Annotated in this window: 50 protein-coding genes (2 of these 50 running past the window's edge); 12 read left to right on the forward strand and 38 right to left on the reverse strand. The window is 73.7% G+C overall.

The genetic code is table 11. The features are described 5' to 3' along the window. Positions 1-167, forward strand: the final stretch of a protein-coding gene (locus ACFYR0_RS21465) for a hypothetical protein (protein WP_389330178.1). It extends 364 nt beyond the left edge of the window; only the last 167 of its 531 coding nucleotides appear in the window; its start codon lies off the left edge, out of view; it ends in the stop codon at positions 165-167. Positions 168-236: 69 nt separating this feature from the next. Here ACFYR0_RS21465 and ACFYR0_RS21470 read toward each other — a convergent pair whose 3' ends face one another. The 5 genes from ACFYR0_RS21470 to ACFYR0_RS21490 all read right to left on the reverse strand — a co-directional run bounded on the left by ACFYR0_RS21470 (position 237) and on the right by ACFYR0_RS21490 (position 6250). Continuing rightward, a complete protein-coding gene (locus ACFYR0_RS21470) occupies positions 237-707 on the reverse strand; it encodes a hypothetical protein (protein WP_389330181.1) in 471 nt (156 codons plus the stop codon). Positions 708-865: 158 nt separating this feature from the next. Beyond that, positions 866-1540 (reverse strand): hypothetical protein, encoded by a 675-nt coding sequence (locus ACFYR0_RS21475; protein ID WP_389330184.1) that lies wholly within the window; start codon positions 1538-1540, stop codon positions 866-868. Then, a complete protein-coding gene (locus ACFYR0_RS21480; RefSeq protein WP_389330187.1) occupies positions 1537-3192 on the reverse strand; it encodes a polyprenyl synthetase family protein in 1656 nt (551 codons plus the stop codon). Before ACFYR0_RS21480 ends, ACFYR0_RS21475 begins: the two co-directional genes overlap by 4 nt. Next, positions 3185-4270 (reverse strand): hypothetical protein, encoded by a 1086-nt coding sequence (locus ACFYR0_RS21485; RefSeq protein WP_389330190.1) that lies wholly within the window; start codon positions 4268-4270, stop codon positions 3185-3187. Before ACFYR0_RS21485 ends, ACFYR0_RS21480 begins: the two co-directional genes overlap by 8 nt. A 186-nt stretch (positions 4271-4456) precedes the next feature. Continuing rightward, positions 4457-6250, reverse strand: coding sequence for a serine/threonine protein kinase (locus tag ACFYR0_RS21490; RefSeq protein ID WP_389330193.1), 1794 nt, complete (start codon positions 6248-6250; stop codon positions 4457-4459). Positions 6251-6768: 518 nt separating this feature from the next. Between ACFYR0_RS21490 and ACFYR0_RS21495 the strand changes: the two genes are divergently transcribed. After that, a complete protein-coding gene (locus ACFYR0_RS21495) occupies positions 6769-7380 on the forward strand; it encodes a hypothetical protein (RefSeq protein ID WP_389330196.1) in 612 nt (203 codons plus the stop codon). Positions 7381-7400: 20 nt separating this feature from the next. Further along, positions 7401-8267 carry a choice-of-anchor K domain-containing protein gene (locus tag ACFYR0_RS21500; protein ID WP_389330199.1) on the forward strand — a complete coding sequence of 289 codons (867 nt, stop codon included), beginning with the start codon at positions 7401-7403 and terminating at the stop codon, positions 8265-8267. A gap of 84 nt (positions 8268-8351) precedes the next feature. Here ACFYR0_RS21500 and ACFYR0_RS21505 read toward each other — a convergent pair whose 3' ends face one another. The 7 genes from ACFYR0_RS21505 to ACFYR0_RS21535 form a co-directional block, all read right to left on the reverse strand. Next, the gene (locus ACFYR0_RS21505) at positions 8352-10532 is read right to left on the reverse strand and encodes a peptidoglycan recognition protein (RefSeq protein ID WP_389330372.1); all 2181 of its coding nucleotides are present in this window, start codon (positions 10530-10532) and stop codon (positions 8352-8354) included. Positions 10533-10839: 307 nt separating this feature from the next. Beyond that, complete coding sequence (locus ACFYR0_RS21510; RefSeq protein ID WP_389330202.1) at positions 10840-11808, reverse strand: MFS transporter; 969 nt, start codon at positions 11806-11808, stop codon at positions 10840-10842. 430 nt (positions 11809-12238) lie between these two features. Next, the gene (locus tag ACFYR0_RS21515) at positions 12239-14371 is read right to left on the reverse strand and encodes a SpoIIE family protein phosphatase (protein ID WP_389330205.1); all 2133 of its coding nucleotides are present in this window, start codon (positions 14369-14371) and stop codon (positions 12239-12241) included. Between the two features lie 776 nt (positions 14372-15147). Further along, on the reverse strand, positions 15148-15573 hold the full coding sequence (locus tag ACFYR0_RS21520; RefSeq protein WP_389330208.1) for an ester cyclase: 426 nt from the start codon (positions 15571-15573) through the stop codon (positions 15148-15150). Positions 15574-15610: 37 nt separating this feature from the next. Beyond that, on the reverse strand, positions 15611-15961 hold the full coding sequence (locus tag ACFYR0_RS21525; RefSeq protein WP_389330211.1) for an ArsR/SmtB family transcription factor: 351 nt from the start codon (positions 15959-15961) through the stop codon (positions 15611-15613). 58 nt (positions 15962-16019) lie between these two features. Further along, positions 16020-16424, reverse strand: coding sequence for an anti-sigma factor antagonist (locus ACFYR0_RS21530; RefSeq protein ID WP_386386395.1), 405 nt, complete (start codon positions 16422-16424; stop codon positions 16020-16022). Between the two features lie 132 nt (positions 16425-16556). Then, positions 16557-18551, reverse strand: a complete 1995-nt coding sequence (locus ACFYR0_RS21535; RefSeq protein ID WP_389330214.1) for an ATP-binding protein — start codon at positions 18549-18551, stop codon at positions 16557-16559. Between the two features lie 359 nt (positions 18552-18910). On the opposite strand from ACFYR0_RS21535, the gene ACFYR0_RS21540 reads away from it, so the two are divergent. Continuing rightward, complete coding sequence (locus ACFYR0_RS21540) at positions 18911-20776, forward strand: NAD-binding protein (protein WP_389330375.1); 1866 nt, start codon at positions 18911-18913, stop codon at positions 20774-20776. A gap of 626 nt (positions 20777-21402) precedes the next feature. On the opposite strand, the gene ACFYR0_RS21545 is transcribed toward ACFYR0_RS21540, so the two are convergent. Further along, on the reverse strand, positions 21403-23193 hold the full coding sequence (locus ACFYR0_RS21545) for a prolyl oligopeptidase family serine peptidase (RefSeq protein WP_389330217.1): 1791 nt from the start codon (positions 23191-23193) through the stop codon (positions 21403-21405). 126 nt (positions 23194-23319) lie between these two features. Here ACFYR0_RS21545 and ACFYR0_RS21550 point away from each other — a divergent pair, with 126 nt between their 5' ends. After that, a complete protein-coding gene (locus ACFYR0_RS21550; protein ID WP_389330220.1) occupies positions 23320-24156 on the forward strand; it encodes an SURF1 family protein in 837 nt (278 codons plus the stop codon). 243 nt (positions 24157-24399) lie between these two features. Here ACFYR0_RS21550 and ACFYR0_RS21555 read toward each other — a convergent pair whose 3' ends face one another. From ACFYR0_RS21555 to ACFYR0_RS21585, 7 genes are all read right to left on the reverse strand, one after another. Continuing rightward, on the reverse strand, positions 24400-25488 hold the full coding sequence (locus ACFYR0_RS21555; RefSeq protein WP_389330223.1) for a hypothetical protein: 1089 nt from the start codon (positions 25486-25488) through the stop codon (positions 24400-24402). 146 nt (positions 25489-25634) lie between these two features. Continuing rightward, entirely contained in the window at positions 25635-26315 is a 681-nt protein-coding gene (locus ACFYR0_RS21560; protein WP_389330226.1) for a SigE family RNA polymerase sigma factor, read from the reverse strand. A gap of 406 nt (positions 26316-26721) precedes the next feature. Next, entirely contained in the window at positions 26722-27777 is a 1056-nt protein-coding gene (locus ACFYR0_RS21565) for an aspartate-semialdehyde dehydrogenase (protein ID WP_386386448.1), read from the reverse strand. Further along, entirely contained in the window at positions 27774-29051 is a 1278-nt protein-coding gene (locus ACFYR0_RS21570; protein WP_386386450.1) for an aspartate kinase, read from the reverse strand. The genes ACFYR0_RS21565 and ACFYR0_RS21570 overlap by 4 nt, the downstream gene beginning before the upstream one ends. Positions 29052-29384: 333 nt before the next feature. After that, on the reverse strand, positions 29385-30041 hold the full coding sequence (locus ACFYR0_RS21575; RefSeq protein ID WP_389330231.1) for a DUF5063 domain-containing protein: 657 nt from the start codon (positions 30039-30041) through the stop codon (positions 29385-29387). Further along, positions 30034-30633: a recombination mediator RecR gene (recR, locus tag ACFYR0_RS21580; protein WP_389330234.1), complete on the reverse strand. Its 600-nt coding sequence runs from the start codon at positions 30631-30633 to the stop codon at positions 30034-30036. Before recR ends, ACFYR0_RS21575 begins: the two co-directional genes overlap by 8 nt. 57 nt (positions 30634-30690) lie before the next feature. Beyond that, complete coding sequence (locus ACFYR0_RS21585) at positions 30691-31029, reverse strand: YbaB/EbfC family nucleoid-associated protein (RefSeq protein ID WP_389330237.1); 339 nt, start codon at positions 31027-31029, stop codon at positions 30691-30693. A gap of 310 nt (positions 31030-31339) precedes the next feature. Between ACFYR0_RS21585 and ACFYR0_RS21590 the strand changes: the two genes are divergently transcribed. Next, positions 31340-32092, forward strand: coding sequence for an SLATT domain-containing protein (locus ACFYR0_RS21590; RefSeq protein ID WP_389330240.1), 753 nt, complete (start codon positions 31340-31342; stop codon positions 32090-32092). Positions 32093-32463: 371 nt separating this feature from the next. On the opposite strand, the gene ACFYR0_RS21595 is transcribed toward ACFYR0_RS21590, so the two are convergent. The 3 genes from ACFYR0_RS21595 to ACFYR0_RS21605 all read right to left on the reverse strand — a co-directional run bounded on the left by ACFYR0_RS21595 (position 32464) and on the right by ACFYR0_RS21605 (position 35718). Then, positions 32464-34503, reverse strand: coding sequence for a serine/threonine-protein kinase (locus ACFYR0_RS21595; RefSeq protein WP_389330243.1), 2040 nt, complete (start codon positions 34501-34503; stop codon positions 32464-32466). Between the two features lie 76 nt (positions 34504-34579). Further along, a complete protein-coding gene (locus ACFYR0_RS21600; RefSeq protein ID WP_389330246.1) occupies positions 34580-35095 on the reverse strand; it encodes a MarR family winged helix-turn-helix transcriptional regulator in 516 nt (171 codons plus the stop codon). Then, a complete protein-coding gene (locus ACFYR0_RS21605; RefSeq protein WP_389330249.1) occupies positions 35092-35718 on the reverse strand; it encodes a DJ-1/PfpI family protein in 627 nt (208 codons plus the stop codon). The genes ACFYR0_RS21600 and ACFYR0_RS21605 overlap by 4 nt, the downstream gene beginning before the upstream one ends. A 177-nt stretch (positions 35719-35895) precedes the next feature. Between ACFYR0_RS21605 and ACFYR0_RS21610 the strand changes: the two genes are divergently transcribed. The 3 genes from ACFYR0_RS21610 to ACFYR0_RS21620 all read left to right on the forward strand — a co-directional run bounded on the left by ACFYR0_RS21610 (position 35896) and on the right by ACFYR0_RS21620 (position 38811). After that, positions 35896-37254 carry an aspartate aminotransferase family protein gene (locus ACFYR0_RS21610; protein ID WP_389330251.1) on the forward strand — a complete coding sequence of 453 codons (1359 nt, stop codon included), beginning with the start codon at positions 35896-35898 and terminating at the stop codon, positions 37252-37254. Between the two features lie 105 nt (positions 37255-37359). Continuing rightward, the gene (locus ACFYR0_RS21615; RefSeq protein WP_389330254.1) at positions 37360-38064 is read left to right on the forward strand and encodes a GntR family transcriptional regulator; all 705 of its coding nucleotides are present in this window, start codon (positions 37360-37362) and stop codon (positions 38062-38064) included. Between the two features lie 96 nt (positions 38065-38160). Further along, positions 38161-38811 (forward strand): hypothetical protein, encoded by a 651-nt coding sequence (locus ACFYR0_RS21620; RefSeq protein WP_389330257.1) that lies wholly within the window; start codon positions 38161-38163, stop codon positions 38809-38811. A gap of 9 nt (positions 38812-38820) precedes the next feature. Here ACFYR0_RS21620 and ACFYR0_RS21625 read toward each other — a convergent pair whose 3' ends face one another. The 3 genes from ACFYR0_RS21625 to ACFYR0_RS21635 form a co-directional block, all read right to left on the reverse strand. Beyond that, complete coding sequence (locus ACFYR0_RS21625) at positions 38821-39111, reverse strand: DUF3303 family protein (RefSeq protein WP_389330260.1); 291 nt, start codon at positions 39109-39111, stop codon at positions 38821-38823. A 64-nt stretch (positions 39112-39175) separates the two neighbouring features. Further along, complete coding sequence (locus tag ACFYR0_RS21630; RefSeq protein WP_386386469.1) at positions 39176-39370, reverse strand: hypothetical protein; 195 nt, start codon at positions 39368-39370, stop codon at positions 39176-39178. 126 nt (positions 39371-39496) lie between these two features. After that, positions 39497-40780 carry an adenylosuccinate synthase gene (locus ACFYR0_RS21635; protein ID WP_389330263.1) on the reverse strand — a complete coding sequence of 428 codons (1284 nt, stop codon included), beginning with the start codon at positions 40778-40780 and terminating at the stop codon, positions 39497-39499. 186 nt (positions 40781-40966) lie between these two features. Here ACFYR0_RS21635 and ACFYR0_RS21640 point away from each other — a divergent pair, with 186 nt between their 5' ends. Next, positions 40967-41833 carry a diacylglycerol kinase gene (locus ACFYR0_RS21640; protein WP_389330266.1) on the forward strand — a complete coding sequence of 289 codons (867 nt, stop codon included), beginning with the start codon at positions 40967-40969 and terminating at the stop codon, positions 41831-41833. Between the two features lie 506 nt (positions 41834-42339). Here ACFYR0_RS21640 and ACFYR0_RS21645 read toward each other — a convergent pair. Further along, positions 42340-43560 (reverse strand): cytochrome P450, encoded by a 1221-nt coding sequence (locus ACFYR0_RS21645; protein WP_389330269.1) that lies wholly within the window; start codon positions 43558-43560, stop codon positions 42340-42342. A 121-nt stretch (positions 43561-43681) separates the two neighbouring features. Between ACFYR0_RS21645 and ACFYR0_RS21650 the strand changes: the two genes are divergently transcribed. After that, on the forward strand, positions 43682-44497 hold the full coding sequence (locus ACFYR0_RS21650; protein WP_389330272.1) for a hypothetical protein: 816 nt from the start codon (positions 43682-43684) through the stop codon (positions 44495-44497). A gap of 25 nt (positions 44498-44522) precedes the next feature. Here ACFYR0_RS21650 and ACFYR0_RS21655 read toward each other — a convergent pair whose 3' ends face one another. Continuing rightward, a complete protein-coding gene (locus tag ACFYR0_RS21655) occupies positions 44523-45188 on the reverse strand; it encodes a response regulator (RefSeq protein ID WP_389330275.1) in 666 nt (221 codons plus the stop codon). Continuing rightward, on the reverse strand, positions 45185-46555 hold the full coding sequence (locus tag ACFYR0_RS21660) for a sensor histidine kinase (RefSeq protein ID WP_389330277.1): 1371 nt from the start codon (positions 46553-46555) through the stop codon (positions 45185-45187). Before ACFYR0_RS21660 ends, ACFYR0_RS21655 begins: the two co-directional genes overlap by 4 nt. Before the next feature lie 251 nt (positions 46556-46806). On the opposite strand from ACFYR0_RS21660, the gene ACFYR0_RS21665 reads away from it, so the two are divergent. Next, positions 46807-47685, forward strand: coding sequence for an alpha/beta hydrolase (locus ACFYR0_RS21665; protein ID WP_389330279.1), 879 nt, complete (start codon positions 46807-46809; stop codon positions 47683-47685). 45 nt (positions 47686-47730) lie between these two features. Here ACFYR0_RS21665 and kynU read toward each other — a convergent pair whose 3' ends face one another. The 9 genes from kynU to ACFYR0_RS21710 all read right to left on the reverse strand — a co-directional run. Further along, positions 47731-48927, reverse strand: coding sequence for a kynureninase (gene kynU / locus ACFYR0_RS21670; protein ID WP_389330281.1), 1197 nt, complete (start codon positions 48925-48927; stop codon positions 47731-47733). After that, entirely contained in the window at positions 48920-49759 is an 840-nt protein-coding gene (locus tag ACFYR0_RS21675) for a tryptophan 2,3-dioxygenase family protein (protein WP_389330283.1), read from the reverse strand. Before ACFYR0_RS21675 ends, kynU begins: the two co-directional genes overlap by 8 nt. 142 nt (positions 49760-49901) lie before the next feature. After that, on the reverse strand, positions 49902-50315 hold the full coding sequence (locus tag ACFYR0_RS21680) for a DUF3151 domain-containing protein (protein WP_389330285.1): 414 nt from the start codon (positions 50313-50315) through the stop codon (positions 49902-49904). Positions 50316-51068: 753 nt separating this feature from the next. After that, complete coding sequence (locus ACFYR0_RS21685; protein WP_389330287.1) at positions 51069-52535, reverse strand: MFS transporter; 1467 nt, start codon at positions 52533-52535, stop codon at positions 51069-51071. A gap of 194 nt (positions 52536-52729) precedes the next feature. Next, positions 52730-53752 (reverse strand): class II fructose-bisphosphate aldolase, encoded by a 1023-nt coding sequence (fbaA, locus tag ACFYR0_RS21690; RefSeq protein WP_389330290.1) that lies wholly within the window; start codon positions 53750-53752, stop codon positions 52730-52732. A gap of 161 nt (positions 53753-53913) precedes the next feature. Next, positions 53914-54462: an orotate phosphoribosyltransferase gene (gene pyrE, locus ACFYR0_RS21695; RefSeq protein WP_386386153.1), complete on the reverse strand. Its 549-nt coding sequence runs from the start codon at positions 54460-54462 to the stop codon at positions 53914-53916. A 10-nt stretch (positions 54463-54472) separates the two neighbouring features. After that, positions 54473-55261 (reverse strand): aldose 1-epimerase, encoded by a 789-nt coding sequence (locus ACFYR0_RS21700; RefSeq protein ID WP_389330293.1) that lies wholly within the window; start codon positions 55259-55261, stop codon positions 54473-54475. Positions 55262-55395: 134 nt separating this feature from the next. After that, positions 55396-56214, reverse strand: a complete 819-nt coding sequence (locus tag ACFYR0_RS21705; RefSeq protein WP_389330296.1) for an SRPBCC domain-containing protein — start codon at positions 56212-56214, stop codon at positions 55396-55398. Positions 56215-56528: 314 nt separating this feature from the next. Beyond that, positions 56529-57173: the final stretch of a polyamine aminopropyltransferase gene (locus ACFYR0_RS21710; RefSeq protein ID WP_389330299.1), read on the reverse strand. It continues 984 nt past the right edge of the window; only the last 645 of its 1629 coding nucleotides appear in the window; its start codon lies beyond the right edge, outside the window — the gene reads right to left on this strand; its stop codon occupies positions 56529-56531.

The following is a 57173-nucleotide window of genomic DNA, read 5'->3' on the forward strand; positions in this document are numbered from 1 at the left end:
TCACCGCCGGTTCGCTGGCCGCCGGTGACACCACGGACTCCGTCGCCCTCACCGGCGCCCCGAGCGCGAGCAACTGGTCCCTGAAGTTCACCGTGACCAACGGCGGCGGCACCTTCTCCTCCTACTGCACCGCCACCGGCAACCAGTCGGCGGCCTTCACCTGGTAGGCCGCACCTGTTCGGTACCCGTCAGGGCCTGATCCGGCGAACGGATCAGGCCCTGACGGCCTTGCCGGATCAGTCCTCGGCGGCGTCGAGGACGCGGCCCTTCAGCTTGATCGGTTCGGCTGCGCCCACCTTGAGCTGGCCGTCGGTGTAGCGGCCGGGCGTCGCGCCGTCGACGGCGGTCACCTGGGCCGCGTAGCCGAGTGCCTCCTGGTTGGTGGACAGGTACGGGTTGTGGGTGAAGGTCAGCGCGCGGCCCCCGTCGGTGAGGGTGCCCTGGGTGGTCTGGAGGTTGCCCTTCGCCTGGAGCGTGTTGACGTCGTGGTACGCCCAGGAGAGCCAGCTGGTGAAGACGAAGCCCGTCGGCGCCTTCAGGCTGAAGGTGACGTCGCCGGGGTTCACCGGGTCGGGGACGGTGCTGAGGATGCCGAAGCTGAGGTGGGCCGGGACGCCGCCGGGGGCGTCCTCGACGATGCCCTGCTGGAGGATGTACAGCTTGTTCTCGGATCCCGGCTGAACGGGGGCCTGGGCCTGTGTGGCCATGGTTTTCCCTTCTGGGGGTGGATGCTTTCCGCGTGGGCGGATCCGCCGGTGGTGGCGGGCTTGGGGACGGGCCGGTTCCCGGGCCGTCGGAGCGGGCGTCGGTGCACGGCGCCCGGATCAGGGGCTGTCGGAGCGGGCGTCGGTGCACGGCGCCCGGATCAGGGGCTGTCGGCCGGTGCGTGCTCGGCCAGGAGCGGGCCGAGCACGGTGAGGGAGCCGAGGACGATGTCCTCGTAGAGGTAGAACCCGGCTTCCAGCGCAGGGAGTTCGGGCTCGGCGGCGGGCGCCGCCGACTCCGTTTCCGGGGCGGGGGGCGGTCCGGGGACGGAACCCGCCTCCGGTGTGCCGAGCAGGTCGGTGAGGTCCTGCGCGGCGCCCAGGAAGGCGGTGCGCGCGGTGGTGGCCAGCAGGCGCAGCGGCAGGTCGAGGGCCGCGGCGGTGCGCTGCCCTGGGACCAGCCTCGCCGCGGCGGGGGCGTCGGCCGTGGCGGCGGCGAGCCACTGGACGGGCAGGGCGCAGGCGGCGACGATCCGCTCGGCGGGCATCACCGGCGGCAGGTCCCCGTCGACCATGAGGTCCTCCCACTCCATGAGGTCGAAGAGGAACTGACCGCCCTTGTAGAGGGGCCAGGGCCGGACCGTGTCGAGCAGGACGCGGGCGCGTTCGGGCTCGCCGCGGCGCAGGGCGACGCCGTGCCGGGCGAGTGTGCACAGACAGGCGCGCAGAGTGCCGTTGACCTGGCCGATGAAGGCCAGGGCACGGTGGTCGGTCGGGGTCAGGGGGCCGGCGTCGGTCGTGCCGGCCGGCGGGGGCGGGGTCTCGGTGGTGGTCACAGTGGCCTTGAGGTGACGTAGTGGGCGATCTGGCGCAGGACGGCCTTGCCCTCGTTCTCGGGGATGATCCGGAGGTCGTCCTCGAAACGGGCGATGCCTTCGGCGGCGAGCCGGTCGGCGAGATCGGTGGCGTATTCGATGGAGCCGTGCCGTCGCATGGCGGCGAGCAGTTCCTCGGCGTGCTGCTGCGTCTTGTCCGTCCGGCGTCTGCGCAGCACGTCGAGGAGGCGGGGGCGCTCATGGCCGTACGCGGTGCGGAAGAGGTGGATGAGCATCACCGTCCGCTTGCCCTCGAGCAGGTCGCCGAGGGGTTCCTTGCCGTAGAGCGCCTCCTCGCCGACCAGGTTGAGGATGTCGTCCTGGATCTGGAAGGCGATGCCGATCAGCCGGAACGCCTCGTCGAAGCGCCCCAGCACGGCGGGGTCGGTGACACCCGCGCACACGGCGCCGATCCGGCACGGGCTCATGCAGGTGTACCAGCCGGTCTTCTTGGTGCTCATCGTGAAGTAGGCCTCGTCGGCCTCGGGGACGACCTCGTGCCGGATCCAGCCCAGTTCCAGCGCCTGGCCCTCGACGGACTCCCGGCACATGTGGATCGCCTCGTGGATGAGCCCCAGGGTGCGGGCCAGGCCCAGCGTCTCCAGGTTGGACAGGACGGCGTCGACGGCGAGCAGGTTCAGCCCGTCGCCGACGTTGACCGCCAGGCCCAGGCCGTGTTCCTCGTGCATGGTCGGCAGGCCGCGCCGGTGGGTCGACTCGTCGGCGATGTCGTCGTGCACGAGGAAGCCGTTGTGGAACAGCTCCAGTGCGGCGGCGGCCCGTACGGCGTCCTCGGGGCGTCCGCCGAAGGCGGCGCAGGCCGCGATGGTCAGGGTGGGCCGCAGCCCCTTGCCCTGCCGGGCGGGATAGGAGCGCATCAGGTCGTACAGCTCGGCGCGCGGCTCGCGGTCCGGCAGCAGCCGTTCGATCTCCTCGTTGGTGCGGGCCCGGCACCGCCGCATCGTCTCCATCAGGTCCGCGTCGCGGACGACGTCCTCCAGCGACCAGCTCGTGCTGGTGCGGCCGTCCCACAGCACGCGGGGCGCCCTGACGGTGGTGTCGCCGATCAGCGCGGGGCGGGCGGGCGCGTCGTCCGGGGAGCGCCGGGCGAGATAGTCCGCCGCCGTCCAGTCGACCGGGTCGGCGTACGGCTCCCGGGCCGCGGGTACGGCGCCGCCCCACAACCGGGGTGCCTGTTCCCGGTACGCCCCCCAGAGCTCCTGCATGCTGCGCAGCCCGGCCGCGCGCCGCGACAGCAGGGTGAACGCCCGCCACACGGCGAGGGTGTCCTCCTGGGAGCCGCGGACGTCGAGGCTGTCGGGCAGGACCTGGTCGACGGGCCGGTGCTGGAGGTCGAACAGCAGGTTCATCGCCCGGTTGTCGAAGACCACTTCGACGTCGGGGTCGGGGCAGCGGTCCTGGCGGACGACGATACGACTGTGCAGGGCGGTGAGGGTGGCATGGCTGTCGTCGTCGAAGCGCAGGCCGAGCCGGATGCCCCGCAACTGGTCGGCGGCGGCGGCCAGCACGGCCGGCGCGCGGTCGGACAGGGCTGCGACGGTCTCGTCGAGCAGCCGCGCACCCGTAAAAGCGGCGGGCACGGTGTCAGTCATGGGCGCCGCCGGCGAACTCCACGATGCCCTCGGTCCGGAAGCCGACGTCCCGCCCGCCGATGCGGCCCTCGACGGTGCACGGTCCGAGGGTCTCGTGCACGCTGAACGGGTGCAGACTCGTCTCGGACGGGTTGGCGATACGGCCCGCCGTGCGCGAGCGGAAGTCGAGGACGAGGCGGTCCTCGCCCAGCCGGGCCGTGATCAGCAGCCGGCCGGGCACCTCGGCCATCGGCGGGGTGCCCAGCACGTCCGCCAGCGGTGGCACCGTCGCCACCCGGTCGCGGTCCAGGCTGCCGCTGACCGCGACCCGGAGGTTGCGGCGCGGGAAGTGCCGGATCATGCGCCCGTCGCGCCACAGCATCACCGAGCCGTTGGCCGCGTCCGCCGGGCGCAGGGGCTGGAGCAGGGTGAAGACGACCGCCGAGGGAGGGGCGGTGCCCGCGGGGCCGGACGGGTCGTTGACGAAGCCGAACACCCAGCCGCCGAGGGTGGGCCAGGACCAGCGGCCGCGCACCCGTTCGTGGTAGCCGAGCAGGTCCGTCTCGGTGGCCGTGCCGTCGCCGTGCCGCAGGGTGCCGGTGCCCAGCACACCGGGCTCCGACTGCCAGCGCAGATGCTCGTCCTCGCCGAACGGGGCGCACTGCGAGGTGCAGGGCCTGCTGGTCCGGGTCAGCGTCACGTCGGCCGCCGGGGCCCCCGACCGGGCGGCGACGCGGAACGCGCCGGGCTCGCCGTGCGGGTGCGGTAACCGGAACGCTGACCAAGGCAGTTCGGGCTGGTCGGCGTTGAACTGGGTGCAACTCCAGCCGTGTTCCTCCCCGTAGAGGAGCAGGATCGCCATGTGCTGCCCCTCGGCCGCCGTGCCGGTGCCGCTGCGTCGTCCGGCGGCCGGGGCGCCCGGGTCCGCGTGGACCGTTCCGGTGGAGGACCCGAGGACGGACAGGTTGGCGATGAGCGCCTGCCGGCCGCACCGGGACAGGAACGCGTAGTGCAGCCATTTGCGGTCGAGCGGATGGGTGAGCGGGGCACGGGGGAAAGGGCCCGGGGGCCCGAACCTCTGAAGGGTCGGCGTGGACACGTTCCGAACGCTAAGGCAGTGATCCACTTCTGTCACAGTCCGTGAGCATCACTCGAGTGACCTGGGAGCAGAGAAACGATTACTTCCGTATTCAAGGTTTGAAATCGCAAAGAGTCGCCTACGGCGATGTCCGCCGCAGGCGACTCCCAGGGGGTCGGCCGACCGGTTCGCCCGCACGCTCCCGCGCTACTCCTCGTCGTCGCCGAGAACGCTCGCCTTCAGGGGTACGGGCTCCTGACCTGCGACGATCGCCCGTCCGTCGGTGTGGCGGCCCGGTTCGGCGTCGGCCAGGGCGCGGATGCCGAGCGTGTAGACGAGGGCCGCCGCCGGGTGGTCCGGTGTGTTCAGGCGCGGTTCGTCCTCGACGATCAGCGTCCTGCCGTCGTCACGCACGGTGGCCGACGGCTGTCCGCCGGGGATCACCGTGCGGTCCACGCGGTAGTAGGCACAGGTCGCCCGGCCGTCGAAGACGCAGCCCTTCGGGGCGGTGAAGCGGTGCTCCACCCGTCCCGGGACCCAGGGGTCGGCGGACGAGACCCGTACGTGGAGCAACTCGCCTCCTCCGCGCGGGAGTTCCACACCGACCTCCTGGCGGACCAGGAGCCGGGCGGGAGGGGTGGGGCCGGGGGTCCGCTCCGGGTCGGGCTCCGGCTCTGGCGTCGGCTCCGGTTCGGGGGTCCGCTCGGGGGTCCGCTCGGGGTCGGGCTCCGGTTCGGGGGTCCGCTCGGGGGTCCGCTCGGGGTCGGGCTCCGGTTCGGGGGTCCGCTCGGGGTCGGGCTCCGGTTCGGGGGTCCGCTCGGGGTCGGGCTCCGGCTCTGGCTCCGGCCGTTCCTGCCGCTCCGGTTCCGGTTCGGTCTGCCCGGAGGCAGCGGCGGGGAGCGGCAGGGCCACGACCCGGTGGTGGAAGTTGTCCGCCACCAGCAGCCGCCCGGCCGGGTCCACGGCGAGACCGCAGGGATAGGCGAGCGAGGGGCCGGCCAGGACCTGGGCCGCTCCGTCGGCCAGCCGCCACACCTGGTGGCCGTTCATGTCGGCCACATGGACGGCCCCCCGGGCATCGACCGCCACCGCGCAGGGGGCGCTCCAGTCGACCACCGTCGCACCGGCGCCCCCGCCCGGAGGTCCCGCCAGGACCCGCAGCGACCCGTCCGTGCCGAGCAGCAGCACCCGGCGCCCGGAGGGATCGGCGATGTACAGCCGCCCGTCCGCGTCGACCGCCAGCCCCGCGGGTACGAACGCCCCGCCGGGGTCGGCCGCGACGGCGCCTCCGGCCGCACCGGAGGCCGTGGACGCCGCGACGACCGTGGTGATCACACCGTCGCCGCCGACCCTGCGCACCCGCGGACTGCCGCCTTCACCGATGTACAGCGTCCCCTCACCGTCCACGGCCAGGGCGCACGGGGCGTCCAGCCGGGCGCGGGCGGCGGGGCCGCCGTCCCCCTCGCCGCCCCGGGTGCCGTCTCCCGCCACGGTGCCGATGACGCCCGAGGGGTCGATCCGGCGGACCCGGTGGTTCATCTCGTCGGCGACGAACACGGCCCCGTCCGGGCCGACCGCCAGGGCCGACGGGAAGCCCAGCCGGGCCCGTGCCGCGTCGCCGCCGTCCCCGGCGCAGCCGCGCAGCCCGTCCCCGGCGACCGTGGTCAGGGTGCCGGAGCCGTCGATACCGCGGACGCGGTGGTTGGCGTGGTCGGCGACGAGGACCGCCCCGGCCCCCACCGCCACGTCGGCGGGAAAGGCCAGCCGCCCGAGCGCCGCGGGCCCCCCGTCCCCGGAGAAACCGGCGGTCCCGCCGCCCACGACGCTCCCCTCACCCCCCATGCCGGTGTCCGCCGCCTCGGCCCCGCCGCCCGCCAAGCCCACGTCCCCCGTCACCTCGTCACCACCCGGCACCGGCGCGCTCGCGCCTCGATGGTGTCCCGCACCCTCCGCCTCCGCGGCCTCGTCTCCGGCATCTGGGGTCTCCTTCCGAGCCGTCATGGACAACTCCCCTGCATACCGGCCGGATCCGCCTCCGGGGGAGCAGCGCACCGGGCACCCCACCCGCACGAGGGAGCACCGGGAGGAGCACCGGCGAGGAGCGGCTGGAAGGTCCGGGGAGAGCGCCGGGGGCGGACGACGGGAGCGCGGGCCGGCCGCGCTCCACGTCGCCGTGCGCTGACGCGCTTCGACTCCACTCGAACAAGTGGCGCAGAATCGATCCGGCATTCGCAAACGGCGGAAGGGCCGCATATCGCCCGTGACCCGGGGCTAACGATGGACCGATGACGGCCCGGTGCGTGCCGTCGTGCCTGCGCGCACATCCCACCCGTGAGCGCAGGCGGCGCTTCGCGTCCCGCCCTCCCCGGCCCGCTCCCCATGGACTCCCGCGTGCGTGGACCGTGCGTGAACCGCGCGGTACGCCGTGCCGGGCGTGCCCGCCCGTCGGGTGCCGGGACGGCCCGGACCAGGGCGTCCCCTCCCCCGCACCCTTCGACCGCAGCCTCAGGAGGCCCGAGTTGACCACCGACGTGCAGTCCAAGAAGGAAGCCTACAGACGAGGAGAGGACGCGGGGCGCGCCGACGCCCTCGCCGGCCGCCCGCACGCCGACCCGCCGCGCGACGGCAGACGCGGTGAGCAGGACCAGTACGCGAACGGCTACGACTGGGGCTACGAGCAGGGCCGCGCGCAGAAGCTGGACCTAGTGGTGTGGCAGGAGGGCGGGGTCGAGGACGCCCCCGGGGGCCTCGGCGCGACCGTCAACGTCTGCGTCCGCACACCGAACTGGAGCGAGACGGTCGACGCGGGCGAGCGCGACCACGTCTTCACCGCGCCCACCGGGTTCCGCTGGAACGGCGTCGTGGGCGCCCAGTACAAGCGGATGGACCAGACGACGGGCGGCAGTCTGCCTCCCGTCCTCGCCAAGGTGAGCGCGGACGGCCGCACGCTGACGTTCACGTACCACGTGCATCTGAACACGACCGCCGACGACAAGGACTGCATCGTCTACACCTGCGGCATCGAGGCCGTCGACGGTGCCGCGCTCGGCCGCTTCACCGACGGTGTCGCCCAGATCGGGACGGCGCCCCCGGCGAAGCTCAGGGCCGAGGTCGTCGAGGACGAGGACTGAGGGAAGAGGAACCAGACACCATGACCACAGTCGTCACCTCAGGCGTCTTCCCCTCCACCGCTCCGGCCATCTCCCCGGTCGCCGGGCTCGGCACCGCCGACGTCCGGTGGGGCAGCAGCGGCTCCCAGAGCGGGTACCAGTTCCGCGGTACGGCGACGGACGTCCAGCTCGACGGGACCGAGTTCGTCGTCGGCACCTTCGTGCACCGAAACGTGCCCACGACCGTCAGCCCGAGCCGGTTCGACGTACACCTCACGATCAGCGTCATGTTCGAGGACGGCAGCACCACCGACCTCGGCTTCAGCTTCTCCCACGACGAGACACCCAACTCGACCGGCAGCAGTCCCGCGGACGACGACCTCGTCGACCTGCAGACCTTCGTCCACCCGCAGTCCGTCGTGATCGACGGCAAGCAGTACCGGGCGGTCCTGAGCGGGTTCAAGCGGGGCGGTCAGATCGTCCGGCGGTTCCGCAGCCCCGAGGGCGGGATCAACTTCGCCGAGGTCGTCTGCATGTTCACGCTCGACGAACCGGACGTGATCATCTCCGATCTGCGCTACCTCGGCACCGGACCGGGCCAGCGCGACGAGTACGTCGAGATCCTCAACCAGGGCGGCGCGCCACAGGACCTGACCGGCTGGCTCGTGGAGTGCAAGACCACCGGGTACTCCTTCCCGTTCCCCGCGGGAACGGTCATCCAGCCCGGCCAGCGCTACCGCGTCTACACCGACGAGATCCACCCGGAGTTCGGCGGGTTCTCCTTCGCCTCCTCCCAGCAGGTCTGGCGCGACGAGGGCGGCATCGCCCGTCTGGTCGCCGCCGACGGGCATGTCCCGGACCAGTACCCCTATCTGGACAGGGGGTTCAACAAGACCGGCACACCGTAACCGGGCCGGACGACGGGACGCCCCCGCGGGCGGGCCGGGGCCTGCTCGCGGGGGCGTCGGGGGTGGATCAGCGGACGGGACGCGTCACTTGATGTAGACGAGGCCGTCCGTGGTGATCGTGGGGCGGCCCGTCGTGCCGACGACCACGATCTTGACCGTGTGCTGGGCGCTGGCCGTCCAGGTCTTGGTCCAGATCGCCTGGCGGTACAGGGTGGACGTGGACTTCAGGTCGACGGTGCTGACCTTGACGCCGTCGACGTAGACGTAGACCTGGCCGGAGCCGCTCGCGCGGGAGACCACCCAGGAGGCGGAGCGGCCGGTGAAGGTCCAGCTGAGGCTGGCGTTCTTCGTGCCGCTGGAGTACGACTTGCCGCCGAGGTAGCTGGTGGACGAACGGGCGGTCCAGGTACCGGACTTCACCGCGGAGGTCTCCTGGAGGATGACCGGGGTGTAGACGGCGGACGCCGTACGGGAGTTGCCCGCGTAGTCGTTGGCCTGCATGGACCAGGTGCTCGCCGTACCGGAGTTGGAGGTGCGGCCGGAGGAGGTCGCGGCGGCGCTGAAGGCGGCGGCCGCGGGGGTCACCAGCTTGACCTCGCGCAGCGCCTTGTCGTCGACGGCCTTCCAGCCGAGGGTGACGGGAACGGCGGTGGTGTTGACCGTGCCGGTGCGCAGGGAGAGCTGCGGGGTGGTGGTGAACGTCGGCGCGGTCGTGTCGGTGACGACGTTCAGCGCGGTGGTGGTCGTCTCCTTGCCGGACACGTGCACGGCCCGCACCGCGACGGTGTGGCCGCCCGCGCCGAGGGTGACGGCCTTGGCGGTGCCGGCGCCCGAGGTGGTGGCGACGGTCTGGCCGTCGACCAGGACCTGGAAGTTCCTGATGAGCGAGGCCGGGGTGGTGCTCGACCAGCGCACGGTGACCGTGCCCTTGGTGTAGTACGTCGACCCGGACGCGGTCGCGCCGCTGAGGGAGGCGACCGTCAGGTTCTGCACCGGGCCGGCCGTCAGCGTGCGGATGGCGGGCAGCTGGGCGTAGAGGGAGTTGCCCGGGCACTCGGTGGCGTAGCCGTCGCGGTGGCCCGAGATCCGGTTGAAGGTGTACTTCGTGCCCGCGGTGAACTTGGTACCCGCGTAGTTCGGCTGCGTCGCACCGGCGTTGAGCTGCACCGTGCCGGCCGGGTCGACGCCGTACTGGCCGAGCTTCCAGGCCGCCACGCGGGCGACGGAGGTCAGGGCCGCGTCCGAGGCGCCGGCGGTGGTGTAGTCACCGAGGACGGAGATGCCCGTGGACTCCCGGTTGAATCCGTAGGTGTGCGCGCCGAGCACGGGCAGGTCGACGCCGCCCTTGCGGCCCTCGAAGATCGTGCCGCACTTGTCGACCAGGAAGTTGTAGCCGATGTCGTTCCAGCCCCTGCCGCCGTTGGCGACGGACGTGGTGTGGTACGCGTAGACGCCGCGGATGATCGACGTCGACTCGGAGCAGTCGTACGCGGCGCCCGCCGTGTGGTGCACGAACACGGCCTTGACGTCCGGGTTGTACTCCGACGGGTCGGGGCTGAGCTTCTCGTCCGCGCCCCAGTCCGCCCGGGTGAGGATGGGCGGCCTGGGCGCGGTGGACGGCAGCGGGGCCGGCGTCGTCGGCGTGGCGGTAGCGGTAGCCGTCGGTGTGGCGGTGGCCGTGTCCGTCGGCGTGGCGGTGGTGGACGGGGTCGCGGAGGGCGTCGTGGAGGGGGTCACCTCCGCGGCGAACGCGGCGGGCTCAGGCGCGCTCACCTTCGTCTCCGCGGTGGTCACCACGCCGGGGTCGACGAGGCTGACCTCGAGACCCTTGGGGAGCGCTCCCGTGGTGCCGTCCTCGTGGAGGACCTGGACCTCGACGCCGTCGGACGGGCCGACCCACAGCGGCTCGGACCCGCCGCGCATGTCGGCCTGCGGCTCCTCCGGCGGGGCGAGGTCCAGCCCGAGGTCGCGCCACGGGCTCCACTCGCCGGTCTCCAGGCCGCGGGTGCGCACCTGCGCCCTGCCGTCGAGCTCCTTGGTGACCCCCGTCCAGGTGACGCCGACGAGGGAGAACTGCTCGGTCTCGGTGCGCGGCAGCTCCCGCTTGCCCTCGGTCCCCTTCAGGGCCAGTTCGTAGATCTTCACCGGCCGCTTGTCCTGGCCGGTCTCCTCGGGTCCGGAGGAGGGGCTGGCCACCGCGTAGCCGACCACACCCCCTCCGCCCAGGACCACCGCACCGAGCGTCAACCATGCCCGCCGTTTCAGGCTCAACGGCGTGTAGGCATGCCTCTTACGTCGATTCACGACGAAATCCACCCCAAAGACGGCCGCTGTCGGCCACATAGGTCACTTGAGCCACACCCGACTCCGCAGTGGCTCAAGTCATTTCAGCGTGCAACTGTCTTGGGGTGTCGCAGGGAAGCGCCGCAAAGTGGCGAAGATCACGATCGAATTGCCCAACCGGCCCAATTGTGCGGTGATTTAAACCTGTTTATCAGCGTGAGTCAGCGGGCGTGCGAGGCGGCTTCCGTGGGGCGCGCGAGACGGCTTCAGCGGGATGTACGCGGCGGCTTCAGCGGGACGTACGCGGCAGCTTCACCGCCGCGGCGAGGCCGACGAGGCCCACGGCGGCGAGCACGGTCATCGCGGCCGCGTACGCGCCGGAGGTGAGCCCGGAGACCAGGATGGTGCCGGCGACCGCCGTGCCCAGGGACGAGCCGAGGTTGGACACGCTCCGGGACACGACCTGGAGATAGGCCGCGACGGTGAACGAGGTGCCCATCAGCAGGAGCCACTGGACGTTCTGGGTCACGAGGCCGAGGTTGGAGGTGCGGTCGTGGAACAGGCGGGTGGACAGCAGCGGTTCCTCCCCCGCGCGCTCCTTGGCCCGCACCGACCGGAAGAACCACAGCAGCACCAGGGCGCCCGCGACGAGCAGCCCGGGCATCAGCCACACGTTGTCGTCGGCGGCCAGGATGCCCGTCACCAGCAGGACGAGCCCCACGGCGGACAGGACCGCGCCGGTGGTGTCGAAGGGCCGCGCCGGATCGGGCGGCAGGGGGTCCTCGACGTGCCGGCTCAGGAAGACGATCAGCGCGACGACCAGGGCCTGGAACACGAACGCGGCCCGCCAGCCGAGCGTGGTGGTGATCAGCCCGCCGATCAGCGGACCGGCGGCCGCGCCGATGCCGCCCAGCGCCATGATCGTCCCGAAGGCGCGGGCCCGTGAGGTGAGGTCGGTGAACAGCAGCGTGGTGAGGATGTAGACGGGCGGGATGAGCAGGGCGGTGCCGATGCCTTCCAGCAGGGAGTTGCCGAGGATCAGCACCCCGAGGCCGGGGGCCGCCGCGCTCAGCAGGGCGCCGACGCCGTAGACGACGAGGCCCGCCAGGAGGCAGCGCTTGCGGCCGTAGCGGTCGGTCAGTTTTCCGCCGGGGATCATCAGCGCGGCCATCACCAGCAGGAAGACCGTGATGGCGACCTGGACGCCCTGGACGGTGGTGTCCAGGTCCTCGCTGATGTCGTTGATCATCACGTTCATGTTGGAGCCGGCGAAGCTGCAGATGAACTGCGCGAGGGCGAGGGGCGCCAGGACGCGCCGCTGCCACGTCGGGGGTGTGCGGGGAGTTCACGTCTCGGCCACGGTTGCGCCTCCACCACCGGTCGGTGGTCCCCCTTCGGGACCGGTCCTCGTCCCGTGGACAAATCCTGCGCCGGGCGTGGGCTCGGGCGCATGCCGGGGGCGCCCGGCCGACACCGGAGCCCTTGGGGCCCTTCTGACGGATCTCCGCGGCGTCGCGACGCCCGGCACGCCCTCCCCCACTGCCTTGAGGGTGTGGGAGGTACCCCCAGCCGCACGGCGCGAAGGGACAGGTGGCTCCGCCACACGACCCTCCGCACCGCACACCGATCGCACGCGCCGAACGCCGCTCCCTCTCCCACGGAGATCCGTCAGCGGGCCCTGGTCAGCCTCAGTCGAAGGTCAGTGCCGAGAGGCCGCCCGTCAGGGTGAGTTCCGCCCAGACGGTCTTGCCGTGGCGGGCGTGGCGGGTGCCCCAGTGGTCGGCGAGCTGGGCGACGAGGAGGAGGCCGCGGCCGCCCTCGTCGAAGACGCGTGCGCGGCGCAGATGCGGCGTGGTGTTGCTGTCGTCTGACACCTCGCACAGCAGGGTGCGGTCGTGGATGAGACGGAGGCGGATGGGTGGCCGGCCGTAGCGGATGGCGTTGGTGACCAGTTCGCTGACGACCAGCTCGGCGGTGAAGTCGAGTTCCTCCAGGCCCCAGGTGCGCAGCTGCCGGGAGACGTCGGCCCGGGCCCGGGAGACCGCCTCGGGCGCGGCCTCCAGGTCCCAGGTGGCGACCTGGAGGGCGTCCATCGGCCGGGGGCGCGCCAGCAGGAGGGCGGCGTCGTCGTCCGGGCGGTCGGGCAGCAGGGCCCGGACGACCGTGTCGCAGACGGCCTCCAGGGAGTCGGCGGGGCGGGCGAGTGCCTCGTGCAGCCGGGCCAGGCCCTTCTCGACGTCCTGGTCGCGGGACTCCACCAGGCCGTCGGTGTAGAGGGCGAGGAGGCTGCCCTCGGGCAGGTCGATCTCGGCGGTCTCGAAGGGCAGGCCGCCGAGGCCGAGGGGCGGGCCGGGCGGCAGGTCGAGGACGTGCACGGCGCCGTCCCGGTTGGCCAGGGTCGGCAGCACATGGCCCGCGCGGGCGAGGGTGCAGCGGCCGGAGACGGGGTCGTAGACGGCGTAGAGGCAGGTGGCGCCCACCCCGCCGTCCGCGTCGCTGTCCGGGTCGTCGCCGGTCAGGTCGGTGGACAGCCGCAGCACGACGTCGTCCAGACGGGTGAGCAGCTCGTCCGGCGGCAGGTCGATGTCGGCGAGCGTACGGACCGCCGTGCGCAGCCGGCCCATGGTGGCGGCGGCCTGGACGCCGTGGCCGACCACGTCGCCCACCACCAGGGCGACCCGGGCCCCGGACAGCGGGATGACGTCGTACCAGTCGCCGCCGACCCCGACCCCCGCGCCGGCGGGCAGATAACGGCAGGCGATCTCCACGGCGGAGTGCTCGGGGGTGCTCCGCGGGAGCAGGCTGCGCTGGAGGGCGAGGGCGGTGGCGCGGGCGTGCGTGTAGCGGCGGGCGTTGTCCACGGCGAGGGCGGCGCGGGCGGCGATCTCCTGGGCGAGCAGGAGATCCTCGTCGTCGAAGGGGTCCGGGATCCGGTCGCGGAAGAACTGGGCGACGCCCAGCGTGGTGCCGCGGGCGCGCAGCGGTACGACGAGCCAGGAGTGGGCGTCCTCGGCCGGGCCGGAGGGGTCGGCCTGGTGGCGCGACGGCTGCCCGGTGGCCAGCGCGAGGTCCGGCGGGGAGCCGGGCGGGTGGGTGTGCGGCTCCTCCGCGGACACGGCCGCTCCCGGTGTGCCGTCCGCCGCCGGGCTCCGGGCGGTGCGGCGCAGTACGGGTGTGCCCTCGGCCGGGGCGTCCTCGCCGCGCAGGGCGGCTTCCAGCAGGTCGACGGTGGCCCGGTCGGCGAACCGCTCGGTGGCCAGTTCGGCCAGCTCCTGCGTGGTGCGGACGATGTCCAGGGTGGTGCCGATGCGGCGGCCCGCCTCGTTGACCGTCGACAGCCGCCACTGCGCCCTGCGGTCGGCCTCCTCCTTGTACAGCAGGACGCCCCGTTCCGAGGAGAGGTCCACGTACTCGGTGCCGAGCGCGATCAGTCTGCGGGCGGCCGCGGCGACCAGGCCGGCGTCGGCGGTCAGCCGGGGCATCTCCTCGATGACCCGGTCGACGAGCAGGAAGTTGCCCAGGCGCAGGGCCCGCAGGAGCGTGTTGACCGGCTTGCCGAGCCGGGTCAGGCGGATGGCGCGGTCGATGTCGGCGGGCGGCAGTTCGATCTCGTCCGGCCCGACGCCGTTCTCCAGTCCGCGCAGGCCGCCGATCACGTGGTCGGCGACGGACTGCGCGGTCATCCGGGCGAGCTCGGGGTCCTCCCACAGTTCGGGGACCTCGCGCCGCAGGTGCCGCACCACGTCCTGGATCAGCCCGTCCGCCCGCGGGACGAGCTCCTGTGCGGCTCGGGACACCAGCGTGTCCGCGGTGAACTCCACACCACGACGGTACGCCGCCCACTCCGACGCCGCCCGCATCCACGGCGCCGGGTGTACGGCACACGGCCCCGTCGAACGCCCCGCTCCCGGGCCGCCCGGGTCCACGGCGGGGGAGCCGGGGCTGGTGCCGGACGCGCACACCTGCGGACCTCCCGCCCCTCGTCCGACGCCCGTTCGGGGCCGACGTCCCAGCCGGCCGCCCGCTCCTCGGCAGCCGACGGGTTCGGACGCGCGGATCGCGCGGACCTCCCGCCACGGCGGGGGTCCAGCCCGGCCGATGTCCCGTTCCGGGCCACCCCGATACACCGCGTCGCGGGGAAGCGAGCGCGGGAAGCCCGCAGGCGTCCCGCCCCGGCCCGGTGTCCCGGTCGCGGACCCGGCCGGCATCCCTCTCGGACCGCTTCCCGAACGGCCGCTCACTCCCGCGCCGTCCAGATCCACCGCAGCGGTCGAGTACCGGCCCCGCACACCCCACAGGCAACCCGCCCACGGACCGCCGTCCCGGTCACCGCCCCGGCCGCGCGGGCCCTCCGGGCGTCCCGCCACGGACCGGCGTCCCGGTCGCGGACCCCGGTCGGCATCCCGCCCCGGACGGGCGTCGGCCCCGGCCTGCGGCCCGCTCAGCGCGGTGGCCCCGCTCCGGCGCCCGGGCCCCGAGCCCAAGCCCCCGGGAAAAGCCCCGTCATGGCCCCGAGCCCCCGGGAAAGGTCCCGCTAGAAGGCCCCAGGGTCCCGAGCCCCCGGTCAGGGCCGTAAACCTCCGGCAGGGTCAGGGCCCTAGGCCTCCGGCAGCAGGCCCAGCTGCTCCAGGAAGGCCATCTGGTCGTAGTACACCCGGTAGCTGACGATGTGGTCGTCGCGGACCGTCGCCAGGTCGACTCCGCGCAGGCGGACGTGTCTGCCGGTGGCGGGGAGGGTCTCGCCCGAAGGGAGTTGCAGGGGGCCGGTGTTGGTGCCGGTGTAGACGCCCTCGTCGACGGCCGTGTCGCCGATCTCGTAGGAGTGGACCGCCTCGAAGGCCGCGTCGGGGACGGACTCCGTCATCTGGCGCCACCACTCGACGATGGCCTCACGGCCGTGCAGCTCGCCGTCGGGGGTCAGCGCCACGGCGTCCTCGGCGTAGAGGTCCGCGACGATCTTCAGGTCCGGTGAGGAGGTGACCGCCTCGGTGAGCCGGTCCATGAGCTCGCGTGCCTGTCCCATGATGGTCCGCCTTCCGCCGGGAGGATCACCTCTCCCATCATCCCACCGGACCGGCGTCCGTCCTGGTCGCGCGCAGGTCCGCGAGGAGCTCGGCCTGTCCGGCGAGGACCCCGGAGAGGATCGTGCGGGCCACCGTCAGCAGCTCGGCCACCTGCGGGTCGGTCAGCGAGTAGTGGACGTTCGAGCCCTCCTTGCGGGTGACCACCAGGTTCGCCCGGCGCAGCACGGCGAGCTGCTGGGACAGATGGGCGGGCTCGATGCCGACGCGTGGCAGCAGCTCGGCGACCGCGTGCTCGCGCTCGCTGAGCAGCTCCAGGACGCGGATGCGGGCCGGATGGCCGAGCGTCTTGAAGAACTCGGCCTTCAGTTGGTACAGCGGTGTGCTCATCGAGCCGTGCCCCCCTCGGCGGCGCGCTCGCGCCGCCCTCCCCCGTGTGTCACATCCGTCACTCGACCTTCCAGCCGTCCGTACGCCACTCCTGCTGCGGCCCGGTGCCCTCGTCCGGCCCGCCCGCGCGCACGTGCACCGCGAGCGCGGAGGCCAGGTCGCAGTGGACGGGGATGTCCGGGCCCTCACCGGCCGGGACCAGGGAACCGTCGGCGGGGATCGCGGCCAGCTCCAGGCGGCGGCCCGCCTCGGCGAGCCTGCGCGCGGCGTCCGTGATGGCGACCTGCCCCTCGGCCGACCAGTTGCGCAGGTCCCCGAGGTCCAGGATGACCGGGCCGGAGCCCCGGGCGACCACCCAGCCGACGGCGCCCGTGAAGCGCCGTACGGCCTCCGGGCCCAGGTATCCGGCGACGGAGAGTATGCCGAGATCCTGTTCGACGGTGTAACGCCACTCGATCGTCATGTAGGTGAACTTCCCTCCGTCGCCCGGCCGTACCGCACCCTCACAGCAGTCGCGGCGGCCTTCAGCGGCCACCGCGACGCGTGCGCGCCCGTGGCTACCGGAACGGACGGGCGCAGCTCCCTCAGCATGTAATCAATTGCCAATTTTCGCAATTGCCCATCCACGGGCCGGACGCGGTGTGGGGACGAAGGGCACGCGGTCCCGGACCGCCGCGCCGGACTCGATGTCGGCGATCAGTCCGTGCAGCGCGGCGCGGCCGTGCGGGGCGGGCAGCGGGGCGGGCAGGTCCGTGTCGAGCGCGGCCAGCGCCCGCCGGGCCCGGTGCCAGGCCCGGCCGCGCCGGCCGTGGCGGTGGTCGACGAAGGCGCGGGCGTAGCGGGCGAGCAGACAGGCCCAGGTGTCCTCGCGCACGTCCGGGTGGGACAGCGCACGGCGGGCGCTGCGCCGGGCGGCGGCGGGGTCGAACGCGGCCTCGGCGACCGCGAGCGCGGCGAGGCTGACGGCGGCCGAGGGCCCGCCGGGGGCGTGCGGCGGAACGGTGTCGGCCGCCTCCCGGAAGTGCGCGGCGGCGGCCACCGCGTCCCCGTCGCGCAGCGCGAGCATGCCCTGCACATGGGCGATCCGGCCGAGCGCCGCGTCGTCCCCGGCCATGACCGCGGCCGGCCAGGCGCGGCCCAGCAGGGCACGGGCCGCGTGCGGGTCGCCGGGGGCGGTGAGCCAGGCCGCAAGCCACCGGGCGCGCACGGCCGGCGGGCTGTCCTCCTCGCACCGCCCGAGCAGGGTGAGCAACAGGTCACGGCCCGCCTCGGCATGGTCGTAGACCACCCACCAGAACCACAGCGCCACGACCGCCTCCAGGGCCGCCGGGATGTGCTCGGGCCGCTCCAGCGCGAGCCGCGCCACGGCCATCAGGTCGTCCTGCTCCTCGGCGAGCAGCCGTACGGCCTGCCGCTGGGAGCCCGCGCCCCACAGGTTCTCGGCGACCTCGGCGACCCGCCGGGCGTGGGTGACGAGGCGTTCCACGGCGACCGGGAACTCGCCCGCCGCGCGCAGCCGTTCCCGGCCGAAGTCGCGGGCCGCCGCGGCCATCCGGTAGCGCGGGCCGTGCACCGCGCCCGGGTCGCCCTCGGTCCGCAGGACGCCGATCGCCGCGAGCCGCGCCAGGGCGCCGGGCACCTGGTGCGGCGCCACGCCCCCGCCCGCGCACAGGAACACGGCCGCGGCCTCGGTGAACGAGCCCGAGAAGACGGCGGCCCTGGCCCACACCACCCGTACCGGCCGCTCGTGCAGCGCGTACGCCGAGCCGATCGCCGAGCGCAGGGAGCGGTGGCGGCGCGGGGCGCCGGGCCGGCCGCCGGACAGCCAGCACTGGTGGCGCCGCAGCAGCCGGGCGAGTTCCGCCACGGAGTGCCGCCCGGTCTGCCCGGCCGCCAGCTCGATCGCCAGCGGTACGCCCTCCAGCAGCCGGCAGACCTCGCGCACGGCGGACAGGTCGAACGGGCCCCCGCCGCGCGCCCGTTCCAGGAACAGCCGCACCGCCGGGGAGCGGCCGTCCTCGCTGTCCCTGGCGTCGGTGCGCAGCGGGGCCAGCCGCAGTACCCGCTCCTCGCCCAGCCCGAGCGCGGCCCGCGAGGTGACCAGGACGCGCGCCTCGGGCACGTCCATCAGCAGCCGCTGGACCAGCCCGGCGCACTCGGTGTGGACGGGGTCGACGTCGTCGAGGAGGATCAGCGTCCGTCCCCCGCGGGCGGCGGCCCGTAGGGCACGGGCCACGTCGGCGGGCGTGGGCGCCCGTACGGCACCGGTGCCCGGGACCCGTACGCCGTCGGGGGCGAGGTGCGTCCGCAGGGACCGCACCAGTTCCGCCGCGAGGGCCCCGGCGGGCGCGGTCGCGCCACCGGGCGGGCGCACCCGGACGGTCCGGCACCCGGGCCCGCCGGACAGGGCGGCGCGGACCGCCCTGGCGAGGGCGCTCTTGCCGACCCCGGCCGGACCGGTGACGGTCACCAGCCGGTGGGCGGCCAGGAGTTCGCGCAGCCGGGCCGTCTCCCCGTCCCGGCCGACCAGATCACCGGGGCGGGCGTCGCAGGCGGGCGGGCCGTCGGGGCCGTCGGCGCATTTCCACACTGTTCGTCACTCCCGTTGCCGTACCGGGCGCGCTCGCGGTGCCGCGACAGCGGGGCGAAGAACCGTTACTGCACACCGTTGCCGGACACCGCCGGACGCGAACCGGCCTCGCGCCCGGCGCCCCATGCCAGACCCAACGCCCGACACGCACGCCGGGTCGCGCGCCCACGCCCGGGATCACACGCCGCGACGAAGACTCGAACCCACGTCCGGAAGATCCTCCGCTCAGGCCCACGCGCCCCCACGGGCCCGTTGCGGGACGTTCGGTGTCCGCTGCAACCACCCCTGCGCGTAAGGCAGTCTGTCCTTTCGTGGGGACCGTTCCGAACCAGAGCGCGCCGGTGGGCGCGAGCGGACAGATGGTGGTGTGCGGCGACGACGGACTCGCCCACCGGCTGGCCGCCGAACTGCGTGTCGTCTACGGCGAGCAGGTCACGCTCGTCGTGCCGCCGGCCGGGCGCCGGGTGCGCCAGCCGGTCGTCGGCCGGGCCCGCGCGGCCTCCGCCGCCCTGCTGGACCGCATGGTCAACGCGGCCCGGGGCAACGGCGACAGCGGCTCCGCCGAGCGGGTGGTGGAGGCCGGTGAGCCGACCGAGGCGGTGCTCGCCGAGGCGGGCGTGGACCGCGCGGCCGCCCTCGCGCTCGTGTACGACGACGACGAGACCAACATCCGCGCGGCCCTCACCGCACGCCGGCTGAACCCGCGGCTGCGGCTCGTGCTGCGGCTCTACAACCGCCGGCTGGGCCAGCACATCGAGGAACTCCTCGACCAGGCGGCCGCGTTGGCGACCGGCGTCGCCTCCGACGGCTCGACCGACTCCGGCGCTCCCTCCACCGTCGTCCTCTCCGACGCCGACACGGCCGCCCCCGCGCTGGCCGCCACGGCCCTGGCCGGCACCAGCAAGGTCGTCCAGACCGAGGGGCTGATGCTGCGGGCCGTCGAACGGCCGCCGCCCGGCCCCGGGGAGGTCGCCGACCCGGGCCTCGCCACCCTCGCGCTGCTCTCCGCGACCAGCAACGACCCCGCCGGGGCGGACGGTTCGGAGGGCAGCGGCGAGCAGGGGCCGCGGCTGCTGCCCGACGCGGCGGCGGTCCGCGACGCCACCGGCCGCGGCACGGTCGTCCTGGAGCAGGTGTCCTACTCCGGCGCCTCCGGCACGGCCTCCGGGCTGACCGGCGTACGGTCCTTCGCCTCGCTCTTCTCCCGCAGGCTGCGCTGGTCCCTCGCCGGGGTGGTGGGCTGTGTGCTGGCCCTCGCGGTCGCGCTGAGCGTCCTCACCGGCGACCATCCGCTGCACGCGACGTACGTGACGCTGCTGGACCTGTTCGCCATCAACGAGCCCGCGCTGAACCAGCCGACGGGCCGCCAGATCCTCCAGCTCCTGACCGGCCTCCTGGGGCTGCTGCTCCTGCCTGTGCTGTTCGCGGCCGTCCTGGAGGCGCTCGGCGCGTTCCGCAGCACCTCGGGGCTGCGCAGGCCGCCGCGCGGGCTCGGCGGGCACGTGGTGCTGCTCGGGCTCGGCAAGATCGGGGCGCGGGTGCTGATCCGGCTGCGTGAGCTCGGCATCCCCGTGGTCTGCGTCGAGGCCGATCCCGAGGCGCGGGGGCTCGCGGTGGCGCGGCGGCTGCGGGTGCCGGTGGTGCTCGGGGACGTCACGCAGGAAGGGGTGCTGGAGGCGGCCAAGGTGCACCGGGCGCACGCCCTGCTCGCGCTGACCAGCGTCGACACCACGAATCTGGAGGCCGCGCTGTACGCCCGTTCGCTGCGGCCCGATCTGCGGACGGTGCTGCGGCTGTACGACGACGACTTCGCCACGGCCGTGTACCGGACCCTGCGGGCCGCGCATCCGCAGGCGCTGACCCGCAGCCGGAGCGTCACGCATCTCGCCGCGCCCTCGTTCGCCGGGGCGATGTTCGGGCGGCAGATCCTCGGGGCGATTCCCGTCGAGCGGCGGGTGCTGCTGTTCGCCGCGCTGGAGGTGGCCGGGCATCCGCGGCTGGAGGGGCGGACGGTGGGGGAGGTGTTCCGGGCCGGGGCGTGGCGGGTGCTGGCGCTCGACACGGGGGCGGGGACGGAGGACTCGCCCGGGGCCGGGCTGGTGTGGGACCTCCCCGACGAGTACGTCCTCGGCTCCCGCGACCGAGTCGTCCTCGCCGCCACCCGGCGCGGCCTGGCAGAACTCCTGGGCCGCCGCAGCCGCGAGACCGAACCCCGCGTGCCCTGAGCCGGGCGCCACGGCCGGGGTCAGGGCGTCCAGTCGCACCCGGTGCTCACAGGGCGCCTCCCCCGGAGGGGGACCCCCAGCGCCCACCCGTGCCGCCCGGTGGGGGCTGGGGCAGGGGCGGTGCGCAGCTCGGCGTCAGCGACGTACCGCCCGGCGGTGGCTGAGGGGCGGGGCGGTGCGCAACTCGGCGTGACGAGGTGCCTCCCCCAGAGGGGGGACCCCCAGCGCCCACCCGTGCCGCCCCTGGCGGCACGCATGCCCGCGGCGACGGGCGACGGGCGACGGGCGACGGGAAGCCGCGTACGGCGGGGAGGGGACGGGGCGGGGGGTGTCCGCCCGCAGCGGCCGCCGTCGAACACCAGAACCCCCGTGAGTAACTGGTTCGGCGGACCGAGGACGGACACCCCCCGCCCCGGCCCCGCACCCCCCACCGCGCGAGCGCGCCCAGCCACAGGCGGACCGCACCCGAACCACACAGCCCAGCCCGCCCCAAAAGGGGCGCGGAGCTGTATCGATGTGCGGCTCCGCCGCGCGAGCGTGACCAACCACAAGCGGACCCGCAGCCAGCGACGCAGACCCGCCGCCCCCGAAAGCGGCACCGACCGCCGTGGGGGGGCGGGCCGGCGTCAGGACAGGTGCGCCGCCGCGAAGGCCAGCTCGAGCCGGAACTGCTTGATGCGCTCGTCCACGACCAGTGACCCGTGCCCGGCGTCGTAGCGGTACACCTCGTGCACCGCCCCCCGCGCCTCCAGCCGCTTGACGTAGTTGTCGATCTGCCGGATCGGGCAGCGCGGATCGTTCACCCCGGCCGAGATGTACACCGGGGCCTTGACCTGGTCGACGTACGTCAGAGGCGAGGACGCCTCGAACCGCTCCGGCACCTCCTCGGGCGTACCGCCCAGCAGCGTCCGGTCCATCGCCTTCAGCGCCTCCATCTCGTCGTGGTACGCCGTGACGTAGTCCGCGACGGGCACGACCGCGATGCCGAGGGCCCACGCGTCGGGCTGCGTGCCGAGGCCGAGGAGCGTGAGGTACCCGCCCCAGGACCCGCCCGTGAGGATCAGCCGCGCCGGGTCGGCGAGACCGGACGCGACCGCCCACTCCCGCACCGCCGCGATGTCCTCCAGCTCGATCAGCCCCACCCGGTGCTTCAGCGCGTCCGTCCAGGCCCGCCCGTACCCCGTGGAACCCCGGTAGTTGACGCGTACGACGGCGTAGCCGTGGTCCACCCAGGCCGCCGGCCCCGCCGCGAAGGAGTCGCTGTCGTGCCAGGTCGGCCCGCCGTGGATGTCGAACACGGTCGGCAGCGGACCGGTCGCCCCGGCCGGCTTCTGGACCAGCGCGTGGATACGGCCGCCGGGCCCCTCCACCCACACGTCCTCCACCGCGACGGAGCCGGGCGACCTGAGACCCGGCGGGTCCAGGACGACCCCGCCGGACGTCGACCGCACGGCGGAGGGCTCCGCCGCCGAGGACCACAGGTACTCCACGCTGCCGTCCGGCCGCGCGGTGGCCCCCGACACCGTGCCGGGCGGGGTGTCCACCCGCTCCAGCGCCCGGCTCGCCAGGTCGTAGCGCAGCAGCTCGCTGCGCGCCTCGAATCCGTGCGCGATGAGCAGCCCGCTGCCGTCCGGGTACCACTCGGCGCTCACGTCGCCGGGCAGCTCCAGCGCGAGGTCGGTCTCCTCGCCCGAGACCACGTCCCACACCAGCGGCTCCCAGCGGCCCCGCCGCTGATGCCCGACGAGCAGCCGGGTGTCCCCCTCGACGGGGGCGAAGCCCAGCACCTCCAGGCCCAGTTCGACGGTGCCGCCCTTGGTGTCGTCCAGCTCGGCGACGGTCGTACCGTCCAGCCGCATCACCCGCAGCGCCGAGTGCATGGCGTCGCCGTGCTCGGTGTGCTCGAGGGCGAGCAGCGAGCCGTCGTGGGAGAGGTCGCCGACCCCGGCGGACTCACGGTGCCGGTAGATCTCCACGGGGGCCTCGCCCGCCCGCGCGAGGTGGACGGTCGTGCCGTCCTCGTCCGTGGACCGCCCGACCACCGCGGTCGCGCCGTCCCGCCCGAGCGCCAGACCGGCCGGATAGGAGGCCTCGAGACCCGGTACGGCGATCTCGTCGGGCCCGCCCTCGAAGGGCTGCCGCCGCCAGACGCCGAACTCGTCGCCGTCCTTGTCGTCGAACCACCAGACCCAGGCGCCGTCCGGGGTGAGCACACCGTCCGTGGTGCCGTTGGGCCGGTCGGTGACCTGGCGCTGACCGCCGGTCGACCGGTCCCAGGCGTACAGCTCGTACGTCCCCGTCGCGTTCGAGACGAACAGGGAGCGGTGGGGGGCGTCCTCGGCCCAGTCGGGCAGGGAGACGCGCGGTGCGCGGAACCGCTTCTCCCAGTCGGGCATGGCTTCTGCGTCGCTGCTCATGGCCCCTATCAAACCCGAGATCAGCACCCCTCCACACCACCTGGGTGATCAGGACCGCGAGGAAGGGCTCGAAGTGTCCGGACCCCGCGACCGGCGGCGCCGCCCGGGCCCCGTACCGTGGACGGCGTGTACCGGTTCCTGCTGACGCCCCGCTGGTGGGGGATCAACGTCTTCGTGCTGCTCGCCATCCCGTTCTGCGTGTTCATGGGCTCCTGGCAGCTGGGCCGGTTCGAGGAACGGCTGGACAACCACCGCAGCGCCGGCGAGCGGGCGCAGGAGGACCGGCGGCAGCGGGCCCGGCCGCTGGCCGAACTGCTCCCCGTGGACAAGGCGACCTCCGGCGACCAGGCCACCGCCACCGGCCGCTACGCCGACCAGCTGCTGGTCCCGGACCGCGACCTGGACGGCCGGAGCGGCTACTACGTGCTGACGCTGCTGCGCCCCGACGAGGGCGGCAAGGCCCTGCCCGTGGTGCGCGGCTGGCTGCCCGGGACGCCCGACCCGGCGAAGGCCCCGGCCCCGCCGTCCGGCGAGATCACCGTCACCGGCGCGCTCCAGGCCTCGGAGACACCCGGCGACAACGGCGTGAGCGACCGGGGCGGCCTGCCGTCCGGCCAGACCGCCGCGATCAGCTCGGCCTCGCTGGTCAACCTGGTGCCGTACGGCGTCGAGGACGCGTTCGTCACCCTCAACCGGGGCGACTCCGGCATGACGGCGGTCCCCCCGAGGGCGGCGGCGCAGACCGGACTGGACGCCAAGGCGTTCCAGAACCTCGGCTACACCGCCGAGTGGTTCGTCTTCGCCGGCTTCGTGGTCTTCATGTGGTTCCGGCTGCTGCGCCGCGAGGCGGAGACGGCGCGGGACGCGGAGCTGGGGCTGCTGCCCGAGGACCCGCGGCCGACGACCGCCGCCGGCACCCCGGCCACGGCGGACGACGCCCCGGCGCAGGACGTCCGGGCCTAGGGTCCTTCTGACGGATCCCGCGGCGTCGCGACGCCCGGCACCGCACTCCCCCACTGCCTCAAGGGCGTCGGGGGTACCCCCAGCCGCACGGCGCGAAGGGACAGCCGGCTCCGCCACACGACCCTCCGCACCGCACACCGATCGCACGCACCGAACCCCGCTCCTGCTCCCACGGAGATCCGTCAGAGAGGCCCTGGCCCCGCCCCCGGCCCCGGCACCGTCCGCCGGTCCGGGTGTAAGGCCCTACGACCCCGACAGCATGCCCGTCCGGTAGACCGTCCCCGCGCAGGCGTCGGGCACGGTCGTGGACACGCTCGGCCCCCCGGCCTCGGCGGTGTAGGACACCCCGACGCTGCCCGCGGTGCCCCCGTCCTCGGTGAGGAGCTGCGTGGACACGCCCGGCTCCCCGGTGGTGGTGGTCCCCTCGGTGGTGCTGCCGGTGCTGTCGGTCGGGGTGGGCGTCGGCGTCGCTCCGCCGGTGTCACCGCCCCCGGTGCCGCCGCCGCTGCCGGTCCCCGTGCCGCCGCCGCTGCCGCCGCCGCTGCCGGTGTCGGTGGAGCAGGCCTCGGAGGGCACCCAGGCGAACCTCACCTCGTAGGCCGCGCCGGGCAGCAGGACGAGCCGGCCGACCTCCAGGGAGGGGTCGGGCAGGCCGACCGCCGCGTCCCCGGCGGCGTGGTTCGCGAGGGAGACACGGGTGGGGTCGGTGGCGCCCTGCGCGACGGGGGTCACCGTGCCTGCGCCGCCGACCTGGCAGCTGCCGTCGGAGACGTTGGTGACGCGGAAGCCGCCGTAGACCGCGCCCGTGGAGTCGGGGGCGCCGGCCTGGCCGCTGGCGGAGAGCTGGTCCGCGGTGCACGCGGGCGCGTCCGCCTGGGCGCTGGCGGTCGGGTCGGCGCTGCTGCCCGAGTCGGGGCCGGTGGTGGCGCCCTGCTCCTGCTCGTCCGAGGCGGTGTCGCCGTCGGGGCTGCCGTCGGTGCGTCCGCCGGTGCCGCCCCCGGCGGCGTCGCCGCCGCCCTGGCTCTCGCCCTCGCCCGCCCCGCCCTGGGCCGCCGAGCCGTGCCCGGCGATGGAGGGGTTGGCGTCGGGGCCGGCGACCCCGGTGACATGCACCAGGGCGGGCACGGCGGTGCCGAGGAACAGCGCGGCGGCGGCCATGCCGACGGCGGCCTGGCGCTTGCGGGCCCGGCGCGCGGGGACGGCCCGGCGCAGATGGTCGAGCGTGCCGTCGCGCGGTTCGACGTCCTGCACGGCGTCGTGCAGCATCCGGCGCAGGGCCAGCTCGTCCGACCCGAGCCCCTCGGAGCTCTGTTCGTCGAGGTGGTCGTTCACAGTTCGGTTCCCAGCGTGCGGTTGCTTCGGCTCCTGCTCCGGTTGCGGAGCCCGGCCCGGCGCATGGTCCCCCGGCCCATGACGTGACACGGCGTCCTCGCCGCGCTCCCTGCCCTCCCGACCGTCCATGTTCTCGGCGTTCTCGCTCATTTCGTCGACGCCTCCATCGCGAGGCGCAGGGCCGCGATGCCGCGGGAGCCGTACGCCTTCACGGAGCCCAGGGATATGCCGAGCGTCTCGGCGACCTGGGCCTCGGTCATGTCGGCGAAGTAGCGCAGCACCAGCACCTCGCGCTGACGGCGCTGGAGGCCCTTCATCGCCTTGATGAGGTCGCGCCGCTCCAGGGAGTCGTACGCGCCCTCCTCGGCGCTGGCCATGTCCGGCATCGGCTTGGAGAGCAGCTTCAGGCCGAGGATGCGGCGGCGCAGCGCGGAACGGGAGAGGTTGACGACGGTCTGCCGCAGATAGGCGAGCGTCTTCTCCGGGTCGCGGACCCGCTTGCGGGCGGAGTGGACCCGGATGAACGCCTCCTGGACGACGTCCTCGCAGGAGGCGGTGTCGTCGAGCAGGAGCGCGGCGAGTCCGAGGAGGGAGCGGTAGTGGGCGCGGTAGGTCTCGGTGAGGTGGTCGACGGTGGTGCCGGCCGCCACGGCCTCGTCGGCGCCGTCACGCTGGCTGGGGATGCGGGCGGGCCGCGCTGCGGGCATGGGCGCGATCACCGGCATGCCGCCGGGCGCGCCGGAGGCGCGGGGGCGTTGGGGCCGGCGGACGGGCGGCCGCAGGGCCGTGCCGCGCGGGGCCACACTGAAGTCGAGTACCTCTGCCACGCCAGTTGGACACGCTTCCCCCCGTGGGGGTTGTACGTGCCGGGCGTCACTTTTGCGCCGGCCGGTCTCCGTGACGGTGCGCCCGACAACGTTCTCACGCCGGCCGGCGCGGCCGACGGAGCCTCAGATGCCCACATGCGTCCCGCTCTTCCCCTATGTCCGAGCGAGCGGCCGTCCCCACGCCCGCTCTCGGCGTCCCCACGCCTGGATGAATGCGTCTCCACACCCGCGAGGGCGACCGCAAAGACGCTCCCCGCCCTCCGCGTGGTTGCGGTGGACGGGGAGAAAATCTTCGAACGCCCCCGGTATCCGGATCAAGTGGCCCGGACCATCGTCCGGATCACATGCTCACGCAGATCCTACAAATCGAACACGGGAGATCGACAGAGTTTTCGGGAGCGGGCGCCTACGACGGGAACTCCGCCGCGACGAGCTCGGCGATCTGGATGGTGTTCAGGGCCGCCCCCTTGCGCAGGTTGTCCCCGCAGACGAACAGCTCCAGGGTGGTCGGGTCGTCCAGGGCCCGGCGCACCCGGCCGACCCAGGTCGGGTCGGTGCCGACCACGTCGGCGGGGGTCGGGAACTCCCCGGCGGCCGGGTTGTCGAAGAGCACGACGCCGGGCGCGGTCGCGAGGATCTCGCGGGCGCCGGAGACGGTGACGTCCTGCTGGAAGCGGGCGTGGACGGTCAGCGAGTGCGTGGTGACGACGGGGACCCGTACACAGGTCACGGCGACCGGCAGCTTCGGCAGCCCGAGGATCTTGCGGGACTCGTCCCGCACCTTCATCTCCTCCGAGGACCACCCGTCCTCGCGCCAGGTCCCGGCCCACGGCACCACGTTCAGCGCGACCGGCTCCGGGAACGGCCCGGTGTCGTCCCCGACGGCCCGCCGTACGTCACCGGGGTGCGTCCCCAGCTCCGTACCGGCGACCAGGGACAGCTGCCGGCGCAGGGTGTCCACCCCGGCCTTCCCGGCCCCGCTCGCCGCCTGGAACGCCGTCACCACCAGCTCGCGCAGGCCGAACTCGGCGTGCAGCGCGCCCAGGGCGACGATCATGGACAGGGTCGTGCAGTTGGGGTTGGCGACGATCCCTCGCGGCCGCATCCGTACGGTGTGCGGATTGACCTCGGGCACCACGAGGGGCACCTCCGGGTCCATCCGGAAGGCCGCGGAGTTGTCGACGACGACGGCGCCGCGCGCCACGGCGACGGGCGCCCACAGCGCGGCGATGTCGTCGGGCACGTCGAACATCGCGATGTCGACCCCGTCGAAGACCTCCTCCGACAGGGCCAGCACCTCGATCTCCTCCCCGCGCACGGTCAGCTTGCGGCCGGCCGAGCGCGGGGAGGCGACGAGTCGGATCTCGCCCCAGACGTCCTTGTGGTGCGACAGGATCTGGAGCATGACCGTGCCGACGGCTCCGGTCGCCCCCACGACCGCGAGCGTCGGTCGTCCGGTCATCGCCCGGTGCCTCCATAGACGACGGCCTCGTCGCTGTCGGAGTCCAGTCCGAAGGCGGTGTGCACGGCGCGCACGGCCTCGTTGACGTCGTCGGCCCGCGTGACGACCGAGATACGGATCTCGGAGGTCGAGATCAGCTCGATGTTCACACCGGCGTCGGACAGCGCGGTGAAGAAGTCCGCGGTGACCCCGGGGTTGGTCTTCATGCCCGCGCCCACCAGCGAGATCTTCCCGATCTGGTCGTCGTAGCGGAGGGACTCGAAGCCGATGCCGGCCTTGGACTTCTCCAGGGCGTCGATGGCCTTGCGGCCCTCGGCCTTGGGCAGCGTGAAGGAGATGTCCGTCAGGCCCGTGGCCGCCGCCGACACGTTCTGCACGATCATGTCGATGTTGACCTCGGCGTCGGAGATCGCGCGGAAGATCGCGGCGGCCTCACCCGGCTTGTCCGGCACGCCGACGACCGTGATCTTGGCCTCGGAGGTGTCGTGCGCGACACCGGAGATGATGGCCTGCTCCACCGTCTTGTCCCCTTGCTTGATCGGCTCACTGCTCACCCACGTGCCCTGGAGTCCGCTGAAGCTGGACCGCACGTGGATCGGGATGTTGTACCGCCGGGCGTACTCCACACAGCGGTGGAGCAGCACCTTGGACCCGGACGAGGCGAGCTCCAGCATGTCCTCGAACGAGATCCAGTCGATCTTCTTGGCCTTCTTCACCACACGCGGATCGGCGGTGAACACCCCGTCGACGTCGGTGTAGATCTCACAGACCTCGGCGTCGAGGGCGGCGGCGAGCGCCACGGCCGTCGTGTCCGAACCACCGCGCCCGAGGGTGGTGATGTCCTTGCTGTCCTGGCTGACGCCCTGGAAGCCCGCGACGATGGCGATGTTGCCCTCGTTCAAGGAGTCCCGGATGCGGCCCGGCGTGACATCGATGATCCGGGCTTTGTTGTGGACCGAGTCGGTGATGACACCTGCCTGGCTGCCGGTGAAGCTCTGGGCGCTGTGGCCCAGGCTTTTGATCGCCATGGCCAGCAGGGCCATGGAGATCCGCTCTCCGGCGGTCAGCAGCATGTCGAGCTCGCGCCCGGCAGGGATCGGGGATACCTGCTCGGCGAGATCGATCAGCTCGTCCGTCGTGTCGCCCATCGCGGAAACCACGGCCACCACCTGGTGGCCGTTCTTCTTCGCTTCCACGATCCGCTTGGCGACGCGCTTGATGCCCTCGGCATCGGCTACGGAGGAGCCTCCGTACTTCTGCACGACAAGGCCCACGTGCGCTCCTCGCTCAGTCCGTCGTTTTCCCGCATATACGCCCGTGTACTGCGGGTCGGTTCAGTCTATCGAGCGCCCGAAATTCACCCTCGGGGTATCGCATGGTGAGATCCCGGCGCGCCGCCCAGGACCCTGCCCTGCGCGGGGCCCGGCACTCGGGAAAGTGGCTCAGCTCACTCGCGGGGCCATGGGGGCGACGGCGGAGGCGGCGGCCCGGTCCGGAGGGCCCGACGACGGTGACGAGGGTTCCGGCCTGCCGAACTCGACGACGGGGCGTCGGTCGCGGGAACGTCGGCGGCCCCGGCCATCACCTGCTGTGCGTCGCGCCGGGTGTCACTCCCGGCCGAGGCCCAGTGGGCCCGCGATCTCCTCCGTCATCACCCGGCCCGCCTCGAACTCCAGCGTCTCGTCGCCCATCGTCTGGTCGGTGTCGAGGCCGTCCAGTTCCTCGAGCGGCTGGTTGAGGCGGATGTGGGCGAGCACCGAGTGCAGTGCGCGCAGGGTCGCCGACGCGGTCGAGCCCCAGTTGGAGAAGTAGGAGAACTGCCACCACCACAGGGCCTCGGTGGTGCGGCCCGCGCGGTAGTGGGCCATGCCGTGGCGCAGGTCGGTGATGACATCGGTGAGGTCGTCCGAGATCCGGGCCGGGACGGGCGCCTTGCGGGGCTCGTAGGGGTCGAAGACCTCGGAGTAGACGTCGACCGGGTCCAGCATCCGGGCGAGGTTCTCACGGAGCTGGTCCACGTCCGGCTCGAAGCCGGGGTCGGGCTCGTAGCGCTCGTCGGGGACGATGTCCTCGTGGGCGCCGAGGCGGCCGCCGGCCAGCAGCAGCTGGGAGACCTCCAGCAGCAGGAAGGGCACCGCCGACTCCGGCTCGTCGCCCTTGGCCACCTCGGAGACCGCGACCAGGAAGCTTTCCACCTGGTCCGCGATCTGGACCGCGAAGTCGTCCGGGTTCTGGCCGGTCGCGTGCAGCGTGGCGTCAGACATCTAGAAGTCGTCTCCCCTCGAAGGCGCGGCCGAGGGTGACCTCGTCCGCGTATTCCAGGTCGCCGCCCACCGGGAGGCCGCTGGCCAGGCGGGTGACCTTGAGGCCCATGGGCTTGATCATGCGGGCGAGGTACGTGGCCGTGGCCTCGCCTTCCAGATTCGGGTCCGTGGCCAGGATCAGCTCCGTGACCGTCCCGTCGGCCAACCGCGCGAGAAGTTCTCGTATACGCAGGTCGTCCGGGCCCACGCCCTCGATCGGGCTGATCGCCCCGCCGAGCACGTGGTACCGGCCGCGGAACTCACGTGTGCGCTCGATGGCGACGACGTCCTTGGGCTCCTCGACCACACAGATCACCGTCGCGTCGCGGCGGGTGTCACGGCAGATGTTGCACAGCTCCTCCTGCGCGACGTTCCCGCACATCGCGCAGAAGCGGACCTTCGCCTTGACCTCCATCAGGGCGTGGGCGAGGCGCCGTACGTCGGCCGGTTCGGCCTGAAGCACGTGGAAGGCGATCCGCTGCGCGCTCTTGGGACCGACGCCGGGCAGCCGACCCAGCTCGTCGATCAGGTCCTGGACCACGCCTTCGTACAACGGACTGCCGTCCTTCCTCGTGCCTTCACTACGTACGGTAGATGCCGTCCCCCTGTCTTAGAAAGGCAGACCGGGGATCCCGCCGCCGAGACCCTGGGCGAGCGGGCCGAGCTTCTGCTGCTGGAGCTGCTGGGCGTTCTCGTTCGCCGCGTGGACCGCCGCGACGATCAGGTCGGCGAGGGTCTCGGTGTCCTCCGGGTCCACCGCCTTGGGGTCGATGCGCAGCCCGCGCAGCTCGCCGGAGCCGGTGACCGTCGCCCGCACCAGACCGCCGCCCGCCTGGCCGTCGACCTCGGTCCTGGCCAGTTCCTCCTGGGCCGTCGCCAGGTCCTGCTGCATCTTCTGGGCCTGCTGGAGCAACTGCTGCATGTTGGGCTGGCCGCCACCGGGGATCACGATCTGCTCTCCTCTGTCGTCTCTGCGGACGGGGGCTTCTTCCCGTTCGGCACGAGCCTACGTGGTCGCCGAGGCCATCGCCCCGTCACTCTTTCGAGTGAGTCGACTGTCGGTCCTATACCTGATCAAGGCCCACTTCCGGGCGGAAAAGCTGCGAAACCCTCCACTTCGCCACCCATTGGGCGGTAGGAAGGATCCGGCGCATCAGCATCACGTGTCACGTGAGCGCCGTCGGGGGTGTCCTCCACGCCGTGCGGGCCGTGGGAGAGCGTCACGCACCGTGATCACCGTGATCAGTAGGGAGTGCCGGGTGGGTCAGCCGGAGATGCAGCCCGAGGGGCCGCCGCAGGACGGGCGCGGCGACGGTGCGGCGGCACTGCGGCCGGGCGATCTGACCGGCCGGATCTTTCCCCACGGGGACTGGGGGGAACCCGCCGAGCGGCTCGACGAGCTGTACCGGTGGGTGGAGAGGGGTGCCCTGGAGACCGCCGCCTGGTATCTCGGCGACCGGGTGTGGAAGCGGCGGAGCGCCCGCGCCCTGCGGACGGGCGCGGCCGTGGGGGCGGTCGCCGGGGCGGCGCTGCCGCTGCTGGACCTCACGGGCGTGGTGGGCGGGGTCGCTCCCTGGGGCTATCTCGCCCTGCTGGTGGCGGTCGCCTGCGTGGGCGTCGACCGGTTCTTCGGCGTCACCTCGGGCTGGATAAGGGACGTGGCCACCGCCCAGGCCGTGCAGCGGCGGCTCCAGGTCCTCCAGTTCGACTGGGCCTCGGAGAGCGTGCGGGAGGTGCTCGGCCCCGCCGACGGCACCGCCGGGGAGGCCGCCGAGCGCTGTCTCGCCGTGCTGCGCCGCTTCTCCGAGGACGTCACCGAGCTCGTCCGCGCCGAGACGGCCGACTGGATGGTCGAGTTCCGTACGGGTCCGGCGCCCCTGGGCATCCAGTCCGCCGTCCCCGCCGGGGCCCGGCCGCAGGACACCAACGTCCTCAACGGCCGCTTCCCCCTCCCCCCGAACGGCCCGGCCCGCCCGAACATGCCCCGGCAGCGGCCGCCCGAGCCCAGGTGAGCGCAGCCGGGCCCGGCACACCAGCCGGGGCCGGCGCCCCAGACGGGCCTGGCACCCGGACGAGCCAGGTCCTCAGCCGGGGCGGGCGCCCGGCGACCCCGGCACCCCTGGTGACCCCGGCGGGCCCGGTACCCGGAGACGCGCCCCGCCGCCCGGACCCCGTCAGGCGCAGGCCTCCCCGCGGCTCGCGCACGGCACCATCACACCGGACGCGACGATGCCGAGGAGCGCGGTGCCCACGGCGATGACGTTCTCTGTGCTCAGCAGCTCCACCGTGGGCGCCCCCGCCGCTCCCCAGAACCTGACAGGGGGTCACGCTACGGCGGGACGGCGGCGCGGTCCGCCGCCGTCCCCGGAAGTTCGCCCAAGCGTCATCCGCGGCGGTACGTCAGCTCCTCCCCTGTGGACGTGTTCACCCGCCGCAGGGTGCCGTCGGACTGCAGCGTGACCTCGGAGGCCGCGCCGGGCGTGCAGGAGGAGGCGGGCTCGCCGACGGTGACCGTGGAGGGGCTGATCGCGAGCGGCCCGTCCGCGCCCGGCTCCTCGCTGAGCCGCGCCTCGAACACACAGCGGTAGGTGCCGCTCCCGGCGGGGCCCTCGGCGACCAGGGTCAGCACCGTGTCGCCGACCTCGCCCTGCCCGATGGTCAGCACGCGGGTGTTGTGGCCGCTCTCGTTGTCGATGGCGGCGGTCCAGGTGCCGACGTACTCCTCGGGGACGACGCCGTCGGCCGGGGCGTCGGAGGCCGGGCCGGAGGAGCCGGCGGACGGCGTGGGGTCGCCGGTGGCCGGTCCGGGGGTGGTGGGGGCGCCGGTGGCCGAGGGGGTGGGGCCGCCCTTGGCGTCGTCGTCGCCGTCGCCGCCGTTCATCAGGGCGTACACCGACCCGCCCGCGGCGAGCGCGACGACCAGGGCGACCGCGACGAGCACGGCGGTGGCCCGCCCGTTGCGGCGCCCGGACCCGGGCTCGGGCGGCGGGGGGCCGTAGAGCGTCGGGCTCATACCGCCGTGGGCGTTCCCGTGGCCGCCCCACGCCGGTGGCGCGGGGGGCGTGCCCCAGCCCGCGGCGCCCGGCCCGGGAGTGCCGTACCCGTGCCCGCCGGGGCCCGGCTGGGGATGGCCGTACGCCGGGGGCGGCGCGTACGCGGGATGCGGGGGGCCCGGCCGCGGCCCCGGCCCGGCGGCGGCCGGCAGGCGATCGGACGGGGTGCCCGGCGGCGGCCCGAAGGCGGGTGCGGAGTCGTCACCGGCGGGCGCGTGCTCGGGCGAGGCGGCGGGCGGCGCGGGAGGGACGGCGCCCGGGGCACCGTGCGCACCGGCCGGTGGAGCGCCGGGCACGTGCGGGAGAGCGGCCGGCGCTCCACCGGCCGGGAAGCCGCCCGGGAGCGCCGGGAGGGCAGGCGGCGCGGCGGGCGCGCCGGGAAGCGCGGGGGCACCCGCACCGCCCGGCGGCAGCGCGGGGGCACCGGGACCCCACGCGGCGACTGGCACCTCCGGGTCCTCCGAGTCCAGCAACTGCACGGCGTGACGCCCCAGTTGGGCCACCAGGGCGCCCGGCAGCCACGGGTCGCGCGACCGGCCGTCGGACACCGTGTCCTCCGCCCCGGTGCGCTGGAGGATGTGGTCGAGGGCGGGCCGGGCGCCCGGGTCCTTCCTCAGGCAGTCGCGGACGAGGTCGGCGATCCCCTCGGGGACACCCGTGAGGTCCGGCTCGTCCTGGGCGATGCGGAACATCAGCGCGTGCACGCCGCTGTCGGCGCCGCCGAACGGCAGGGTGCCGGTGGCGGCGTAGGCGAGGACGGAACCGAGGCAGAAGACGTCGCAGGCCGGGGTGATGCGGTCGCCGCGGACCTGCTCGGGGGCCATGAAGCCGGGCGACCCGATGAGCGCGCCGGTCCGGGTCAGCCCCGCGTCGGTGACGGTCTCCAGGGCGCGGGCGATGCCGAAGTCGATGACCCGCGGCCCGTCGATGGTGACCAGCACGTTGGACGGCTTCAGGTCCCGGTGGACGATCCCGGCGGCGTGGATGTTCCTGAGCGCGTGCGCGAGACCGGCCGCGAGGATGCGCACCGACCGCTCGGGCAGCGCCCCGTGGTCGTGCCCGACGACCCGCTGCAGGCTCGGCCCGGCGACATAGCCGGTGGCCACCCACGGCACCTCGGCCTCGGTGTCGGCGTCCAGCACGGGCGCGGTCCAGTACCCGCCGACCCGCTGGGCGGCCCGCACCTCCTGCCGGAACCGCTCCCGGAACTCCTCCTGGGCGGCCAGGTCCCGCTTCACGAGCTTCACGGCGACCGTGCGCCCGCGGTCGGACCGGGCGAGATACACCTGCCCCATCCCGCCCGCGCCCAGCCGTGCCAGCAAGCGGTACGCGCCGATCCTCAGTGGATCTCCCGCCCCGAGCTTCTCCACCGCAGGCCCTCCCCGGCCACGCCAGTGCGACAGCCCCACGATAGTGCGGCAAACGGCGAGGTGAACGGCCCGGTGTCTACGGTTGCGTAACAGCCGGTGCGCTCGTCGCCGCGCCCGCGGCCGGACGGCTCCCGGCGCCCGCTCCGGTACCCGGCCCCATCTCCTCCAGCACCCTCGACAGCCGCTCCAGCGTCTCCACGGCCGCGGCCAGCTCGCCCTCCCCGAAGGCCGCCGCGAGCCGGTCGGCGAACGCCGCGTGACCTGGGTCGATACGGCCGACCGCGGCGAACCCGGCCTCGGTCGGCGCGAGCAGCTTGGCGCGGCGGTGCGCCGGGTTGACGCGGTACTCGGCGAGCCCGCGCTCCACCAGCAGGTCGGCGACGCGCTGGACGCTCTGCCGGGTGATGCCCATGGCCCGCGCGATGCCGGACACGGGCAGCGGCTCGCGCAGCACCGCGCCGAGCACCTGCCACCAGGCCGCGGTCAGCCCGGCGGGCGCGGCCAGTTCCTCGGCGATGCCCAGGAACTGGCCGTTGAGCCGGAACACGCCGAGCGCCGCGCGGCTGAACAGGTCCTGGCGTTCCCTGCTCACGCCGCGCCCGCCTGCTCCAGGACCGCGTAGGCCCCGGCGTCGGAGTCGTGGAACAGCCGGTACCAGGCCTCGAGCACCTCGCCGTCGAAGACGCCGAGCAGACGCAGGACCTCCCGGGCGAAGGCGACGGGTTCGGTGGGACCGGCGGTGACGAGGGCGCCCGCGCCGGACCGGTCGGTGACCGCGTCCGTGTCGGCGTACCGCTCGCCGCCGCCGTAGCCCGTGGCGGCCAGGTAGAAGGAGACGGCGCTGGTGTGCGCACGGTCGTCGAGCAGCCCCTCGCGGGCGAGCCCGGCGGTGGCGCCGCAGATGGCGGCGACGGGGACGCCGGCGGCGAGGAACTCACGCGCCTTGCGGGCGAACGGGGCGAGGTCGTCCGAGGTGTCCCAGAGGTCGGCGCCCGGGAGGATCAGCAGCGAGCTGTCCTCGGGCCGCAGCGCGTCGAGCGCCAGGTCGGGCGTCACGCGCAGTCCGCCGATGCTGCGGACCTCCTTCTCCGTGGCCCCGACCGTGCGGATCTCGTGGCCGCCGCGGGCCAGGTGGGCGGTGGCGTGACCGGTCTCCCAGTCGGCGAAGGTGTCGTAGACGGCGTGGTGCACGGGCTTGCGGACGGCGGTGCTCATGGTTCCTCCTCCGGGCCGTTCTCCTTATGACAGAAGACTGTCACTTCGACAGCCTCCTGTCAACTATCGAAGGACCCGGTCACACGGGCCCTGCTCGACAACCTGTCGCGGAAAGCCCCGGCCCGCAGACAGGACGCCCATACCGGTTCCGCATCGCGGACACCTACGCTCCCCGGCATGACCCCTCAGCCCAACCCCGAAGCCGGCGCCGCAGTGAAGGCCGCGGACCGCGCGCACGTCTTCCACTCCTGGTCCGCGCAGGAGCTCATCGACCCGCTCGCCGTCGCCGGCGCCGAGGGGTCGTACTTCTGGGACTACGACGGCAGGCGGTACCTCGACTTCACCAGCGGGCTCGTCTACACCAACATCGGCTACCAGCACCCCGAGGTCGTAGCCGCGATCCAGGAGCAGGCCGCGAGGATGACCACCTTCGCGCCCGCCTTCGCGGTCGAGGCCCGCTCCGAGGCGGCCCGGCTGATCGCCGAGCGCACCCCGGGCGACCTGGACAAGATCTTCTTCACCAACGGCGGCGCCGACGCGATCGAGCACGCGGTGCGCATGGCCCGGCTGCACACGGGCCGCCCCAAGGTGCTCTCCGCCTACCGCTCGTACCACGGCGGCACCCAGCAGGCGGTCAACCTCACCGGCGACCCGCGCCGCTGGGCCAGCGACGGCGCCGCGGCCGGGGTCGTGCACTTCTGGGCGCCCTTCCTGTACCGCTCCCGCTTCTACGCCGAGACCGAGGAGCAGGAGTGCGCGCGGGCGCTGGAGCACCTGGAGACGACGATCGCCTTCGAGGGGCCCGCGACCGTCGCCGCGATCGTCCTGGAGACCGTCCCGGGGACGGCCGGGATCATGGTCCCGCCGCCGGGCTATCTCGCCGGGGTGCGCGAGATCTGCGACAAGTACGGCGTCGTCCTCGTCCTCGACGAGGTCATGGCCGGGTTCGGGCGGACCGGTGAGTGGTTCGCCGCCGACCACTCCGGCGTCGTGCCGGACCTGATGACCTTCGCCAAGGGCGTGAACTCGGGCTACGTCCCGCTCGGCGGTGTCGCCATCTCCGGGAAGATCGCCGACACCTTCGCCAGGCGCCCCTACCCGGGCGGTCTCACCTACTCCGGGCACCCGCTGGCCTGCGCGGCCGCCGTCGCGACCATCAAGGTCATGGCCGAGGAACGCGTCGTCGAGCACGCCGCGCACCTGGGCACGACCGTCCTGGAGCCCGCGCTGCGCGAGCTGGCCGAGCGGCACCCGAGCGTCGGCGAGGTCCGCGGCCTCGGCATGTTCTGGGCGGTCGAGCTGGTCCGGGACCGGGAGACACGCGAGCCGCTGGTGCCGTACAACGCCGCCGGGGAGGCCAACGCGCCGATGGCCGCGTTCGCCGCCGCCATGAGGTCCGGCGGGGTCTGGCCCTTCGTGAACATGAACCGCACCCACGTCGTGCCGCCCTGCAACATCACCGAGGCCGAGCTGAAGGAGGGCCTCGCCGTGCTGGACGCCGCGCTCTCGGTCGCGGACGAGCACACCAGGGGCTGACCCCGGCCCGAACGCGTAAGGTGGCGTGCTCACCGACGTGTCCGTACGGGCGTACGGACGCGCGCGAGCACGCCACCACCACGTGACGAGGGAGACACACCGACCATGTCCGGCAGCAGCGGCACCGGTGCCGCCGTCACGCGCAGCACCCTGCGGCAGCAGATCGCGGACGCGCTCCGGGACGAGGTGCTGGCGGGCCGACTGCGACCGGGCCAGGCCTTCACGGTCAAGGAGATCGCGGACCAGTACGGCGTCTCGGCGACCCCCGTGCGCGAGGCGCTGGTCGACCTGTCCGCGCAGGGCCTGCTGGAGGCCGACCAGCACCGCGGGTTCCGGGTGCGGGAGTACTCGCTCGCCGACTTCCGCGGGCTCGTCGAGGCCCGCAGCCTGGTCACCGACGGCATGTTCCACGCGCTCGGCAAGGGCCACCGCGGCTTCCACGACCCGGCCGACCCGCGCACGGCCGCCGCGCTCGCCGGGGTGCGCCGCCGCGGCGAGGAGGCCCAGCGGGCCGCGGCCGCGGGCGACCTGATCGTCCTCATCGGCTACGACCTGCGCTTCTGGCGCGAGCTGAGCGCCCTGTACGGCAACGGCTACCTCGCCGACTTCCTCCACCGGCTGCGTGTGCAGTCCTGGGTCTGCGCGGTCCAGCGGCTGCGGGGGCTCCCCGACCTGCGCGGCCGGCTGTGGGCCGGGCACACCGAACTGGTCGACGCCCTCACCCGGCGCGACACCGACACCGCGCGGGCCGTCGTGGCCGCTTACAACGCGCACTCGCTCGCGCTCATCGAAGGCGCGGCGGGGGACTGAGCGCGCGCAGGCGGGGAACCATCCGTGCACCACACCGATTAGGCTTCCCGAGCGAGCCGCCGTACCCCGTACACCGTTCCGAGCGAGGAGCCTTCTTTGGCCTGTGACCTGTGGCTGGTACCTCTCGTCGACGTGTTGTGCCACACCCCGGACAACCCGTTCGCCGACGAACTCGCGCAGTACAACCGGGTGCTGGCCGAGGCCGGGCACCCACCGGTGCCGGTGTACCAGTACATGCCCGGGCTGTCCGGCGACGTCGCCCCGGTGGCCGGCTTCGACTACGACGCGCTGCATTTCCTGCGCCGCGTCTATCTCCTCCAGATGTGCGGACTGCCCGTCACGCCCGTGGACGAACTGGGCGGCGACTACGAGCAGTTGCTGGAGATGTTCGAGACGACGGCCCAGCAGTCGCACCTGGTGTGGCACTACGACCACGCGGGCGCGTACATCCCCGTCGACTTCCCCCACCCGCTCTCCGACGAGGACATGCTGGCCGGCGGCGGCCCGCTCGGCTCCTCCCAGGCCCTGCTGCGCGAGCTGGAGATGATCGCCCCGGCCATCGGCATCGACCCGGCCAACCCCCCGGCCACGCCCCGCCCCCCCAGCAACCCCACCGGCTTGGAGGAACCGGCGATCCCCGCGCCGTACGACCCGAGCCCCTTCGCCCGTGAACGGCACGTCTGGCTGGGCCTGCACGCCGCGGCGACCCGCAGCCTCGCCCAGGGGTCGATGATCGTCTTCAGCTGAGCCGCGCCGTCAGCCGAGCTGGGCCAGGCCCTTTCGGAGGTCCTCGACGTTCATCACGGGCGTGTAGTGCACCTCCGCGCCCAGTTCCATGAAGAACGGCTCGGCCAGCTTCGGCATGTCGGAGCTGTCCTGGATGTCGAAGACGAGGTAGCAGGTCCGCTTGCCGCCCTCCACGCCGAAGTAGGCCGCCTCGGGCCGGATCTTCTCCAGATGCGCCTTGAGCAGGCCCTCGATCTTCCCGTTGCGGATGAGCTCGTTCGACTTCTCGGTGTCCATCGAGGCCTTGAAGAGCATACGCATGGCAGCCACCTCTCCGTTTTCGATCACCCCTCCGCAATTTCACCCTATGCCCGGTGCGCGAGGTTCACCCGATGAGCCGGATCTCCGGCGGCCACAGCACCCCGTCGGCCAGCAGCAGGGCCGGGCCCAGATGGACGGGGCACACGTGAAGCGCGGGGCGCCGGTGGCGAAGGACCTCGAAGCGGGCCCGCTCGCCGCAGTCGGTGCCCTGGACCTCTCCGCCGTACGGGCCCTGGCACGGCGCCTCACGGAGGGGCATGACCCGATTGGAACACGGAACGGGCGCCCCCGCTTGCCGGGAGCGCCCGCACGTGCATCGGCCGGAGAGGCCGCGGCACCGGAGGGCCGCGGCCGTGGTCCGGCCTCGTCCTGGCCGTGTCCCGGCCTAGAGGAACGAGTTGATCTCGATCGTCTCGTCGCGGCCCGGGCCCACGCCGATCGCGGAGATCGGGGCGCCGGACATCTCCTCCAGCGCCTTGACGTAGTTCTGGGCGTTCTTCGGCAGGTCGGAGAACGACTTGGCCTTGGTGATGTCCTCGGACCAGCCCGGCAGGGTCTCGTAGACCGGCTTCGCGTGGTGGAAGTCGGACTGCGAGTAGGGCAGTTCCTCGACGCGCCTGCCGTCGATCTCGTAGGCCACACAGACCGGGATCTGCTCCCAGCCGGTGAGGACGTCGAGCTTGGTGAGGAAGAAGTCGGTGAGGCCGTTGACGCGGGTCGCGTAGCGGGCGATGACGGCGTCGAACCAGCCGCAGCGCCGGTCACGGCCCGTCGTCACACCCCGCTCGCCGCCGATCCGGCGCAGCGCCTCGCCGTCCTCGTCGAACAGCTCCGTCGGGAACGGACCGGCGCCGACGCGGGTGGTGTACGCCTTCAGGATGCCGATGACCCGGCTGATCTTCGTCGGGCCCACGCCCGCGCCCGTGCAGGCGCCGCCCGCGGTCGGGTTGCTGGAGGTGACGAAGGGGTACGTGCCGTGGTCGATGTCCAGCAGCGTGCCCTGGCCGCCCTCGAACAGGACCACCTTGCCGTCGTCCAGCGCCTGGTTGAGGACCAGGACCGTGTCGGTGACGTACGGAGCGAGCTTCTCCGCGTAACCGAGCAGTTCCCCGACGACCTGGTCGACGGCGATCGCGCGCCGGTTGTACAGCTTGGTCAGGAGCTGGTTCTTGCCGTCGAGCGCCGCCTCGACCTTCTGGGTCAGGATCGACTCGTCGTAGAGGTCCTGGACCCGGATGCCGACCCGGTTGATCTTGTCGGCGTAGGTCGGGCCGATGCCGCGGCCGGTGGTGCCGATCTTCCGCTTTCCGAGGAAGCGTTCCGTCACCTTGTCGACGGTGACGTTGTAAGGCGTGATGATGTGCGCGTTGCCGCTGATGAGGAGCTTGGACGTGTCGACGCCACGCTCGTTGAGCCCGCTCAGCTCGGAAAGCAGGACCGACGGGTCGACGACGACGCCGTTGCCGATGACCGGGGTGCACCCCGGCGAGAGGATGCCGGAGGGGAGAAGGTGGAGGGCATACTTCTGGTCGCCCACGACGACCGTGTGGCCGGCATTGTTGCCGCCCTGGTAACGGACCACATAGTCGACGGATCCGCCGAGCAGGTCGGTTGCCTTGCCTTTACCCTCGTCACCCCACTGAGCACCGAGCAGCACAAGTGCGGGCACGCGCGTACACCCCTTCCGGGCGGGGCATGTCCAAGGTCAGGGGCGTACGCGACACGGCTGTGCCTCGTACCCCGGCGACCTTCGTCGGCCGCAACCCGTCGGACCGGATGCCCCGGAATAGACGAAGCCCCTGGCGCAATAGCGCAAGGGGCTCTTGCACAAAGATGCTACCCGAGGAAGCGAGGCATGGCCGAGGTGGCGACTTTCGCGACGTCCGATCAGCTGCTGGTGGTGATCGATCCGGTCGCCCGGAGGATGGACGGAGAGTCCGTACGGATCGCGAAAGACGTGCTCAGCGCGGGTGCGGCGACCAAGGTGTGCCTCCCGGACGGGCCGGACGAGTTCGCCCGTGCCCTGGCGCGCCGCGGCTCGCGCCGCCCGGTCGTCGTCGGTGACGACAGCGCCCTGGTCCGCGCGGTGTCCCTGCTGCACCGGCAGCGGGAGCTGACCGACTGCGTGCTGTCGGTGGTCCCGGTCGGGGCGATGCTGACGCTGGCCGGTTCGCTGGGCGTGCCGACCGGGGCGGTCGCCGCCGCGCGGGCCGCACTGGACGGGGTGCAACGGCGGCTGGACGTCCTGGTCGACGACAGCGACGGGGTGGTCCTCGGGGGGCTGCGGATCCCGCCGGTCCACGCGGTGGTGGCGGGCGCGGGGGCGCCGGAGGGCGCGGAGAGCGGTGTGCCGTGGCTGCGGTCGGCCCGGTCGCTGGTGCGGGCGCTGGGGGCCACCCGGCCGTCCCGTGAGCCCGCCGTCGCGCCGCCCGCGGCGGGTCCGGCGCGGCTGCGGGTCGAGGTCGACGGGGTGACCCTGGTGGACCTGGACCAGCCGGTGCGGGAGGTCGTCGTGACGCCGGGTCCCGTCGGGTCGGCGGCCGTGGAGGTCCACCCGGTCCCGGTGGGCGCGGAGGCCGTGCCCCTGCGCACGACGGGCCGCCAGATCACCGTCTCCGGCGCCGACTTCCGCTACCGCGCCGACGCGACGGTCTCCGGCCCGGTCCGCCGCCGCACCTGGACCCTCAGAGAGGGAGCGCTGGGCCTGATGCTCCCGGGCTGACCCGCACACCCGCGCAGGGACAGCCGCCGACGGCGGTCGGCGACGGCGGTCGGCGACGGCGGTCGGCGGCGGCGGTCGACGACGGCGGTCCTGGGGGCGGCGGTCGACGACGGCGGTCCTGGGGGCCGCGTTCGGGTCGGCGACAACGAGCGGGCCCGCGAGATCTTCCGGCGCACGGGCGGCCGGTCGGCCCTGACGGAGACCTTCCTCGCCCCCGTGGCGGGCTTCTTCGGTCTGGTCGCCACGCTGTACGTGGTGGCGTCCGTGCCGCGCCCGCAGAGCGGGGAGACCTCGGGACGGGCGGAACCCCTGCCGGCCGCCCCCTTCGGTCATCTGCCCAGGCTGTCGGGCGGGCGAGACGGCCTGGGCGCCGGTGGCGGCCCTGACGCTGTTCGCCGCGGCGCTGGTGGGCGCGGGCCCGGCGGGGATCCGGCGACGGGACCCGCTCAGCGGCTGAGCGGGTCCCGGACCGCGGCCGGGGTATCGCGCGCGCCCCCCGGGGCGCCTCACCGCACCTCGACCGCGAGTCCCTCCAGCCCCCGGATCACGAAGTTCGGCTTGCGCCGGGGCTCCTCGGCGAGCCGCAGGGCCGGGGCGCGCTCCAGCAGGGCCGTCATGGAGGCGGCGAGCTCCAGCCGCGCCAGCGGGGCGCCGATGCAGTAGTGGATGCCGGCGCTGAAGGAGATGTGCGGGTTCTCGGCGCGGGTGAGGTCGAGGCGCTCCGGGTCGGCGAACACCGCCGGGTCGTGGTTGGCCGAGCCGAAGAGCAGGGCGAGTTCCGCGCCGCGCGGGACGACCGTCCCGTCGATCTCGATCTCGTCCAGCACCCAGCGCTCGAACAGCTGGAGCGGGGTGTCGTACCGCATCAGCTCCTCGATCGCGGCGGACACCAGGGTGTGGTCGGCGCGCAGCGCGGCGAGCTGGCCGGGGTTGCGGAACAGCGCGTACCAGCCGTTCACCGTGGCGTTCACGGTGGCCTCGTGACCGGCGTTCAGCAGCAGGACACAGGTCGAGATCATCTCCTGCTCGCTGAGCCGGTCGCCCTCGTCGTGGGCCGCGATCAGACCGGAGATCAGATCGTCGCCGGGCTCCTTGCGGCGCGCGGCGATCAGCTCCCGCAGGTACTCCGAGAACTCGACGGACGCCCGTACCGCACGGGTGGCCGCGTCCTCGGACGGGTTCAGCTCGTACATCCCGCAGATGTCCGCCGACCAGGGCCTGAGCGGCGCGCGGTCCGCCTCCGGCACCCCCAGCATCTCCGCGATCACGGCCACCGGCAGCGGCTCGGCCACGTCCGCGAGCAGATCCCCGCCCCCGGCGGCGACGAGCCGGTCCACCAGCTCACCCGCCAGCCGCTCGACGTACGGCTTCAGCCGCTCCACCGTCCGCGGCGTGAACGCCTTCGACACCAGCCGCCGGATCCGGGTGTGGTCCGGCGGCTCCAGGTCGAGCATCCCGTGGTCGTTCAGCGTGTGGAACGGCTCGTGCGCCGGGTCGGGCGCGGTCCGCCCGAACTCCTCGTGCGTGAACCGGTGCTGGTACGTCCGCCCCAGCCGTCTGTCCCGCAGCAGCGCCGACACGTCCGCGTGGTGCGGCACCAGCCACTGGCCGGTGGGCTCGAAGTACAGGACCCGCCCCTCGTCCCGCAGCTGGGCGTAGGCGGGGTACGGGTCCGCGAGAAACGCCGGGTCCCAGGGGTCGAACGCGAGATCAGTACGGCCTGACATGCCCGGACGGTAACCCGCCCGTCCGCTCCCTGACCAGGGGGCTCGCGCCGGACGCCCCGCCGTTCGCACCCCTGCGGGAAACACCCTCCCCGAGATCCACACACGCCTCTACGATCACGCCATGCCGATCACGCCACCGTCCGTGCCCGTGCTGCGGGGCCGCGGCGACACCTCTCTCACCTTCGAGGGCCCGGCCCTGATCCTGCGCCGGCGCGAGAAGGAGCTCGAGATACCCCTGGCGGCCGTCGCCCGGATCCACGCTGCGCGGCGGGTGGTCGAGGTCCAGCTGAGGTCGCCGGGCGGGAAGCCGGCCGCCCACCGGGTCGAGGACGTCAGCGACGCCGCCGCCGGCGCTTTCGTCGCGGCGGTCGAAGAGGCCCTGGCCACGGTCACCGACCCGGCCCCGGACGGGTCCGCGCTGGTCACCGTGCGCACCCCGGACGCCGGCAGCTGGAAGGCCAGGAAGCGGCGGACGGTCCGGCTGGTCTGGGCGGCACTGCTGCTCGTGCTCTGCGCGGAGACCGTGACCGTCACCCTCGTCGGCGATCCCGTGGCCTCGGTCGCGGTGTGGACGCTCGGCCTCACCACCGGGCTGCTGGCCCACGCGGCGGTGGTCACCCTGCCCTTCGGCCACGGGATGTGGCGGCTGCCCAGGCACGGCGTCACCGTCGTCGCGCAGTACGGGGGCTACATCGACGGAATGCACGTGTACGACTTCACCGACCTCAAAGGCGACAGGTTCGCGTACACCCCGGCCGGCTACCGCGGGGACCGGGTCGAGGTCGTCTACGACCCCGCCGAGCCCCTCAACGGCAGCGCCCGGGACCAGCTCGTCGGACGGGGGGCCATGCTGGTGCTCCCGGTCCTCGCCGGCTTCTTCGCCCTGCTCGGGCTGGTGCTGACCCTGCTGGTCGTCCCCCTGGCGATCTACGCGTGACCGGGGCGGCGGCCAGGCCCCCGGCTCACCCCGGCACGACCAGCCGCGCCTCGTACGCGAACACCGCCGCCTGCGTTCGGTCCCTGAGCCCCAGCTTCACCAGGATCCGGCTCACATGCGTCTTGATCGTCGACTCGGCGACCACCAGCCGCTCCGCGATCTCGGCGTTGGACAGCCCCTGGGCGATCAGCACCAGCACCTCGGTCTCCCGCTCGGTGAGCTCGCCGTAGGCGCCCGCCGTCTGCGCCGCCCTGCGCGGGGTGTCCGACATCTTCGCGAACTCACTGATCAGCCGCTTGGTCACCGAAGGGGCGAGCAGGGCCTCCCCTTCGGCCACCACCCTGACCCCGTCGGCCAGTTGGCGCGCCGAGGCGTCCTTCAGCAGAAAGCCCGACGCCCCGGCCCGCAGGGCCTGGTACACGTACTCGTCCAGGTCGAACGTCGTCAGCACCAGCACCCTCGCCGAACCGTCCGCCGCCACGATCTCCCGGGTCGCCTCGATGCCGTTCAGCTCGGGCATGCGGATGTCCATCAGAACGACGTCCGGGGCGAGTTCACGGACCTTGGCCACCGCCTCGCGGCCGTTGACCGCCTCCCCCACGATCTCGATGCCCGGCATCGCGTTGAGCAGGACGGAGAAGCCCTCCCGCACCATCATCTGGTCGTCGGCGATCAGTACCCGGATGGTCATGCCCCGCCCCCGCTCGCCGCCGCGACCGGCAGGAACACCGTCACCTCGTAGCCGCCCTCGGGGGTGGCCGCCGCGGTCATCCCGCCGTTCAGCATGGTGACCCGCTCGCGCATACCGGTGATGCCGTGCCCGGCGCCCGGCGAGGGCTTCACCAGCCCCGGCGCGGGCGGCGGGCCGTTGACCACGCGCAGGCCCAGACCGCCGAGCACATAGCCGATCTCCACCCGGGCCGTCGCGCCCGGCGCGTGCCGCAGGACGTTGCTCAGCGCCTCCTGCACGATCCGGTACGCCGACAGCTCCACGCCCTGCGGGAGTTCGCGGGCGGCACCGGTGACCAGCTTCTCCACGTCCAGGCCCGCGTCACGGACGTTGGCCAGCAGGGCGTCGAGGTCCGCCAGGGTGGGCTGCGGGGCGTCCGGGGCCTCGTAGTCCTCGGCGCGGACCACGCCCAGCACCCGGCGCAGCTCGGTGAGGGCGGCGACCGCGTTCTCCCGGATCGTGACGAACGCGCGCTCCAGCTCCGGGGGCGGGTTCTCCACCCGGTAGGGGGCGGCCTCGGCCTGGATGGCGACGACCGACATGTGATGGGCCACCACGTCGTGCAGCTCACGGGCGATGGTGGTGCGCTCCTCCAGCAGGGTCCGCCGGGAACGCTCCTGCTCGGTCACCGTCTGCTGGGCCGTCACCTCCTGCGCGGCCTCGCGCCGCACATGCAGCAGCGTCACCAGCAGCAAGGAGACCGCCGACAGGAACAGCATGGCCGTGGTGTCGGAGTCGTAGTACGTCTGCCGAGTGACGTCGGCCGCCAGGGCGTACCCCGCGGTCAGCAGCCACATCCAGGCGGCGGCGCGCGGCCGCGTGCGTATCGCGACGATCGTCAGCACGAACAGGTGCGCGGTGAAGCTGGCCGGCTGCCAGGGCCAGCCGTCCCAGGTGTCACCGATCACCCCGAGCACCGGCGTCGAGACCAGCGACACCCAGAACGCGCCGACCGGCCGGACCAGGGTCAGCAGCACCGCCGCCGCGGGGATCAGGGCCGCCACGACCGCCGGCGGATCGCCCACGTCCCGGCCCGTCGTGATCCCGGAGGTCAGCGTGATCCACGCCAGCACCGCCACCAGCGCGTGCGGCGTCCACACCGCGTACCGGCGAAGGCGCGGCGGCAGCTTGCCGATCCGCGGGCCGTCCGGCGCCAGGGCGGGCAGCGGACGGTAGGCGAAGGCGTCGTGCGTCAGGTCCTGCCGCATACCGCGCAGCGCCGCCATCGCCGCCCGGAACTCGGGGCTGCGCGGCTTGTAGGGCTGGTACGGGTTCTCCGGCGCGGTCGGCCGCGTCCCGCCGCCGCCCGTGTGGGTCGTCTCGGTCACGTACAGAACGGTAGGCCCGGCCCCCGGTCGCCGTCGTCACCAGTGAGGCGGGTACTCAGGCGTCCCTCTCAGGTACTACGGGTTCTCCGGCGGACGTCCGGCAGGCAGAACCGTTTTCCCCTCACCGTGCGTGACATCCCCGTGTCGGCGCACGTCACCGGCCTGATACCGTCCCCGCCAACGGCCGGATCACACACCCGGCCGCTCTCACCTGGTCCGCCAATTCCGTATCGCCGCTGAGAGGTTGGAGCATGCCGGACGACGCCGCAGCAGAACGGGCCGCCGCCGAGGAGGAGTCGGCCTTCTCGCACCCGCCCGTCGACCCCGACGTCACCGCCGCGTACGGCGGCCACCCCGACCAGGTGATCGACTTCTACGCGCCGCGCGACGACAGCCCGCCCGGCACGGCGCCGCTGGTCGTCGTGCTGCACGGCGGCGCGTGGCGGGCCCCGTACGACCGCGCGCACATCAGCCCGTTCGCGGACTTCCTGGCCCGCCGGGGCTTCGCGGTGGCGAGCGTGGAGTACCGCCGCGGGCCCGCGGAGCCGCAGGCCGACGGCACGCCCGTCGCGGGCCGCTGGCCCGACACCTTCGACGACATCGCCGCCGCGCTGGACGCGCTGCCCGCCCTCGCACACGAGGCGCTGCCGCAGGCCGACCCGCGCCGCACGGTGGTCACCGGGCACTCCGCCGGCGGCCACCTCGCCCTCTGGGCGGCGGCCCGGCACGTCCTGCCCGCCGACGCGCCCTGGCGCACCGGCGGCCCGGCCGCGCTGCGCGGAGTCGTCGCCCTCGCCCCGATCGCCGACTTCACCGTCGCCGAGAAGCTCGACGTCTGCGGCAACGCCTCACTGCAACTCCTCGGTGGCGAGCAGAGGTTCGCGGAGCGGCTGCCGTACGCCGACCCCGCGTTCCTGCTGCCCACCGGCATCGCCACCACGATCGTCCAGGGCCGGACCGACGACGTCGTCCCGCAGGCCGTCGCGGAGTCCTACGCGGACGCGGCGGCCAAGGCGGGCGAGGTGGTCGGCCTCACCCTGCTGGAGGAGGTGGGCCACTTCCCGCTGATCGACCCGGCGGCGGACGCGTGCGCGGTGGTGGTCGAGGAGATCGCCCAACTGGCCTGGTAGAACGGGGCCGGTCCCGTCACCGGGACCGGCCCCGCCCGACCGGGATCAGGACGAAGGTCCGGCGAGAACCTCCCCCAGCACCCGGGCGGCCCGCTCGACGTCCGCGAATCCCACGTACAGCGGCGTGAACCCGAACCGCAGGACGTCCGGCGCGCGGAAGTCGCCCACGACACCGCGCTCGACGAGCCGGCGCATGACGTCACCGGCGTCGTCGCAGCGCAGGGCGACCTGGCTGCCGCGCTCCGCGTGGGCCACCGGGGTGAGGCACTCGACCCGCCCCGCCGGCACGTACTCGGCGACGCACTCCAGGAAGAAGTCCGTCAGCGCGAGGGACTTGGCGCGGACGGCGTCGACCGACACGCCGTCCCACACCTCCAGGGCGGTTTCCAGGGCCAGCATCGACAGGATGTCCGGCGTCCCGACACGGCCGCGCGGGGAACCCGGGGCGGGTTCGTACTCGGCCCGCATGCCGAAGGGCTCCGCGTGGGAGTTCCAGCCGGGCAGCGGTGAGTCGAAACGGTCCTGGAGACCACGCCGTACGTACAGGTACGCCGGTGAACCGGGGCCGCCGTTCAGGTACTTGTAGGTGCAGCCGACGGCGAGGTCGACACCGTGCTCGTCCAGCCCGACGGGCAGGGCGCCCGCGCTGTGGCAGAGGTCCCAGACCGACAGCGCGCCCGCGGCACGCACGGCGGCGGTGAGGGCGGGCAGGTCGTGCAGCCGGCCCGTGCGGTAGTCGACGTGGTTCAGCAGCACCGCGGCCGTACGGTCGCCGAGCGCGGACGGCACCTCGGCCGGGGTCACGGGCCGCAGGGTGCGGCCGGTCATCCGGGCGGCGGACTCGGCGATGTAGCCGTCGGTCGGGAAGGTGGTGGCGTCGACCAGGATCTCGTCACGTCCCTCCCCGGCCATCCGCACGGCGGCGACCAGCGCCTTGAAGACGTTGACGCTCGTGGAGTCGCCGACCACGATCTGCCCGGCCCCGGCACCCACCAGCGGGGCGATCCGGTCGCCGATCCGCTCGGGCGCGGTCCACCAGCCGCTCTCGTCCCAGGAGCGGATGCGCAGTTCGCCCCACTGCCGGCGCACCACGTCCTCGACCCGTCCGGGAACGGCGACGGGCAGGGCACCCAGCGAGTTGCCGTCGAGATAGACGACGTCGTCCAGCACGAACTCACCGCGCTTGGCGGCGAGTTCGTCGACGGCGTCCGCCTTCTCGGCCCTCTCCCTCAGCTCAGACATGGGACCTGGCCGTCCACAGCTCGGGGAAGACGTTCTTACGGGCCCGCTTCTCCAGCCAGGCGACACCGGCCGAACCGCCGGTACCGGCCTTGGAGCCCATGGCACGCCGGGTGGCGACGAGGTGGTCGTTGCGCCAGCGCCAGACCAGTTCACCGACGTCCGTCAGGGCCTCGCCGAGGCGGGCGACCTCGTCGTCCTGGTCACCGGCGTAGACAGCGGTCCACACGGCCTCGACCTCGTCGGTCGGCTCGTAGCGCAGCGCGACGTCACGTGTCAGCACGGACGCCGGTATCGCGTGGCCGCGCCGGGCGAGCAGGCGCAGGACCTCGTCGTACAGGCTCGGCTCGTGCAGGGCCTTCTCCAGCTCCGCGTGGACGCGGGGGGCGCCGCGGTGCGGGACCAGCATGGACGCGGACTTCTCGCCGAGCAGGAACTCCATGCGGCGGTACATCGCCGACTGGAACCCGGAGCCCTCGCCCAGGGCGCCGCGGTAGGCGTTGAACTGGGCCGGGGTGAGCTGGCCGAGCGGCTTCCAGGAGGCGTTCAGCGCCTCCAGCTCGCGCACCGAGCGCTTCAGGGCGGCCCGCGCGGTGGGGACGTCGTCGCCGCGCAGGGCGCGTGCGGCGGTCTCCCACTCGTGCACGATGACCGTGAACCACAGCTCCATCACCTGGGTGGTGACCAGGAAGACCATCTCGCCGGGGTCGTCGGAGAGGGTGTGCTGGAGGTGGGTGAGCACGTCCGCCTTGACGTAGTCCTCGTACGGCGTCGTGCCTTCGAAGTCGAGATGCGGAGTCTCGGGCTCGTGGGCCTCATGAGCCTCTTGGGACATCGCTGTCTCCTGTTTGTACTCCGGGTAGCGGTCCGCCCCTGCCGATTCCGGCACGGGGGCCCCGGTCCCCACCGGCATCCTCCGCAATCCCACCCTTTTCGCGCAAGGCCCGCCCGAACATTCGGGCGGGCCCGCGGCAGGGCTAGCCCAGGGTCTGGGCCGCCGTCGGCGAGGAGTCCTTCAGGAACTGCGTGCAGCGCTCGTACTCCTCCTGCTCGCCGATCGCCCCCGCAGCGCGGGCGAGGCCGTGCAGGGCGCGCAGGAAGCCGCGATTCGGCTCGTGCTCCCAGGGGACCGGCCCGTGGCCCTTCCAGCCGTTGCGGCGCAGGGCGTCCAGGCCGCGGTGGTAGCCGGTGCGGGCGTAGGCGTACGACTCCACGACGCTGCCCCGCTCGTACGCCTCGTCCGCGAGGCGGGCCCAGGCGAGGGAGGACGTGGGGTACTTGGCGGCGACTTCCGCCGCGGGGGTGCCCGCGGCCAGCAGTTCCCGGGGCTCGGGGTCGTCGGGCAGCTGCGTCGGGGGCGGGCCGCCGAGGAGGTTCTCGTGAATCGTCATGACCTCCAGTCTGGTACATCCACGACGGTGAGCGCGCGCGTGGTGGGCGCAGCCGGGGTGTGCGAAGGCGTTTCGCGGCTCGTCGTCAGCGAGGTACCGCCCGGTGGGGGCTGAGGCGGGGGCGGTGCGCAGCTCGGCGTCAGCGACGTACCGCCCGGCGGTTGCTGAGGGCGGGGCGTTTCCCAGCTCGGCGTCAGCGACGTACCGCCCGATGGGGGCTGAGGGCGGGGCGGTGCGCAGCTCGGCGCGACGAGGTGCCGCCTCGCCCACCCGTGCCGCCCCTGGCGGCACGCATGCCCGCGGCGGCGGCGCGCGGCCCCAGGCGACGGGCGACGGGCGGCGGGAAGGCGCGTACGGCGGCAAGGGGACGGGGCGGGGGGTGTCCGCCCGCAGCGGCCGCCGTCGAACACCAGAACCCCCGTAAGTAACTGGTTCGGCGGACCGAGGACGGACACCCCCCCCCCCCGCCCCCCCCCCCCCCCCCACCCCCCGCGCGCCGCCCCCCCCCCCCCGCCCCGCGCCCGCCGGGGCCGGCCCCCCCCCCCCCCCCCCCCCCCCCCCCCCCCCGCCCCGGGCGGGGGGGGGGGGGCCCCCGGCCCCCCCCCCCCCCCCGCCCCGGCCCCGCACCACCCACCAACCGCAGGCGCGACGCCCACCCCCACCGGACGCGAGCAGGCCGCCGCAGGCACCGTCACGACAGCCGACCCCGCGACGCCACCCCCACCGATCACCAGCAGGCCGCCGCAGGCACCGTCACGACAACCGGCCCCGAGTCGGCTCGCCCTCCAGCGGCGGTGACGACACCGCGGCGAAGCGACGGCACTCGGGACGACGGCAGCCGGGATCCGGCCGCCGCACGGTCGCGAAGGCCACCACCGCCCCCACCACCAGCACCCCCGCGCACCACGGCATAGCCCGCCGGAACGCCGCGTCGAACGCCTCGGCCGAGCGATACGCCTCCGGCCCCATGTCCGCCAGCAACGGCAGCGCCGCCACCGCCACCAGCCCCGCCGCCCGCGCCGCCGCGTTGTTGATCCCACTGGCCAGCCCCGCCCGCGCCACGTCCACCGACGCCAGCACGGTCGCGGTCAGCGGCGCCACCAGCGCGACCATGCCCAGCCCCAGCACCAGCAGCGCGGGCAGCACGTCCGTCACATAGTCCGCGTCCTCCCCGACCCGCAGCATCAGCAGCATCCCCGCCGCACACAGCAACGGTCCTACCGTCAGCGGGATCCGGGGCCCGATCTTCTCCCCCAGCTCCCCTGCCCGCGCCGAGAACAGCAGCATCAGCACCGTCGTGGGCAGCAGCGCCGTCCCCGCCTCCAGCGCGCTGTACCCCGACACCACCTGGAGCTGGAGGACCGACAGGAAGAAGAACCCGCCGAACGCCGCGTACACACACAGTGTGACCACGTTGACCGCCGTGAACTGCCGCGAGGAGAAGATGTCCAGCGGCATCATCGGATCGGCCCGGCGCCGCTCGACGTACACGAACGCCACCCCGGCCGCGACGCCCCCGACCGCCGAGAGCACCACCGTCACGCCCCCGGCCTGCGCCTCGATCAGCGCGTACGTCACGAGCGCGAGCGCCGCCGCCCCCAGCAGGGCGCCCAGCACGTCGAAGCGCCCGTGCTTGCGGCCGTCGCCGGACTCGGGGACGTGCCGCAGGGCCACCGGCACGCACAGCAGGGCCAGCGGGACGTTCAGCAGGAACACCCACCGCCAGCCCGGCCCGTCCACCAGCCAGCCGCCCAGGAACGGCCCGACGGCCGCGCCGATGCCGCCGAACCCCGACCACAGACCGACCGCCCGGGCCCGGTCGTCGGGACGGAAGGACGCCTGGATCAGCGCGAGGGACCCGGGGGTGAGCAGCGCGCCGCCGACCCCCTGCAGAGCGCGGGCCACGATGAGCACCCCCGCGTCGGGCGCGAGCCCGCACAGCAGGGACGCCACGGCGAACCACACGACGCCGATCACGAAGATCTTCCGTCGGCCGTAGCGGTCGCCCAGGGAGCCGCCGAGCAGGATCAGCCCGGCCAGCGTGACCATGTACGCGTTGACGGTCCACTGGAGGACGGCGAGGTCGGCGTCCAGGTCGCGGCCGATGGCCGGCAGGGCGACGTTGACGACGGTCGAGTCCAGCAGCGCCATGCTGGAGCCGAGCACGGTGGTGAGCAGGATCCATCGGCCCTGCGACGAGGCCAGCCGGACATCGGGCATGGCTTCAGTAAACAGCGGCCCCGGAAGAACGAGCGACCGCTGGAAGAAAGGAGCGGCCACGACGGAAACCCGAAAGCCGAACGCCGAAAAGCCGCCCCCACCCCGCCCGGAAACGCCGACGAGCCCGGCACCCACCAAGGCACCGGGCTCACCGCACCACTCGAGCGAGGGCCTCACACAGAGACCCCGCCCCCTTACTTGATCTTCGTCCCGGAGGACCGCAGGTTCGCACAGGCCTGCACGACCCGCTCGGCCATGGACGCCTCGGCCAGCTTGCCCCAGGTCCGCGGGTCGTAGGTCTTCTTGTCGCCGACCTCGCCGTCGACCTTCAGGACGCCGTCGTAGTTCCGGAACATGTGCGCGGCGACGGGCCGGGTGAACGCGTACTGCGTGTCCGTGTCGATGTTCATCTTCACGACGCCGTTCTCCAGCGCGGTCGCGATCTCCTGCTCGGTGGAGCCGGAGCCGCCGTGGAAGACGAAGTCGAACGGGGCGGCCTTGCCGTACTTGGCGGCGACGCCGTCGTTCAGCTCCTTCAGCAGCTCGGGACGGAGGACGACGTTGCCCGGCTTGTAGACGCCGTGGACGTTGCCGAAGGACGCGGCGAGCAGGTAGCGGCCCTTCTCGCCCATGCCGAGGGCCTCGACGGTGCGGATGGCGTCGTCGACCGTGGTGTACAGCTCGTCGTTGATCTCGTGGGTGACGCCGTCCTCCTCGCCACCGGTGGGGGTGATCTCCACCTCGAGGATGATCTTCGCGGCGACGGCGCGCTCGAGCAGCTCCTGCGCGATGGACAGGTTGTCGGCGAGGGTCTCCGCGGAGCCGTCCCACATGTGGGACTGGAACAGCGGGTTGCGGCCGGCCTTGACGCGCTCCTCGGAGAGGGCGAGCAGCGGACGGACGTAGCCGTCGAGCTTGTCCTTCGGACAGTGGTCGGTGTGCAGGGCGACCGTGACCGGGTACTTCTCCGCGATGATGTGCGCGTACTCGGCGAGGGCCACCGCGCCGGTGACCATGTCCTTGCTGTACTGACCGCCCAGGAACTCGGCGCCGCCCGTCGAGATCTGGATGATGCCGTCGCTCTCCGCCTCGGCGAAGCCGCGCAGGGCCGCGTTCAGGGTCTGGCTGGAGGTGACGTTGATGGCCGGGTAGGCGAACTTGCCTGCCTTCGCCCGGTCGAGCATCTCGTTGTAGACCTCGGGGGTTGCGATGGGCATCTGTCCGCTCCTTGTATGTGCGGGTGGGCGTTGAGGGTGCTTACGGCCCTGACCTAGACCATGGGGTGGGGGCGACGTCATCGTCGGCCCACATCTTTCCAGACTCGGCCGCCAGGTCCAGGCGTGGTCCGAGGGGCGGTCGCTACTGGTCGGTAGCGTGATCAGTCCAGCCCGAGCTCGTCCTTGGAGAAGGCGAACAGGTACGGCACACCCGCCCCGGCCTGGATCTTCTCGGCGGCGCCGGTGGCCCGGTCGACGATCGTCGCCACGGCCACGACCTCCGCGCCGGCCTCGCGCACGGCCTCGACGGCGGTCAGCGGGGAGCCGCCGGTGGTGGAGGTGTCCTCGACGACGAGCACCCGGCGGCCCTTGATGTCCGGGCCCTCGACCCGGCGCTGGAGGCCGTGCGCCTTGGCGGCCTTGCGGACGACGAAGGCGTCCAGGCGGCGGCCGCGGGCGGCGGCGGCGTGCAGCATCGCGGCGGCGACCGGGTCGGCCCCCATGGTGAGCCCGCCGACCGCGTCGAAGTCGAGCTCGGCCGTGAGGTCCAGCAGCACCTGGCCGACCAGCGGGGCGGCCTCGCCGTCGAGGGTCACGCGGCGCAGGTCGACGTAGTAGTCGGCCTCCAGACCCGAGGAGAGCGTCACCTTGCCGTGCACCACGGCCTTGTCCTTGATCTGCGCCAGCAGTGCGCCACGAGCATCCGTCATGCCGACCAGCTTAGAGCCGCCGCCAGCTCCAGGTCGTCGTGGCCTCCAGCGGCTCCAGGGGCGTGACCAGGCGCGGGAGGGTGTTGAGCCCGTTGGGCGGGCCGGTCTGCGGCTCCACGCACACGGCCTCCTGCTGCTCGTCGTAGACGACCACCCACTTCTCGGGGCTGGTCACCTTCAGCTCCAGCAGCCCCGGCCAGGTGAGGGTGACGTCGACGCCGTCGGGCATGCCGAAACAGTCGTCCCAGGGGCCGGACTTGGGGTCGACGCGGTGGCCGGTGGGCAGGTGGTCGTCGCCGCGTTCCTCCTGCCAGGCGGCGTCGAAGGCGAGGTCGGCGTCGGTGCCGTTCAGGGTCCGGTTGAACCAGGGGTGCCAGCCGATCTGAGCCGGGAAGGAGGAGTCGTACGTCTCCACGGACATGGTGAGGGTCAGGGAGCCGGGCGCGAGGGCGACGGCCTGGGTGACGCGGCCGGTGTAGGGCCACGGGTCGGTGAGGTCGTGGGTGATGACGGCCTCGTCCGCCGTGACACGGGCGACGGACCAGGCGCCGTCCCGGGCGGTGCCGTGGATGGCGTGCGGCGGGGCGTTGAGCGGCAGGCGGTGCTCGACGCCGCCGTTGAGGAACCGGCCCTCGCGGGTGCGGCCGCACCAGGGGACCATCGGGAAGCAGCCGTAGCGCTCGCCCTGCCTCAGCAGTTGGACGCCGTCGACGCGCAGGCCGCTCACTCGGCCGCCGCCGGCGGGGGTCACCGTCACTTCCGCTTCGCCCGCGGTCAGCGTGATCTCGTCGTTACTCACGAGGTGACCCTACTTCGACGATCTCCCAGGTGGGTGACGGTGGCCGATTGTGGGCCCCCGGGGGCCGTATCGGACCGGTCCGCAGGTTCCGCAGAACCCCAGGGGCCCGGCGGGACCACGGCCCCGGACGGGCCCTAGAAGCGGCGTCGGTGGCGCAGCGCCCTGCCCGCCACGATCACGGTGGCCACCACCAGGGCCGCCGCGGGGGCGGCCCAGCGCAGGGTGGAGCCCTGGGCGATGGTCTGGGGCGCCGGGACCGGCGCGTAACGCCCGCGCGGCGGGGCGTGGTCGACCTCCTCCGCGCTGCGGCCGATCATCGTGCGGCGGGCGTGGGCGGCCTCGGCGGGCGGCCCGTCCGGGTCCTCGACGTCGTCGGCGAGCGGGTCCAGGGAGGACTCCGGGACCTCGGTCTCGAACACGGACGCGGACACCTCGGCCACGGACTCCGTGTCCTCGGCGCCCTCGGCGCCGCCCTCGGAAGGCTCCCCGGCCGCGGGCCCTTCCCCGGGCCCCTCCTCGGGCGCTTCCGCCGGCTCCCCGGCGTCGAGCTGCTCCACGAACCGGTTCAGCAGTCGCGTCACCGCCGTGGCGACCGCGTCGTCGGGGAGGCCGGCCGCGCGGCCGTCCACGGTGCCCGTGCCGCTGAAGGCGACGGCCGCGCCGTCCTCGGTGTCCCGCACGCTCAGGGTCAGGGCGAACTTCACCGCACCCGTGCCGCGGGACTCGACCGCCTCGCCCTCGGCGGCGTACGTGCCGTCCTCGCGCGCGGTCACGGAGGCCGTGCCGCGGTAGGTGATGGTGGTGCCGCCGATCCGGACCTTGAGGCGGCCCGCGACGGGCTCGGCGCCCGCCTCCTGCTGGAGCCCGGGGAGCGCCCGGGCCACCCGCGCGGGGTCGGCCAGGGCCGCCCGCACCCGCTCGCCGGAGACCGGCACACGCACCTCATGCTCCATGTCGGCCGAGCCTACCCAGCCGGGACCCGAAAACACCCTCCCCGACGGGGCCGGATCACTCGCTCGAGTCGCCCGGCGAGGGACGGCCCCGCGGCCGGTGCGTCCCTAGGACCCCAGGCCCTGTCGTCGAACTCCCGCCCGCCCCGCGACGCCATGCACGCTCCCCCACTTCGTGGGAGGTGCCCCCACTCGCCGCACCGGGCACCAGCCCGAGTACGTCCGGTACGAGGGCTTGCACCCGGCACTCCCCCGGAGCACGCACCTGACGCCGCGGGGCCGCCCTCCGGGCGACGACGGGAGTCCGACGACAGGATTCAGTACCTGGGATGGACGAGTGTGGACACCGGCGCGTCCGTGATCCGGGTCCGTTCCGCCGCCCGCGCGCCCTCGGCCAGCGCGGCGGGGCCGGGCGCGCCCGGGGTGCCGTCGGAGCCGAGGGCCGGCGGGCCGCCCGCGGCGGCGAGGACGAAGCCCCAGTCGTGCGGGGCGCGCGAGGCGCGGGCGGTGCGGTCGGGGCCCGCGGCGAACCCGGCGGCGCGGCCGTCGACACGGTAGGGCGAGGTGGCGAGTCCCGCGGCGCGCAGGGTCGCGTCGACCGTCCAGAAGGCGTCCGGCCGGGTGGCGACCGGGCCCGCGTGCACGACCAGCCGGCCGCCGTCCGCGAGGGCGCGGCGGGCCAGGCCGTAGAACTCCTGCGAGTACAGCTTGGTGCTGGCCGTGATGCCCGGGTCGGGCAGGTCCGAGACGATCACGTCGTACGCCGACGAGGGCGCCCCGCGCAGCCAGCCGAAGGCGTCGGCGGTGCTGACGTGGACACGCGGGTCGCCGTACACACGGCCGTTGAGGGCGGAGAGAGCCGGGTCGCGGCGGGCCAGGCGGACGACGGCCGCGTCGAGTTCGACGACGTCGACGCGGACGACGCCGGGGCGGCGCAGCACCTCGCGGGCGGCGAGGCCGTC

Source organism: Streptomyces sp. NPDC005017 (assembly GCF_042873115.1).
GTDB lineage: Bacteria > Actinomycetota > Actinomycetes > Streptomycetales > Streptomycetaceae > Streptomyces.

Excerpts from the sequence above, each read along its gene's own strand:
- ACFYR0_RS21500 (WP_389330199.1), top strand. The coding sequence starts at position 7,401 with ATGACCACAGTCGTCACCTCAGGCGTCTTCCCCTCCACCGCTCCGGCC.
- ACFYR0_RS21490 (WP_389330193.1), bottom strand. The coding sequence starts at position 6,250 with ATGACGGCTCGGAAGGAGACCCCAGATGCCGGAGACGAGGCCGCGGAG.
- ACFYR0_RS21685 (WP_389330287.1), bottom strand. The coding sequence starts at position 52,535 with ATGCCCGATGTCCGGCTGGCCTCGTCGCAGGGCCGATGGATCCTGCTC.
- ACFYR0_RS21530 (WP_386386395.1), bottom strand. The coding sequence starts at position 16,424 with ATGACGATCGAGTGGCGTTACACCGTCGAACAGGATCTCGGCATACTC.
- pyrE (WP_386386153.1), bottom strand. The coding sequence starts at position 54,462 with ATGACGGATGCTCGTGGCGCACTGCTGGCGCAGATCAAGGACAAGGCC.
- ACFYR0_RS21540 (WP_389330375.1), top strand. The coding sequence starts at position 18,911 with ATGGTGGTGTGCGGCGACGACGGACTCGCCCACCGGCTGGCCGCCGAA.
- kynU (WP_389330281.1), bottom strand. The coding sequence starts at position 48,927 with ATGTCTGAGCTGAGGGAGAGGGCCGAGAAGGCGGACGCCGTCGACGAA.
- ACFYR0_RS21640 (WP_389330266.1), top strand. The coding sequence starts at position 40,967 with ATGGCCGAGGTGGCGACTTTCGCGACGTCCGATCAGCTGCTGGTGGTG.
- ACFYR0_RS21615 (WP_389330254.1), top strand. The coding sequence starts at position 37,360 with ATGTCCGGCAGCAGCGGCACCGGTGCCGCCGTCACGCGCAGCACCCTG.
- ACFYR0_RS21510 (WP_389330202.1), bottom strand. The coding sequence starts at position 11,808 with ATGAACGTGATGATCAACGACATCAGCGAGGACCTGGACACCACCGTC.
- ACFYR0_RS21675 (WP_389330283.1), bottom strand. The coding sequence starts at position 49,759 with ATGTCCCAAGAGGCTCATGAGGCCCACGAGCCCGAGACTCCGCATCTC.
- ACFYR0_RS21625 (WP_389330260.1), bottom strand. The coding sequence starts at position 39,111 with ATGCGTATGCTCTTCAAGGCCTCGATGGACACCGAGAAGTCGAACGAG.
- ACFYR0_RS21630 (WP_386386469.1), bottom strand. The coding sequence starts at position 39,370 with ATGCCCCTCCGTGAGGCGCCGTGCCAGGGCCCGTACGGCGGAGAGGTC.
- ACFYR0_RS21645 (WP_389330269.1), bottom strand. The coding sequence starts at position 43,560 with ATGTCAGGCCGTACTGATCTCGCGTTCGACCCCTGGGACCCGGCGTTT.
- ACFYR0_RS21565 (WP_386386448.1), bottom strand. The coding sequence starts at position 27,777 with ATGACCGGACGACCGACGCTCGCGGTCGTGGGGGCGACCGGAGCCGTC.
- ACFYR0_RS21650 (WP_389330272.1), top strand. The coding sequence starts at position 43,682 with ATGCCGATCACGCCACCGTCCGTGCCCGTGCTGCGGGGCCGCGGCGAC.
- ACFYR0_RS21665 (WP_389330279.1), top strand. The coding sequence starts at position 46,807 with ATGCCGGACGACGCCGCAGCAGAACGGGCCGCCGCCGAGGAGGAGTCG.
- ACFYR0_RS21575 (WP_389330231.1), bottom strand. The coding sequence starts at position 30,041 with ATGTCTGACGCCACGCTGCACGCGACCGGCCAGAACCCGGACGACTTC.
- ACFYR0_RS21680 (WP_389330285.1), bottom strand. The coding sequence starts at position 50,315 with ATGACGATTCACGAGAACCTCCTCGGCGGCCCGCCCCCGACGCAGCTG.
- ACFYR0_RS21605 (WP_389330249.1), bottom strand. The coding sequence starts at position 35,718 with ATGAGCACCGCCGTCCGCAAGCCCGTGCACCACGCCGTCTACGACACC.
- fbaA (WP_389330290.1), bottom strand. The coding sequence starts at position 53,752 with ATGCCCATCGCAACCCCCGAGGTCTACAACGAGATGCTCGACCGGGCG.
- ACFYR0_RS21520 (WP_389330208.1), bottom strand. The coding sequence starts at position 15,573 with ATGGGACAGGCACGCGAGCTCATGGACCGGCTCACCGAGGCGGTCACC.
- ACFYR0_RS21525 (WP_389330211.1), bottom strand. The coding sequence starts at position 15,961 with ATGAGCACACCGCTGTACCAACTGAAGGCCGAGTTCTTCAAGACGCTC.
- ACFYR0_RS21655 (WP_389330275.1), bottom strand. The coding sequence starts at position 45,188 with ATGACCATCCGGGTACTGATCGCCGACGACCAGATGATGGTGCGGGAG.
- ACFYR0_RS21470 (WP_389330181.1), bottom strand. The coding sequence starts at position 707 with ATGGCCACACAGGCCCAGGCCCCCGTTCAGCCGGGATCCGAGAACAAG.
- ACFYR0_RS21545 (WP_389330217.1), bottom strand. The coding sequence starts at position 23,193 with ATGAGCAGCGACGCAGAAGCCATGCCCGACTGGGAGAAGCGGTTCCGC.
- ACFYR0_RS21705 (WP_389330296.1), bottom strand. The coding sequence starts at position 56,214 with ATGGAGCATGAGGTGCGTGTGCCGGTCTCCGGCGAGCGGGTGCGGGCG.
- ACFYR0_RS21480 (WP_389330187.1), bottom strand. The coding sequence starts at position 3,192 with ATGACTGACACCGTGCCCGCCGCTTTTACGGGTGCGCGGCTGCTCGAC.
- ACFYR0_RS21610 (WP_389330251.1), top strand. The coding sequence starts at position 35,896 with ATGACCCCTCAGCCCAACCCCGAAGCCGGCGCCGCAGTGAAGGCCGCG.